49 protein-coding genes (1 of these 49 only partly in view) are annotated in these 56,247 nt (G+C 68.1%); 28 read left to right on the forward strand and 21 right to left on the reverse strand.

Translation table 11 applies throughout. The features are described from left to right. Positions 1-40: 40 nt before the first annotated feature. A complete protein-coding gene (locus HPA02_RS06890) occupies positions 41-2,338 on the reverse strand; it encodes a mechanosensitive ion channel domain-containing protein (RefSeq protein ID WP_244945875.1) in 2,298 nt (765 codons plus the stop codon). 139 nt (positions 2,339-2,477) lie between these two features. Between HPA02_RS06890 and HPA02_RS06895 the strand changes: the two genes are divergently transcribed. Both HPA02_RS06895 and HPA02_RS06900 read left to right on the forward strand, forming a co-directional pair. Then, positions 2,478-3,482 (forward strand): amidoligase family protein, encoded by a 1,005-nt coding sequence (locus HPA02_RS06895; RefSeq protein WP_146802354.1) that lies wholly within the window; start codon positions 2,478-2,480, stop codon positions 3,480-3,482. Continuing rightward, positions 3,479-4,168 (forward strand): gamma-glutamyl-gamma-aminobutyrate hydrolase family protein, encoded by a 690-nt coding sequence (locus HPA02_RS06900; RefSeq protein WP_146802355.1) that lies wholly within the window; start codon positions 3,479-3,481, stop codon positions 4,166-4,168. Before HPA02_RS06895 ends, HPA02_RS06900 begins: the two co-directional genes overlap by 4 nt. 99 nt (positions 4,169-4,267) lie before the next feature. Here HPA02_RS06900 and HPA02_RS06905 read toward each other — a convergent pair whose 3' ends face one another. Beyond that, positions 4,268-4,819, reverse strand: a complete 552-nt coding sequence (locus HPA02_RS06905; protein ID WP_146802356.1) for a DUF1415 domain-containing protein — start codon at positions 4,817-4,819, stop codon at positions 4,268-4,270. 126 nt (positions 4,820-4,945) lie between these two features. Between HPA02_RS06905 and HPA02_RS06910 the strand changes: the two genes are divergently transcribed. Continuing rightward, positions 4,946-5,830: an aldo/keto reductase gene (locus tag HPA02_RS06910; protein WP_146802357.1), complete on the forward strand. Its 885-nt coding sequence runs from the start codon at positions 4,946-4,948 to the stop codon at positions 5,828-5,830. Positions 5,831-5,984: 154 nt separating this feature from the next. Here the strand turns inward: HPA02_RS06910 and nfi are convergent, their stop codons facing one another. Next, positions 5,985-6,674, reverse strand: coding sequence for a deoxyribonuclease V (gene nfi, locus HPA02_RS06915; protein ID WP_146802358.1), 690 nt, complete (start codon positions 6,672-6,674; stop codon positions 5,985-5,987). Between the two features lie 8 nt (positions 6,675-6,682). Then, positions 6,683-7,099: a DUF1499 domain-containing protein gene (locus HPA02_RS06920; RefSeq protein ID WP_146802359.1), complete on the reverse strand. Its 417-nt coding sequence runs from the start codon at positions 7,097-7,099 to the stop codon at positions 6,683-6,685. A gap of 437 nt (positions 7,100-7,536) precedes the next feature. Between HPA02_RS06920 and HPA02_RS06925 the strand changes: the two genes are divergently transcribed. The 5 genes from HPA02_RS06925 to HPA02_RS06945 all read left to right on the forward strand — a co-directional run bounded on the left by HPA02_RS06925 (position 7,537) and on the right by HPA02_RS06945 (position 14,359). Beyond that, positions 7,537-8,787, forward strand: coding sequence for an exonuclease SbcCD subunit D C-terminal domain-containing protein (locus HPA02_RS06925; protein ID WP_146802360.1), 1,251 nt, complete (start codon positions 7,537-7,539; stop codon positions 8,785-8,787). Next, positions 8,784-12,080, forward strand: coding sequence for an AAA family ATPase (locus HPA02_RS06930; protein WP_146802361.1), 3,297 nt, complete (start codon positions 8,784-8,786; stop codon positions 12,078-12,080). The genes HPA02_RS06925 and HPA02_RS06930 overlap by 4 nt, the downstream gene beginning before the upstream one ends. 34 nt (positions 12,081-12,114) lie before the next feature. Beyond that, positions 12,115-12,396 (forward strand): DUF503 domain-containing protein, encoded by a 282-nt coding sequence (locus tag HPA02_RS06935; RefSeq protein ID WP_146802362.1) that lies wholly within the window; start codon positions 12,115-12,117, stop codon positions 12,394-12,396. A gap of 90 nt (positions 12,397-12,486) precedes the next feature. Then, positions 12,487-13,641, forward strand: coding sequence for an acetylornithine deacetylase (gene argE, locus HPA02_RS06940; protein ID WP_146802363.1), 1,155 nt, complete (start codon positions 12,487-12,489; stop codon positions 13,639-13,641). A 10-nt stretch (positions 13,642-13,651) separates the two neighbouring features. Beyond that, positions 13,652-14,359 (forward strand): glutamine amidotransferase, encoded by a 708-nt coding sequence (locus tag HPA02_RS06945; protein WP_146802364.1) that lies wholly within the window; start codon positions 13,652-13,654, stop codon positions 14,357-14,359. Here the strand turns inward: HPA02_RS06945 and HPA02_RS06950 are convergent. The 3 genes from HPA02_RS06950 to HPA02_RS06960 all read right to left on the reverse strand — a co-directional run bounded on the left by HPA02_RS06950 (position 14,330) and on the right by HPA02_RS06960 (position 18,248). Beyond that, on the reverse strand, positions 14,330-15,307 hold the full coding sequence (locus HPA02_RS06950) for a DMT family transporter (RefSeq protein WP_146802365.1): 978 nt from the start codon (positions 15,305-15,307) through the stop codon (positions 14,330-14,332). The two genes, HPA02_RS06945 and HPA02_RS06950, sit on opposite strands and share 30 nt — an antisense overlap. Positions 15,308-15,457: 150 nt before the next feature. Further along, positions 15,458-16,441, reverse strand: a complete 984-nt coding sequence (locus HPA02_RS06955; RefSeq protein WP_146802366.1) for a DMT family transporter — start codon at positions 16,439-16,441, stop codon at positions 15,458-15,460. A gap of 112 nt (positions 16,442-16,553) precedes the next feature. Then, the gene (locus HPA02_RS06960) at positions 16,554-18,248 is read right to left on the reverse strand and encodes a DEAD/DEAH box helicase (protein ID WP_146802367.1); all 1,695 of its coding nucleotides are present in this window, start codon (positions 18,246-18,248) and stop codon (positions 16,554-16,556) included. A 402-nt stretch (positions 18,249-18,650) separates the two neighbouring features. On the opposite strand from HPA02_RS06960, the gene HPA02_RS06965 reads away from it, so the two are divergent. Together HPA02_RS06965 and HPA02_RS06970 are read left to right on the forward strand one after the other, a co-directional pair. Beyond that, on the forward strand, positions 18,651-19,130 hold the full coding sequence (locus tag HPA02_RS06965; RefSeq protein ID WP_146802368.1) for a YaiI/YqxD family protein: 480 nt from the start codon (positions 18,651-18,653) through the stop codon (positions 19,128-19,130). A 46-nt stretch (positions 19,131-19,176) separates the two neighbouring features. Beyond that, positions 19,177-19,290 carry a DUF188 domain-containing protein gene (locus HPA02_RS06970; protein WP_307725128.1) on the forward strand — a complete coding sequence of 38 codons (114 nt, stop codon included), beginning with the start codon at positions 19,177-19,179 and terminating at the stop codon, positions 19,288-19,290. A 23-nt stretch (positions 19,291-19,313) separates the two neighbouring features. Here HPA02_RS06970 and HPA02_RS06975 read toward each other — a convergent pair whose 3' ends face one another. Both HPA02_RS06975 and HPA02_RS06980 read right to left on the reverse strand, forming a co-directional pair. Further along, positions 19,314-20,318 carry a glutathione S-transferase family protein gene (locus tag HPA02_RS06975; RefSeq protein WP_146802369.1) on the reverse strand — a complete coding sequence of 335 codons (1,005 nt, stop codon included), beginning with the start codon at positions 20,316-20,318 and terminating at the stop codon, positions 19,314-19,316. Positions 20,319-20,405: 87 nt separating this feature from the next. Beyond that, positions 20,406-21,305, reverse strand: a complete 900-nt coding sequence (locus HPA02_RS06980; protein ID WP_146802370.1) for a LysR family transcriptional regulator — start codon at positions 21,303-21,305, stop codon at positions 20,406-20,408. 97 nt (positions 21,306-21,402) lie between these two features. Here HPA02_RS06980 and HPA02_RS06985 point away from each other — a divergent pair, with 97 nt between their 5' ends. From HPA02_RS06985 to HPA02_RS06995, 3 genes are all read left to right on the forward strand, one after another. Then, positions 21,403-22,254: a pirin family protein gene (locus HPA02_RS06985; RefSeq protein ID WP_146802371.1), complete on the forward strand. Its 852-nt coding sequence runs from the start codon at positions 21,403-21,405 to the stop codon at positions 22,252-22,254. Positions 22,255-22,494: 240 nt separating this feature from the next. Then, complete coding sequence (locus tag HPA02_RS06990) at positions 22,495-24,084, forward strand: peptidoglycan DD-metalloendopeptidase family protein (protein ID WP_146802372.1); 1,590 nt, start codon at positions 22,495-22,497, stop codon at positions 24,082-24,084. Between the two features lie 328 nt (positions 24,085-24,412). Then, positions 24,413-25,765, forward strand: a complete 1,353-nt coding sequence (locus HPA02_RS06995; RefSeq protein ID WP_146802373.1) for an MFS transporter — start codon at positions 24,413-24,415, stop codon at positions 25,763-25,765. A 53-nt stretch (positions 25,766-25,818) separates the two neighbouring features. Here HPA02_RS06995 and HPA02_RS07000 read toward each other — a convergent pair whose 3' ends face one another. Further along, a complete protein-coding gene (locus tag HPA02_RS07000; protein ID WP_146802374.1) occupies positions 25,819-26,760 on the reverse strand; it encodes a LysR substrate-binding domain-containing protein in 942 nt (313 codons plus the stop codon). Between the two features lie 121 nt (positions 26,761-26,881). On the opposite strand from HPA02_RS07000, the gene HPA02_RS18410 reads away from it, so the two are divergent. The 6 genes from HPA02_RS18410 to HPA02_RS07025 all read left to right on the forward strand — a co-directional run bounded on the left by HPA02_RS18410 (position 26,882) and on the right by HPA02_RS07025 (position 30,750). Continuing rightward, positions 26,882-27,091, forward strand: coding sequence for a hypothetical protein (locus HPA02_RS18410; protein WP_244945876.1), 210 nt, complete (start codon positions 26,882-26,884; stop codon positions 27,089-27,091). Continuing rightward, positions 27,088-27,753 (forward strand): pirin family protein, encoded by a 666-nt coding sequence (locus HPA02_RS07005; protein ID WP_244945877.1) that lies wholly within the window; start codon positions 27,088-27,090, stop codon positions 27,751-27,753. Before HPA02_RS18410 ends, HPA02_RS07005 begins: the two co-directional genes overlap by 4 nt. 74 nt (positions 27,754-27,827) lie before the next feature. Then, positions 27,828-28,454 (forward strand): isochorismate family cysteine hydrolase YcaC, encoded by a 627-nt coding sequence (gene ycaC, locus HPA02_RS07010; protein ID WP_146802375.1) that lies wholly within the window; start codon positions 27,828-27,830, stop codon positions 28,452-28,454. Between the two features lie 136 nt (positions 28,455-28,590). Then, complete coding sequence (locus HPA02_RS07015) at positions 28,591-29,532, forward strand: pirin family protein (RefSeq protein WP_146802376.1); 942 nt, start codon at positions 28,591-28,593, stop codon at positions 29,530-29,532. 31 nt (positions 29,533-29,563) lie between these two features. Then, a complete protein-coding gene (locus HPA02_RS07020) occupies positions 29,564-30,172 on the forward strand; it encodes an NADPH-dependent FMN reductase (RefSeq protein WP_146802377.1) in 609 nt (202 codons plus the stop codon). Next, positions 30,169-30,750 carry an antibiotic biosynthesis monooxygenase gene (locus tag HPA02_RS07025; RefSeq protein ID WP_146802378.1) on the forward strand — a complete coding sequence of 194 codons (582 nt, stop codon included), beginning with the start codon at positions 30,169-30,171 and terminating at the stop codon, positions 30,748-30,750. The genes HPA02_RS07020 and HPA02_RS07025 overlap by 4 nt, the downstream gene beginning before the upstream one ends. An 8-nt stretch (positions 30,751-30,758) precedes the next feature. Here HPA02_RS07025 and HPA02_RS07030 read toward each other — a convergent pair whose 3' ends face one another. The 3 genes from HPA02_RS07030 to HPA02_RS07040 form a co-directional block, all read right to left on the reverse strand. Next, positions 30,759-33,152, reverse strand: coding sequence for an FdhF/YdeP family oxidoreductase (locus tag HPA02_RS07030; protein WP_146802379.1), 2,394 nt, complete (start codon positions 33,150-33,152; stop codon positions 30,759-30,761). Further along, entirely contained in the window at positions 33,149-33,934 is a 786-nt protein-coding gene (locus HPA02_RS07035; RefSeq protein ID WP_244945878.1) for a formate dehydrogenase accessory sulfurtransferase FdhD, read from the reverse strand. The genes HPA02_RS07030 and HPA02_RS07035 overlap by 4 nt, the downstream gene beginning before the upstream one ends. A 182-nt stretch (positions 33,935-34,116) precedes the next feature. Beyond that, positions 34,117-34,980: a LysR family transcriptional regulator gene (locus HPA02_RS07040; protein ID WP_146802381.1), complete on the reverse strand. Its 864-nt coding sequence runs from the start codon at positions 34,978-34,980 to the stop codon at positions 34,117-34,119. Between the two features lie 199 nt (positions 34,981-35,179). Here HPA02_RS07040 and HPA02_RS07045 point away from each other — a divergent pair, with 199 nt between their 5' ends. The 3 genes from HPA02_RS07045 (at position 35,180) to HPA02_RS07055 (ending at position 38,072) form a co-directional block, all read left to right on the forward strand. Then, the gene (locus HPA02_RS07045; protein ID WP_244945879.1) at positions 35,180-37,033 is read left to right on the forward strand and encodes an ABC transporter ATP-binding protein; all 1,854 of its coding nucleotides are present in this window, start codon (positions 35,180-35,182) and stop codon (positions 37,031-37,033) included. A gap of 42 nt (positions 37,034-37,075) precedes the next feature. Continuing rightward, entirely contained in the window at positions 37,076-37,495 is a 420-nt protein-coding gene (locus HPA02_RS07050) for a GFA family protein (protein WP_146802383.1), read from the forward strand. Positions 37,496-37,595: 100 nt separating this feature from the next. Beyond that, a complete protein-coding gene (locus HPA02_RS07055) occupies positions 37,596-38,072 on the forward strand; it encodes a peroxiredoxin (protein ID WP_146802384.1) in 477 nt (158 codons plus the stop codon). 67 nt (positions 38,073-38,139) lie between these two features. On the opposite strand, the gene HPA02_RS07060 is transcribed toward HPA02_RS07055, so the two are convergent. From HPA02_RS07060 to HPA02_RS07075, 4 genes are all read right to left on the reverse strand, one after another. Continuing rightward, on the reverse strand, positions 38,140-39,087 hold the full coding sequence (locus HPA02_RS07060) for a helix-turn-helix transcriptional regulator (RefSeq protein ID WP_146802385.1): 948 nt from the start codon (positions 39,085-39,087) through the stop codon (positions 38,140-38,142). Positions 39,088-39,163: 76 nt separating this feature from the next. Then, positions 39,164-41,254, reverse strand: a complete 2,091-nt coding sequence (capA, locus tag HPA02_RS07065) for a caprolactamase subunit alpha (RefSeq protein ID WP_146802386.1) — start codon at positions 41,252-41,254, stop codon at positions 39,164-39,166. Positions 41,255-41,273: 19 nt separating this feature from the next. After that, positions 41,274-43,019 carry a caprolactamase subunit beta gene (gene capB, locus HPA02_RS07070; protein WP_146802387.1) on the reverse strand — a complete coding sequence of 582 codons (1,746 nt, stop codon included), beginning with the start codon at positions 43,017-43,019 and terminating at the stop codon, positions 41,274-41,276. Between the two features lie 336 nt (positions 43,020-43,355). Continuing rightward, a complete protein-coding gene (locus HPA02_RS07075) occupies positions 43,356-44,705 on the reverse strand; it encodes a purine-cytosine permease family protein (protein ID WP_146802388.1) in 1,350 nt (449 codons plus the stop codon). Between the two features lie 162 nt (positions 44,706-44,867). On the opposite strand from HPA02_RS07075, the gene HPA02_RS07080 reads away from it, so the two are divergent. Continuing rightward, a complete protein-coding gene (locus HPA02_RS07080; RefSeq protein ID WP_146802389.1) occupies positions 44,868-45,449 on the forward strand; it encodes a GNAT family N-acetyltransferase in 582 nt (193 codons plus the stop codon). Between the two features lie 113 nt (positions 45,450-45,562). Here HPA02_RS07080 and arfA read toward each other — a convergent pair whose 3' ends face one another. The 3 genes from arfA to HPA02_RS07095 form a co-directional block, all read right to left on the reverse strand. Further along, a complete protein-coding gene (gene arfA / locus HPA02_RS07085; protein ID WP_146802390.1) occupies positions 45,563-45,703 on the reverse strand; it encodes an alternative ribosome rescue factor ArfA in 141 nt (46 codons plus the stop codon). An 81-nt stretch (positions 45,704-45,784) separates the two neighbouring features. Next, complete coding sequence (gene cobA, locus HPA02_RS07090; protein ID WP_146802391.1) at positions 45,785-46,705, reverse strand: uroporphyrinogen-III C-methyltransferase; 921 nt, start codon at positions 46,703-46,705, stop codon at positions 45,785-45,787. After that, complete coding sequence (locus tag HPA02_RS07095; RefSeq protein ID WP_146802392.1) at positions 46,693-49,419, reverse strand: nitrate reductase; 2,727 nt, start codon at positions 49,417-49,419, stop codon at positions 46,693-46,695. The genes cobA and HPA02_RS07095 overlap by 13 nt, the downstream gene beginning before the upstream one ends. Positions 49,420-49,912: 493 nt before the next feature. Here HPA02_RS07095 and HPA02_RS07100 point away from each other — a divergent pair, with 493 nt between their 5' ends. From HPA02_RS07100 to nirD, 5 genes are all read left to right on the forward strand, one after another. Continuing rightward, a complete protein-coding gene (locus HPA02_RS07100) occupies positions 49,913-50,512 on the forward strand; it encodes an ANTAR domain-containing response regulator (protein WP_146802393.1) in 600 nt (199 codons plus the stop codon). Further along, positions 50,509-51,594, forward strand: coding sequence for a CmpA/NrtA family ABC transporter substrate-binding protein (locus HPA02_RS07105; RefSeq protein WP_146802394.1), 1,086 nt, complete (start codon positions 50,509-50,511; stop codon positions 51,592-51,594). Before HPA02_RS07100 ends, HPA02_RS07105 begins: the two co-directional genes overlap by 4 nt. 176 nt (positions 51,595-51,770) lie before the next feature. Next, entirely contained in the window at positions 51,771-53,048 is a 1,278-nt protein-coding gene (locus tag HPA02_RS07110; RefSeq protein ID WP_146802395.1) for an NAD(P)/FAD-dependent oxidoreductase, read from the forward strand. Between the two features lies 1 nt (position 53,049). Next, on the forward strand, positions 53,050-55,569 hold the full coding sequence (gene nirB, locus HPA02_RS07115) for a nitrite reductase large subunit NirB (RefSeq protein WP_146802396.1): 2,520 nt from the start codon (positions 53,050-53,052) through the stop codon (positions 55,567-55,569). A 46-nt stretch (positions 55,570-55,615) separates the two neighbouring features. Continuing rightward, positions 55,616-56,032: a nitrite reductase small subunit NirD gene (gene nirD, locus HPA02_RS07120; RefSeq protein WP_146802397.1), complete on the forward strand. Its 417-nt coding sequence runs from the start codon at positions 55,616-55,618 to the stop codon at positions 56,030-56,032. A gap of 11 nt (positions 56,033-56,043) precedes the next feature. On the opposite strand, the gene HPA02_RS07125 is transcribed toward nirD, so the two are convergent. Next, positions 56,044-56,247: the end of an LrgB family protein gene (locus HPA02_RS07125; RefSeq protein WP_146802398.1), read on the reverse strand. It continues 507 nt past the right edge of the window; 204 of the gene's 711 nt are visible here — the last part of the coding sequence; the start codon falls outside the window, past its right edge; it ends in the stop codon at positions 56,044-56,046.

Consider the following 56,247-nt stretch of genomic DNA (forward strand, 5'->3'; position numbering starts at 1 on the left):
GCCTTGTCTGACCTTCGCTCGCCGACTTTTCAGGCATAGCCTAGCGCCCGGGGTCCGGGGCGGCGTCGCCGCCACCCGCCGTCCCCGGCGCATGCCCCGGGGCATCGCCCCCGTCCATCGCCTCGGCGTACGCCGGCAACGGACCGCCCCCGCGCCCTTCCATGCTGATATTGAGACGCGGCATGGCCAGGTCGATTCCCATGGCCTCCATGCGCTGCTTGAGCAGCAGGTTGAAGGCTCGGGACACGTCCCACTGCATCTCCGGGGCAGTACGGAAGCGCATGCGCAGCACCGGGCAGCCCTCCTCGAAGGCCTGGATGCCCTGCATCTCCAGCGGTGACCAGATATGGTGGCGCATCACCGGGTCCTGACGCAGCGCCTGGGCGGTCTCCTGCATCAGGGCGATGGCGTCATCGATCTTCATGTCGTGGGGAATGCGGATCCTCATCAGCGCGGTGCCGAACTGCCGCGACATGTTGTGAATGGAGTCGATGCGACTGAAGGTGATGATATGCACCACGCCGTCCAGGTCGCGCAGGCGCACGGTGCGCAGGGTCAGCCCCTCCACGGTGCCCATGTGACTGTTGATCCTGACGAAGTCATCCACCGCCAGGGAGTCCTCGATCAGGATAAAGATCCCGGTGATCAGGTCCTGCACCAGGGTCTGGGCCCCGAAGCCGATGGCCAGGCCGATGACCCCGGCACCGGCCAGCAGCGGCGTCACATTGACCCCCAGGTTGGCCAGGCCGACGATGGCGGCGATGATCACGATGGCGGCGAAGATGATATTGCGGATCATCGGGGTGATGGTCTGGGCGCGGGCCTGGTTGACCCGCCGGCCGCGGGCTCGCGCCGAGCTGGTCAGGGCACGCTGGATGGCGGTATCGGCGAAGATCCACGCCAGCCAGGCCAGCAGCACCGTGAAGCCGATGGCCAGCAGCGCCTTGCCGATCCGCGCGCTGGCCACCGCCTCGCCGCCGAAGCCGATCAGCGAGGTGCCCCAGACCTGCAGGGAGAGTTCGGCGAAGGTCAGCCAGCAGAGGATATGCGCCAGGGCATAGCCGAAGCGCTCCAGGCGCCGGCGATACTGGGAGATGCGCTTGCGCCGGGTCACCGTCGCACCGTGGCGACGGATCAGGCTGGCGACCACCAGGGTCAGGATCAGCAGCAGCGCATTGGCCAGGGCGCGGGTCAGGGCCCCCCCGGCATCCCCCACCGAGACGAAGATCGCCAGCAGCGAGGCCCCCACCATCAGCAGCGCCGGAATATGCCAGAGGCCGCCGAGCACCCGGACCAGCTCCAGGGCGGTGTTGGTTACGCGGCGCTGATGGTAGGGCCGGTTGCGGATCAGGTGCTTGATGGGACGCTTGAAGCGCACCACGAAGAGGCCGCTGAGCATCGCCGCCAGGGCATTGGCCACCACCGAGAGGAAGCTCGCCAGGTCCCCGCCCACCAGGGCGATCAGCCGCGCCGAGTCGAGGGCATCGGCCAGGGCCACCAGGGCGCCGATCACGAACAGTCGACGCAGGGTGCGCTGACGTAGGTGCTGCACGGCGACGAAGCGATGCCCACGGGTAAATACCGAGATCAGCGCCTCCCAGATGGCCGCCGCCAGGCGCCCGCAGAGGGCCACATAGGCCACCACCAGGACCAGGTCACGCCCCGGATTGGGGGCCAGGGACTGACCCAGGGCCAGGGTCATCAAGAAGGCCAGCAACCAAGGCAGGACCCGGCGCAGAAAATGCACACCCACCAGCCAGGCCTTGGGTTCCCTGGGCAGGGTCGCCGGCAGCCCGCGGCGGCTGATCAGCCAGCGACCCAGGGCCATCAGCAGGCTGAGCAGCGACAACCAGACCGCCAGCAGGACCGCCGCCTCGAAAGCGACGCGCGCTATCTGAGCATGGCTCGACTGACGAGCCAGCTCGCTGGCCTCCTCGGCGGCCTGAGCCAGCTGGCGCTGCCAGGCATCGAGGGGCGACTGCCCCGACTCGGCCTGGTCGCCCAGGTCGCTGAAGGTATCCGCCAGGGCCCCCAGCAACCCCTGGCGGGGCAGCTCGCCGGCCGGGCCCTCCAATCGGGTGGTGGCCTCGCGCAGCTCCTTGAGCCGCGCCACCAGGTCATCGCGGCGCTGGCCGTCCTCCAGGGTCGCGATCACCTCGTCCAGGGAGCGCCGCAGCGCCTCCGGGTCGCTGGTCGTGGCCCCATCGCTCTCGCCGGCGAGCCCCGACAGGCTCAGCCCCTGCCCCTGGACCGGCCCGGCCAGTGCCAGCAGCACCAGGCACAGCAGCCAGCCCCCCAATAGCGGCAACGACACAGGCATCGGCAGGGGACGGGGCATGAGTGACTCCGAATCAAAGGGGGAATGCGGCAAGAGTAATGGAGCCGTCGTCCGGGGAAAACCACCCAGGCTGCGAACCGCGCCGGGGACTATGCTAGTCTCGGGACTCCAACCCTGTTAGGCCACCAGGAGTCAGCGCATGGAACCGCAAGCGCCCCCCTGCGCCACCAACCCCGAAGGTCTCCCCCGCCGCATCGGGGTGGAGATCGAGTTTGCCGGCGTCGCGCCGGCCCAGGCCGCCGAGGTGGTGATCGAACGCTTCGGTGGCAGGGCGCGACCGGTCAGCCCCCACCGCCTCAAGGTGGAAGGCGCCCGCTGGGGCGATTTCACCATCGAGCTGGACGCCAAGTATGCCCATCCGGATGCCAGGGTCACCGACCGTGCTCCCAAGGGCAACGGCGAGTGGGAGCGGCTGCGCCATGAGTTGCGCCTCGACCTGCACTGCCGTACCCGGGAGCTGATCGGCGACGTGGTGGCGGGGCTGGTGCCCACCGAGGTGGTCTGCCCGCCGGTGCCCTGGCCGGAGCTGGGCGAGCTGGACGCCCTCTTCGAGGGGCTCCGCGACCATGGCGCCAAGGGCACCGACGCCAGCCTGCTTTATGGCTTCGGCCTGCACCTCAACCCGGAGCTGGCCGATCCCTCGGTGACCAGCCTGCTGGCGCACCTGCGCGCCTACCTGCTGCTGGCGGAGTGGCTGCGCCAGGATATCGATATCGATATCACCCGTGAGGTGCTGCCCCATGCCAACCCCTTCCCCAAGGAGTATGCCCTCAAGGTGCTCGACCCGGACTACTCGCCGGACCTGACCACCCTGATCGACGACTACCTGGTGGATAACCCCACCCGCAACCGGGAGCTGGACCTCTTCCCGCTCTTCGCCCACCTCTGCCCCGAACACCCCAGCCCGCTGCTCGCCGACGACCTGGTCAAGCCGCGTCCCACCTTCCACTACCGGCTGCCCAACGCCCAGCTCTCCCGCCCCGGCTGGGGGTCCGTGGTGGAGTGGAATCGCTGGCTGGAGGTGGAACGCCTGGCCGCCGATCCCCCCCTGCTGGCCGAGCGCGCCGCCGCCTACGTGGCCCATCACCGTCAGTCGCCGATGACCCGCTGGCTCGACAAGCTGCGCGGCTGGATGGACGAATGACCCGACCGCGCATCGGCATCACCACCTCGGATCACAAGAGCCGCATCGCCTGGTTCTTCGACTGGTTGGCGGTATGGCGCCACGGCGGCCGGCCGCTGCGCCTATCGCCGTCGCGGCCGGTCCCCGAGGCCCTGGATGGCCTGATCATCGGCGGCGGCGACGATATCGAGGCGCACCTCTACGGTGGCGAGATGCAACTGGACGTACGGGTCGACCCCCAGCGGGACGAGCTGGAGCTGGCGCTGTTGGCGCGCTTTATTCCCCGGGACTGCCCGGTACTGGGCATCTGCCGGGGCGCCCAGATGATCAATGTCTACCTGGGCGGCACCCTGGATGGCGATATCTACACCACCCATCAGGGCCTCAGGCGACGTCGCACCGTGCTGCCCCGCAAGACGGTGGATATCATCGGCGGCAGTCAGCTGCATCGCATCCTCGGGGTGAGCTGGTGTCGCATCAATAGCCTGCACCATCAGGCGGTGCAGCGGGCCGGCCAGGGCATCGAGATCGTCGCCCGGGACCGCGAGGGGCTGGTGCAGGGCATCGAATCCCTCCACCACGATTTCCTGATCGGCGTGCAGTGGCACCCGGAATGGCTGATCTTCAATCGCCCCCAGCAGCGCCTGATTCGCGCCCTGGTGGAGGCCGCCCGCCGTCATCAGCAGGCCTGGCAGGCGCAGACCTGAGCCGTCCCATGTCTCGCGTAAGTGGCGTCAGGCCGCCGCTCTCCCCAAGCCAGCAGGCCGGGCAGGCGTAGACCTGAGCCGTCCCATGTCTCGCCTCCCCTATTTGTTGTCGCGTAGGGCCGCCAAGGCGCGGGCCAGTGGCTCGCCGCCGATCTCCCTGAGCCGGTCCATATTGCGCTGGGGAATCGCCTCGGGATCCGGGTAGGCGGCCAGCGCCCGCTCCAGGCTCGCCTCGCGCAGCAGATGCAGCATCGGCCAGGGGGAGCGGTTGGTGTAGTTGGCGGGATCCTCCGGCTCGGCATCGGCGAAGCAGTAGTCGGGATGGAAGCTGGCCAGCTGGAAGACGCCTTCGTAGCCCTGATCGCTCATCAGTGTCTCGGCCAGTTCCAGGAAATCCAGGTAGTCGTCGAAGGCCTCGAGGCCCTCGGGGATCACCAGCAGGCAGGTCTCGATCGCCTCCGTCGCCTCGAGCTCACGGCAGGCGGCGATCAAGGCCGCCAGGGCCCGGGACCAATCGCCGCCATCGATCACCCGGTAGTCGATGCTGCCGCGCTGCACCTCGCGGCCGGCGAAGGGACAGAGGTTCTCGGCGACCACGAAGGTCTCCACCCAGTTGAGGGTGGCGGCGAGGCAGGCGTCGGTAGCGGTCATGGCAGGGCTCGAACGGTGGAGGGCCTGGCAGTATACCCCTAGCGTATCTTGCATTCCGCCTCTGCCTGGCCGAGCATATTTATAGAAATGCATTCCACGATGATATAGCGAATTCCGGAGGCCACGATGAGCGCACGTCCCCATGTCACCCTGCCCGCCACCGCCGGCCAGGCCGCCGTCGACCTGCCCGCCATCGGCCAGGGCACCTGGTTTATGGGCGAGGGGCTGGCCCCGCGCCGCGACGAGGTGCGCGCCCTGCAGCAGGGGCTGGAGCTGGGCCTGTCGCTGATCGATACCGCCGAGATGTATGCGGAAGGCGGCGCCGAAGAGGTGGTGGGCGAGGCGCTGGTGGGTCGCCGCGACCGGGCCTTCCTGGTCTCCAAGGCCTACCCCTGGAACGCCGGCCGCGATAGCGCCATCGCCGCCTGCGAGCGCAGCCTCCAACGCCTCGGTACCGACTACCTGGACCTCTACCTGCTGCACTGGCCCGGTTCGATTCCCCTGGAAGAGACCCTGGAGGCCTTCCAACGGCTGCAGGAGGCGGGCAAGATCCGTCGCTTCGGGGTCTCCAATTTCGATGTGGACGAGCTGGCCGCCTTTCATGGCCTACCCGGCGGCGAGGCCTGTGCCGTCAATCAGGTGCTCTACCACCTGGGCTCCCGGGGCATCGACTACGCCCTGCGTCCCTGGATGCGCGAGCGCGGCATGCCGCTGATGGCCTACTGCCCCCTGGCCCAGGCCGGCCGCCTGCGTCGTGACCTGCTCGGCCAACCGGCCCTGCGGGAGGTCGCCGGCGAGTTGGGTGCCACTCCCGCCCAGGTCCTGCTGGCCTGGGCGATTCGCGCCCAGGCGGGGCAACGCGAGGTGATCGCCATCCCCAAGGCGGTCCAGCCGGAACACGTGGAACAGAACGCCAAGGCGCTGGATATCCTGCTCGACGACGCGAGCCTGGCGCGCCTGGAGGCGGCCTTCCCGGCGCCGACGCGCAAGTTACCGCTGGATATCGTCTAGGCTATGCCCGAAAACTGGCTGCGCTCGGCTATACGGCGTTAAAAATTGGCTCAAAGTACTCATTTACACCCCGTAAACTCCGTCTTTTCGCCAATTTTTGCCTTGTCTAACCTTCGCTCGCCGACTTTTCGGACAAAGCCTTGAGAACAGGAGGTCAGAGATCGCCCCGTCGGGAGGCGAGGCGATCCGCCAGGCGGGTGGGCTCGGGAAGCTTGGTCTTGCCCAGGCAGCGCATCACCCACTCCCGGGCCGACTCGATCCCCAGGCGGTGCCCCGGGGAGACGTAGATCGGCTTGACGCCGGCCCGGGAGCGCAGCACCACGCCGAGCGGCTCGTCGCCATCGAGTAGTGGCGTCCAGTCGCCGCGCGCGGGCCCGACCTCCTGATGGCGGCCGCAGAGCCGCGACTTGGCCACGCCGATCGTCGGCAGGTCGAGCCACAGTCCCAGGTGGGAGGCCACGCCGAGGCGGCGCGGATGGGCGATGCCCTGACCGTCGACCATCACCAGTTGCGGACGAAGCGTCAGGCGGGCGAAGGCGCCGAGTGCGGCGGGCACCTCGCGAAAGGAGAGCAGCCCGGGAATATAGGGCCAGCGGGTGGGCTCCCGGTGGACGACCCGCTCGACCAGCGTCGGCCCCGACGACGGATCCTCGGGCGACCAGGCCAATACCACCACCGCGGCCCGGGTGATGGTGCCCTGTTCTTCGAAGCCGATATCGACGCCGGCGATATGCTTCACCGGGTCCAGGCGATCGCGGCGCTCGACTCGCCGCGCCAGCTCCCGCTGCAGGGCGATGGCCTGGCTAGGCGTCAGCGACCAGTCATGCAGCGGCGGCCCCTCCATGGCTCGACTCAGTCGCAGAAGCCCCAGCCTTCCAGCAGCATGCGCAGCTTCTCCACCCGGGCGCGGTTCTTGCCCAGGTCGGTGATACCCAGACGCGAGGCGCTGCGTACATGGCAGACGCCCTCGTCCTCGCTCCACAGCAGCTCCAGGTCATCGACGAAGCCCAGGGCCGAGTGGCACTCGGCGTGCAGATAGGTATCGCTGGCGGTGATCACCTCCGCCTCTTCGCAGCCCATCAGGGCGGTCTTGAGGCGACGCATCATCTCGGCGGGGCAACGATCGCCCGGCTCCAGGGGAGCGATATAGTGGGCCGCGTCCTCGGCCTGGCTGCAGACGCTATTGCGGGTGGGGGGGCAGGCCGCCAGGCGCCCCTGATGAGCGCCGAGCGATTGCGGACGCTTGCTGGTCAGTGGGTTGGTCAGCATCGAGGCCTCCTCGCGCAGTGGGCTGCGCATCGTTGTGGTGTCGTGGTCGGCAGAGGCGTCGCTCCTGCCGTCGGCCTTCTTCAGAGACCTTATATGGAAATATTTTCCATAAACACTCTCGTGTCAAGCCTGCCGGTGAATCCAGGTCACCGCCCCCTGACGTTTTCGACCTTGGTATAGCTCAGTCAACGCCACTCCCGCGGCCGCTGCAAGCCGACCCCATCAACGGCCCCGCAGCCGGCCCCAACAACGGCACTGCAGCCGCCTCCAACAATGGCCCATCAACGCCCCGAATCGGACCATGAACCGGCGACGACAGCCCTAGCCTGGCATGGCAAGATGACCGCCTCGGGTCAGCGGCCCAGTCCGCCCTGCGACCCGCTCGACTGGATGGCGCGGCGGTTAAGACCCCGTCGCCCGGAACAAGGACCCTCGCCGTGAAGCTGATTCACACCTCGGACTGGCATCTCGGCCAGACCTTCCATGGCCAGGAGCGCCATGCGGAGCATCACGCCTTCCTCACCTGGCTGCTCGACACCCTGGTGGAACGCCAGGCCGATGCCCTGCTGGTGGCCGGCGATATCTTCGACGTGGTCAATCCCTCGCTGCGCGCCCAGGAACTGCTGTACGACTTTATCGTCGGCGCTCACGAGCGGCTGCCGAACCTCGATATGGTGCTGATCGCCGGCAACCACGACAGCGGCAACCGTATCGAGCTGCCGGCCCCCTTGATGAGGCGCTTGCGCACCCATGCCCTGGGCCGGGTGCGCTGGCTCGACGACGGCCGCCTGGACGCCGAGCGCCTGCTGGTGCCGCTCACCGATGCCACGGGCGAGCCCCGGGCCTGGTGCCTGGCGCTGCCCTTCCTGCGCCCCGCCGAGGTCACCGGCAACGGCCTGGCGGCGGACCCCGCCGCGGAGGGAGGCAACGACTACGTGGCCGGTATCGAGCGGGTGCATCGCCAACTGATCGAGGCCGCCCGGGCGCGCCGCCGGCCGGACCAGGCCCTGGTGGCCATGAGCCATGCCCACCTGCATGGTGCCGCCGTCTCCGAGGCCAGCGAGCGCCCCATCGTGATCGGCGGCGAGGAGTCGCTCTCCGCCACCCTCTTCCCCGCCGAGATCGCCTATGTGGCCCTCGGCCACCTGCACCGTCCCCAGCGAGTCGGCGAGGCACGCATCCGCTACAGCGGCAGCCCCCTGCCCCTGGATTTCAGCGAGGTGGGCTACCCCCACCAGGTGGTGGCGGTGACCCTGGCCGGCGCCGAGCTGGCCGATGTGGAGAGCCTACCCATACCCCGCCCGGTGGCCATGTATCGGGTCGGCCCCGCCCCCCTCGAGGCGGTGCTGGCCGAGCTGGAGGCCCTGCCCCAGGACCCGGCCCTGCCCAGGGAACAGTGGCCCTGGCTGGAGGTGCGGGTGGAACTGGAGGCGCCGCTTCCCGACCTGCGCGCGCGCATCGACACCACCCTGGAAGGCAAGGCGCTACGCCTGCTGCGCCTCGAGCGGCGCCTGCCCCGGGGCGGTGAGACTCCCACCGCGGCCCGGGCCGATCTCGCTTCCTTGGGCCCGCGCAAGCTCTTCCAGCACACCTGGGTGCGCCACTGGGACGCGCCCCCGAGCGAGGCGGTGATGGCCGACTTCGACCGCCTGCTCCAGGACGTCCTCGACGAGGAGGAACCGTCATGAGAATCCTCGCCCTGCGCCTGCAGAACCTCGCCTCACTGCCCGGCCCTCTGGAACTCGACTTCACCGACTCGCCGCTGCGCGACGCCGGCCTCTTCGCGATCACCGGCCCCACCGGGGCCGGCAAGAGCACCTTGCTCGATGCCCTCTGCCTGGCGCTCTACGGCAATACCCCGCGGCTGCGCCAGGCCCCCGGCCGCGAGGCGCCGCTGCCCGACGTGGCGGGCGAAACGGTCGGCACCGCCGATCCCCGCACCCTGCTGCGCCGGGGCGCGGCCAGCGGCCATGCCGAGGTCGACTTCCTGGGCCGCGACGGTCGCCGCTACCGGGCCCGCTGGGCGGTACGCCGCGCCCGGGAGAAGGCCGGCGGGCGCCTGCAGGCGGTGGAGCAGTCGCTCACCGACCTGGACGACGACCGCCTGCTGACCACCCAGAAACGCGAGTTCGCCGAGCTGCTGCCCCTGCGCCTGGGCCTCACCTTCGACCAGTTCACCCGCGCCGTGCTGCTGGCCCAGAGCGAGTTCGCCGCCTTCCTCAAGGCCGACGACAACGAGCGCAGCGACCTGCTGGAACGCCTCACCGGCACCGCCGAGTACTCGCGGATCTCCATCGCCGCCTACCGCCGCGCCAGCGAGGCCAGGAAGGGCGTGACCGAGCTGGAGACCCGACTCGCCGACGACCTGCCCGCCGAGGCCGAGGCCCGGGCCACCCTGGAGCGCGAGGTCGAGGCCGCCGAGGCCCGCCTCGCCGAGCTCAACCAACAGGCCACCGAGCTGGAGCGGCGCCGGCAGTGGCACGCCACGGACCGGCACCTGAGTAACGCCTACCGCCAGGGCCTGGCGAGCCAGCAAGAAGCCGAGGCCCACTGGCAGGCCTTGGCCTCCGCCCGCACCGAGCGGGAATGGCGGCGCCTGCTCGCCCCCCAGCGCCATGCCCTGGCGCGCCAGACCGCCCTGCCCGAAGAAATCGCCAGCCTCGAGGCCAGCCACGCCGAAACCCGAAAGGCCCTGGCCGAGGCCGAGACCAAGCAACGCCATGCCGCCGAGACCCTCGACCGGGCCGAAGCGACGCTGGAGTCGGCCGTAGCGTCCCGCCAGGCCGCCGAGCCCGAATTACGTATCGCCCGCGAACTGGCCCAGCAATTGGCCGGTGTGGAGCAGGAGCTGGCGACGCTGACCCGGACCCGTCAGGAACGGCAGGCCGAAGCGACGCAACTCGCGACCCGGCGCCAGGAGCAGCTCGACGCCCAGCGACAGCTGATGCAAGAACGCGACCGCTGGCAGGCCACCCTGACCCGCCTGCTGGGCGAGCATGACGACCGTGACGCCGCCCGCCGAGCGGTTCAGGAGCGCCATGACCGGGCCGCCCGCCGCCGCCTCGCCCTGGGGGAACTGGCCAGCCGCTGGCAGGAGCACCAGCGCGCCGAGCACCAGCGTCAGGAGCTCGTCCGGCAACGCCAAGAAGAGACCCGGCGCCGCGAAACCCTGCTCGCGGAGGGCCATGCCGCCCGTGAGCGACTGGACCATGCCCAGTCTCACCTGAACAGCGTCTCGACCCTGATCGAGCGGCAGCGGGCGGTACGCAGCGAGAGCGTGGCCCGGCTCCGCGAGACCCTGGCGGAGGACCGGCCCTGCCCGGTGTGCGGCGGCCTCGACCACCCCTACCGCCAACGCCCCCCCTCCAGCCCCGAGGCCGCCCAGCTCGCCGCCCAGGAAGCCGAAGAGGCGCGCCAACTGGGCGAGGCCCGGGAGCGACTCGACCAGGCGCAACGCCAGCACCAGGAACGGGTGGGCGACTACCGCATGGCGGAACGTGCCCTGAAGCAGTTGGCCAATGACCTGGCGTCGGCCGAACGGCGCCTGGTGGCGGCCAACCAGGCGCTGGAGGCAGAGTCGCTATGGGAGGAGCTGGCCGCCATCGCCGTCGAAGCCCGGGACGCCTGGCTGACGTCCCAGCAACAGGCCAGCGAAGACGAGCGTGATCGGCAGGCCGAGGCGCTGGCCGCCTTCGCCGAGGCCGAACGCGCCCTGGCCCCTCTCGATGAGCGACTGCGCCGGGGCGAGATCGAGTCAACCCGGCTCGAGACTCGGCGCCAGGGCCTCGACCAGGAGCTGGCCAAGCTGGAGGCCCAGCTGCCCCCCCGACGCCAGGAACAGAAGCGCCTCGACGCCGAGCTGCGCGCCCGCCTGGGCGATTACCCCAGCGCCGATGCCTGGCAGCAGCAGTTGGAGCAACAACAGGCCCAGGCCACCCAGGCCAGGGACTCCGCCCTCGCCCACCGGCATGTCGCCGAGCAGGAATTCCAGCGCCTCGCCCAGCGCCGGGAACACGAGGCCGAGCGGCTGGTCCAGCTACGCCGGGAGCTGGAGCGCCTGCATCAGCAGCTGGACGCCTGGCGGCGCCGCCATCCCGAGCTGGACGATGCCACCCTGACCCGCCTGCTGGCCCAGTCCGAGGACGAGGCCAGGGCCCAGGAGCGGGCCCTGGACGAGGCCGAGCGCCGCCGCCAACAGGCCGCCGCCACCCTGGCCGAGCGCCGCCAGCAACTGCTGGCCCATCGCCGTGAAGTCACCCCCGAGCGTGATGAGAAGGCCCTGCTGGCCGCGGCCATGGACGCCGAGCTGGCCCAACAAGAGGCGGCATCCAGCGAGGCCCAGGCCGAGCTGGCACCGAAGCTGGAGGAAGCCCAGCAGGCCCGCGACGCCGCCGTCTATGCCCTCAACGACGACGACCGCAAGCGTGCCCGCCAGCAAAAGGGCCAGGCGGCGCTGGAGGCGGCCCGCGCCGAGTATCGCCGCTGGGGCCAGATCAGCGAGCTGATCGGCTCCGCCGACGGCAAGGCCTTCCGACGCATCGCCCAGGCCTACAACCTGGAGCAGTTGCTGGAGCACGCCAACGCCCACCTGGGCAGCCTGAGCCGCCGCTATCGGTTGATTCGCGGCGGCAGCGAACTGGGCCTGTTGGTGGTGGATCATGACATGGGCGACGAGACCCGCTCGGTGCACTCCCTCTCCGGCGGCGAGACCTTCCTAGTCTCCCTGGCCCTGGCCCTAGGCCTCGCCTCCATGGCCTCCGGGGAGCTGACGATCGAGTCGCTGTTTATCGACGAGGGCTTCGGCAGCCTCGACCCCCAGTCGCTGGCCCTGGCCATGGAGGCGCTGGATGGCCTCCAGGCCCTGGGCCGCCGGGTCGGGGTGATCTCCCATGTCCAGGAGATGCACGAGCGCATCCCGGTACAGATCCAGGTGGAGCCGCTGGGCAACGGCACCAGCCGCGCCCGGCTAGTCAGTGTCTAAGCAACAGGATCCACAAGGCCACGGAGACGAGACCATGCATATCGGTATCCTGACCCTGCGCCTCTCGCTGCCCGGCTGTCGCTCCCTCAAGGAGAAGCGCCAGCGCATGGGCGGCCTGCATGAACGCTTCGGCCGCCAGCCGGCGGTGGCAGTCTGCGAGAGCGGCGACCTCGACCGCCTGGAGGCCAGCGAATGGACCTTCGTGGCCATGGCCACCACATCACAGAAGGTGGAGTCGCTGCTCGCGGAGATCGAGGACAAGGTCCAGCGAGGCGTGGACGGGCGGGTGATGGAGGCGACCCGGGAGCGGCTCTAGTCCCCTTACCACGGGTCGCTGCCTTAAGCCCCGCTGCCGGCAGTGGGGCGGCCGTGGTAGGCTGCTCCCATCATCGACAGGAGCCAGATCATGACCGCCAGCCAACTGCTCGAGACCCTGGTGGGCTTTCCCACCGTGTCCCGGGATTCCAACCTGGAGCTGATCCGCTGGGTCGAGGCCTACCTCGACGACCATGGCGTGCCCCATCAGCGCATCGACAGCGACGACGGGCGCAAGGCCAACCTCCTGGCGCGCATCGGGCCCGAGGTGGCCGGGGGCGTCGTGCTCTCCGGGCATACCGACGTAGTGCCGGTGGATGGCCAGCCCTGGTCCAGCGATCCCTTCACCCTCACCGACAAGGGCGACGGCCGCCTCTACGGCCGCGGCACCTGCGACATGAAGGGCTTTATCGCCTGCGCCCTGGCCCAGGTGCCCGAATGGGTGGGGTTGGACCTGCCGGTGCCCATCTACCTGGCGCTCTCCTACGACGAGGAGGTGGGCTGCATCGGCGCCCCGCGCATGATCGAGAGGCTGATGGCCGAGCATCCGCGACCCGCCGCGGTGATCGTCGGCGAGCCGACCCTGATGCACCCGGTGGTGGCCCACAAGGGCGCCACCAACCTGCGCACCACCGTGACCGGTCGCGCCAGCCACTCCAGCCAGGTCGACCAGGGGGTCTCGGCGATCCATGTCGCCGCCCGGCTGGTCACCTATATCGAGGAGGTGATGGCGGAGCTCAAGGCCGAGGGGCGCGTCGACGAGGCCTTCAACGTGGTCCACTCGAGCCTGCACGTGGGCAAGATCGCCGGCGGCACGGCGATCAATATCATGGCCCGGGAGTGCGTCTTCGAGTGGGAGATCCGCCACCTGCCGTCGGATCGCTTCGACGAGTTGCTGGGCCGGGTCCAGGCCCGGGCCGCCGAACTCGAGGCCGAGATGCGCGAACGCGCGCCACAGGCCGCCATCGTCACCGAGGCCCTCAACGAGACGGTGCCGGCCCTGGCCGACGACAACAACGCCGAGGTGCTGGCGCTCTGCCAGTCGCTGCTGGGCGAGCGTCCCGCCGGCGCCGTGGCCTATGCCACCGAGGCGGGCCAGTTCCAGCGCCGGGGCCTGCCCACGCTGATCTGCGGCCCCGGCAGCATCGCTCAGGCCCACCAGCCGGACGAATATATCGAGCTCGCCGAGCTGGAGGCGGGCAGCCGTTTCATGGCGGCGCTGGGCCAGCACCTGACTGCTCGTTGAGGAAGCCCCGATGCCCCGACTACTGATCGTCAAGACCGGCGAGGCCTTCCCCGAGGTGGTGGCGGCCCACGGTGACTTCGAGGCGCTGTTCCGCCAGGCCCTGGCCCGGGAGGGCTTCGCGGCCGAGGTCTTCGATGCCCGCCACGAGGCGCCGCCCGACCTGGACGAACTCGATGGCCTCTATCTCACCGGCTCCCATAGCATGGTCAGCGACGCCGAGCCCTGGAGCGAGGCGCTCAAGCCCTGGCTTCGCGAGGCCCGCGCGCGGGACCTGCCGATGCTCGGGGTCTGCTACGGGCACCAGCTGATGGCCGCGGCCTTCGGCGGCGTCAGCGACTACCACCCGGCGGGGCGCGAGTCCGGCACCCATACGGTGACACTCACCGCCTCGGGCCGTGAGGATGCCCTGCTCGGCGCCCTGCCCGAGCGCTTCCCGGCCCAGCTGACTCATGCCCAGTCGGTGCTCGAGGCTCCCCGGGATGCCGAGGTGCTGGCCCGCAATGCCCATGATGCCCATCAGGCGCTGCGTTACGGGCCGCGCCAGTGGAGCGTGCAGTTCCATCCGGAATTCACCCCGGCGGTGATGCGCGCCTACCTCGCTCGTCAGATAGAGGCCCTGCGCGATCAGGGGCAGGACCCCCAGGCCCTGCTCGACGGGGTGACCGACACCCCGGCAGCCGGCTCGCTGTTAACGCGCTTCGCACGGCTGCTCGGCTAGCCCCGGCGAGCCGTCTCCGCCCTCCTGCTGGGCGGCCTCGGCGAGAATCCGCTGGGGGTCGGGGGCCCCCTCGGCTACCTTGCGACGCTGCCGCAGCAGGTCCAACAGGCCGCTGCCCAGCAGGGCGGCGAGGATCAGGCCACCGCCGACGAAGGCCAGCGGCGGCGGCACCTCACCGACCCACCACCAGACCAGCAGGGTGCCCACCAGGGTCTCCAGCAGCATCACCAGGCTGACCTCGGCCCCCGGCAGGTAACGGGGGCCGGTCTGGATCAAGAAATAGGCCGCCGGCAGGAACACCAGCCCCAGCAACAGCAAGCGCAGCAGGTCCGCCAGCGGCGGCAACTGCATGCCGCCCAGGGCCAGCGCCGGCAGCAGCATCACCAGGCAGCCCAGCGGCAGGATCACGGTGGTATCCACACCGCGCTGGGCGCTGGCCACGGTCATGTTGATGGCGATCGACAGCGGAATCGCCAGGGCCATCAGCAGCCCCAGGGGCGAGCCCTTGCCCACCTCGCCGGCGGCCATCAGCCCCGCCCCCAGCACACAGAGCAGGATCACCACCCAGGTCTGGCCACGCAGGCGCTGGCGGAACAGCAGCAGGCCCAGCAGCCCCGCCACCAGCGGCGCCAGGTTCTGAATCACCAGCACGTTGCCGGCGGCGGTGAGGCGCACCGCCGCGACGAAACCCCAGGCGGCACCGGCGAAGGCCAGCGGACACCACAGGGCCGCCGGCCCGCAGGCGCGCAGCGCCCCGGGCAGCCGGCGACCGTAGCGGGCCAGGGCTACCAGGCCCAGCATCAGCCCCAGCAGCAGCGCCCGCCAGAACATGAACACCTCCACCTCCACCTCGGTGGCCTTGACGAAGAGGGCGTCGGGGGAGAGCAGCAACACCCCGGCCCCGGTAATCAGGTAACCGCGGGCGCGCCTCGAGAGTCCCTGCCACATGGCGTATCTCCTTGATAAGGGGTTCCGTCAGTCTCGGTAGTCACCAGAAAAACGCAGGCCGGGGAACGTCCCCGGCCTGCGTGGTTACGACCCGCCCGGCGACGGCGCCCTGGGAAAGCGGCTCATCTCATCGGGAGCCAGCGGATGCGGTCAGTGACGCTCGCCCACCGGGGGAGCGGGCTCGCCCCGCACGATGCTTTCCTCTGCCGCCTCGTCGCGCAGGCGGCGGGCATCCAGGGCGCCGTCGGCGGCCTTGCGGCGCTGCCGATAGAGGTCGCGCAGGGAGCTGGAGAGCATGGCGGCAATGATCATGCCGCCGCCCAGGAAAGCCAGCGCCGTCGGTACCTCGCCCACCCACCACCAGACCAGCAGGGTGCCCACCAGGGTCTCCACCAGCATCATCAGGCTGACCTCGGCGCCCGGTAGATAGCGTGCGCCGGTCTGGATCAGGAAGTAGGCCAGCGGCAGGAGGAGTCCCATCATCGCCAGACGCTGGATGTCATCGGGCTCGGGCCACTGGACGCCCCCCATCAGCGCCGCCGGCACCAGCATGGCGAGACACCCCAGAGGCAGCACCACCGTGGTGTCGATGCCCCGGGCACCGCTGCCCCGCTGGGCGCTGGCCACCGTGGTGTTGACGGCAATGGAGACCGGGATGATCAACGCCACCCCCAGGCCCAGCAGGCTACCCTGCCCCATCTCACCGGCGGCCATCAGGCTGGCCCCGACGACGCATACCCCGATCACCACCCAGGTCTGGCGGCGCAACCGCTGGCCGAAGAGCAACATGCCGATCAGCCCCGCCACCAGAGGCGCCAGGTTGAGCATCACCAACACATTGCCCGCCGCGGTCAGCCGGTTGGCGCCCACGAAGGCCCAGGCGCTGGCGGCAAAGGCCAGCGGGCACCAAAGCGCGGCCGGACCACAGGCACGAATGGCCTGAGGCAGGCGCTCACGGTAGCGCAGCGCGGCGATCAGCAGCAGCACGATGCCCAGTAGCAGGCCCCGCCAGAACATGAAGGTGGCCACATCCACTGTGGTGTCCTTGATCAACAGCGCATCCGGCGAGAGCAGCAACACACCGAGCACGGTAATCAGATAACCACGCAGACGAAACGGCAGCCGCTTCCACATGACACTTCCTCTTTGTCGACAGGGTTTCAGGGATACCAACGACAACAGGCCGGAGCTAGGCTCCGACCTGTCGGTGGGGTGGGCCGCCCGGCGCCGGGCAGCAACCGCTACGTCAGGCGCTATGGCGCCGACGAATCGGCGCATCGCCGTCCTGGCGACGCCGCGGGGCCCGCTCGGGGGCGCCACCGTCTTCGCGGATCTCCAGCTCGCGGCCGGCGACCCGGGCCCGGGCCATCTTCGCCAGGATGCTCGGCGGCAATGAGCTGGGCAGCTCCACCACCGAGAAGGCGTTGCGGATATCGATGCGACCGATGCGCTTGCCTTCGATCCCGCCCTCGTTGGCCAGGGCGCCGACCAGTTGGCCCGGCTTGACGCCGTCCTTGTGGCCCACGGCGACCCGATAGCGGGTCATGCCCTCGCGGGGGGCACGATCGCGGGGCGCGCCGCGCTCGCGAGGAGCACGCTCGTTGCGCTCGCGGGGCGCCGGCAGGCGACCGATGGGCGCCTCGTCGGCACGCGCCAGGGCGGCCAGCACGCAGGCCAGCTCCACCGGGTCCTGGCCGTCGGCTACCAGGGCCTCCACCAGGGCGCGCTGCTCGTCGGCACCCTGCACCAGGGCATCGCGCACGCGCAGTTGGAAGACCTGGTCGCGATGGGCGCGGATGGCGGCCTCGTCCGGCAGCGGCATCTCGCTCATCTGCTGGCCGGTGGCCTGCTCCAGCCAGCGCACCTTGCGGGTCTCGCGGAAGCCGGCGAAGGTGATCGCCACGCCGCTGCGACCGGCACGGCCGGTACGGCCGATGCGGTGGGTATAGGCCTCGCTGTCCTGGGGCAGGTCGTAGTTGACCACGTGGGTGATGCGCGGCACGTCGAGGCCGCGGGCGGCCACGTCGGTGGCGATCAGCACGTCCACCTTGCTGCGCTTGAGTCGCGTGATGGTGCGCTCGCGCAGGCTCTGGTCCAGGTCACCGGAGAGGCCGGCGGCGTTGACGCCGCGGGCGGTGAGCTGCTCCACCAGGGTGGTACAGGCGGCCCGGGTGCGCACGAAGACGATGGCGGCGTCCACCGGCTCCACCTCGAGGATGCGCGACAGCGCCTCCAGCTTGGCGGCGCCCTCGACGCGCACCAGGCGCTGTTCGATGTTCTCGCCGGTGGTGGTGCGTGACTCGATGGCCACCTTCACCGGGTCCACCAGGTAGCGGTCGACGATGCGCTCGATCTCCGCCGGCAGGGTGGCGGAGAAGAACACCCGCTGGGCGTTCTTGGGGGTGTCGGCGACGACGCGCTTGACGTCATCGATAAAGCCCATGCGCAGCATCTCGTCGGCTTCGTCCAGCACCAGGGCGGTGAGACCGTCGAGCTTGAGGCTGCCGCGGTCCAGGTGATCGATCACCCGGCCGGGGGTACCGACGACGACCTGGGCGCCGCGCTTGAGGGCCCCCAACTGCTCGCGATATTCCTGACCGCCGCACAGGGTGGCCACTTCCAGGCCCTTGAGGTTCTGGCCGTACTTGCTGAAGGAGACGGCCACCTGCTGGGCCAGCTCGCGGGTCGGCGCCAGCACCAGCACCTGGGGCTCGCGGCGAGTCAGCTCGAGGCGCGACAGCAGCGGCAGGGCGAAGGCGGCGGTCTTGCCGGTACCGGTCTGGGCCTGACCCAGCAGGTCACGTCCTTCCAACAGGGCGGGAATGGTCTGCGCCTGGATCGGCGAAGGCTCGGTATAGCCCTGGCTCTCGATGGCGGAAAGGACAGCGGGGAGCAGTTCCAGCTCGGAAAAGCTGGAGGAAACGACGGAAGTCGAGGTCATTAATCACACCTTGATAGGCCGGCCGGGCCGGCAACGAAACATGGTGGCGTCTCTACCCCGCAACACGTGCGGGAGCATGCGGCTCTTGGCCACATCGACAACGGGGGTTGAGACGCCGGTCGCACCTGGCATTCGGTTCGTGGGAGGCGCAGCGTCGCGCTCTCTCCTTGGCGAACCGCTGTGGCGACCTTGATGCGCTGATTCGCCGGGGGCGAGGGCGCTCCATCTCCAAAAGCGACGCCGGCCGTCTGCCGGGCGTCCTGCAAAGCCTTGTCTCGGAGCGGTCATGGCGACACGCGGCGACAAGAACGATCCAATACGATGGTGGGGTCAACACATGCGAGGAGCGCGCATGCTACCATCGACCTCCCCGCGACGCCAGCCTTATTCCCTGGAGCCTTTATGTCCCAGCCCGCTTCACCCACCCAACTCTGGGTGGATGCCGACGCCTGTCCCCGAGTGGTGCGCGATATCATCGTGCGCGCCGCCGAGCGCACCGCCACCCCGACCTGGTTCGTGGCCAACCACAACATTCCGTTGCCGCCGTCGAAGTGGGTGAAATCGCTGAGCGTGGCCAGCGGCTTCGACGCCGCCGACAACGAGATCGTCGAGCGCCTCCGGCCCGGCGACCTCTTGATCACCTCCGACCTGCCCCTGGCCCTGGAGGCCCTGGAGGCCCTGGGGCGCGGCGCCAAGGTGATGACCACCCGCGGCGAGTCCCTCAACGCGGACAATATTCGCGCCCGGGTGCAAATGAGGGATTTTATGGAAACGCTTCGGGCCAGCGGCGAGCACACCAGTGGACCGAAAGGCTATAGCGACGCCGACCGCCGCGAGTTCGCCAATGCCCTGGATCGCTGGCTGGCCAGGAAAGGGGCATAAACCGCACCTGCACCCGGGGTACAGATGCGCCTGATACAAGCCCTACATGGAAACGCTACGCGCCAGCGGCGAGCACACCAGTGGACCGAAAGGCTATAGCGACGGCGACCGCCGCGAGTTCGCCAATGCCCTGGATCGCTGGCTGGCCCGGAAAGGCTAGGAATCAGAAATACAGCGGCGTCCCTACCCCTTGCGGCGGATGCCCTGGCCCGGCAGGCGTTCCCGATCATGGGGCCGCTCGAAGTCCAGCTCCGGGCCCTGGGGCACGATGCGGGTGGGGTTGATGGTGTCGTGGCTGTAATAGTAGTGGCGCTTGATATGGTCGAGGCTCACCGTCTCCTTGATGCCCGGCCACTGATAGAGTTCGCGCACATAGTTGGCGAGGTTCGGGTAGTCCTCGATGCGCTTCAGGTTGCACTTGAAGTGGCCGTGATAGACCGCGTCGAAGCGCACCAGGGTGGTGAACAGGCGAATGTCCGCCTCGGTCAGCCACTCCCCCGCCAAATAGCGATGCTCGGCCAGGCGTGCCTCCACCCGATCCAGGGCCGCGAAGAGCGCCGTTACATGCTTCTCGTAGACCGCCTGGTCGGTGGCGAAACCGCTCTTGTAGACGCCGTTGTTGATATGCGCGTAGACGTCGTCATTGATGGCGTCGATGGTCTCGCGCAGGTCCGCCGGATAGAGGTCCAGGTCGTTGCCGGTCAAGCCATCGAAGGCGTCGTTGAAGATGCGCAGCAGCTCCGCCGACTCGTTGTTGACGATCCGCCGTTCCTGCTTGTCCCACAGCACCGGCACCGTGACCCGGCCGGTGTAGTGGGGGTCGGTCAGGGTATAGAGCTCACGATGGTAGGCGGCGCCGTTGACGGGATCGCCGCTGGAGCCCTCGCTTTCCTCGTAGGTCCAGCCCTGATCGAGCATCAGCGGGCTGACATGGGAGGTGCCGATCAGGCCATCGAGCCCCTTGAGCTTGCGCATGATCAGGGTGCGATGGGCCCAGGGGCAAGCCAGGGACACATAGAGATGGAAGCGCTCCGCCTCGGCGGGCAGTGCCGGCTGACCGTCGGGGCCGGGGCGGCCGTCGCGGGTCACCCACTCACGCAGTTGGGCGGATTCGCGCACGAACTCGCCGCCATGCGTCTTGGTGTCGTACCACTGGTCGCTCCACTTGCCATCGATCAGAAGGCCCATGTCGTTCTCCTCGGGTGATGAATCATGCCCTCAGAATAATCTGATTATTTCGACCATCAAGCCGATAATTTCCCGACAATCATTCGATCAAATCGAATCTATATCGCATCTCCGGACCGCCTCGCTCAAATTGGCCCCCATCGCCCGGGTGGCCGGGCCGGCCCGATCCCGATCGCGATAGATCAACTGCATGGGCACCTCGCGTGTGCCGCCGGCGGCCAGGGGTAGCGGACGTAACCGATCGGCGGCCAGGGCCGACTGGATACGCGTCTCCGGCAACCAGGCGAAGCCCAAGCCCCGCTCCAGCATGCCGATGGAGGTATCCAGGTGGCTGACCGTCCAGCGTTGCTCGGCCTTGAGCCAGCCGGAGTCCATCGACTGGCGTTGCGCCGAGTCGCGCACCACCAGTTGGCGGTGCTGTTCTAGGTCGCGCAGGTCCAGCTCGCGCCCCAGCCGATGCAAGGCATGGTCGGGGTGAGCCACGGCGAGAAAGCGCACCGTCACCAGGGGTTCGCCCAGGAAGCCCTGGGCCGCCTGGCCGCTGACCACCAGATCGGCACGACCGTCATAGAGCATCTCGATGCCGCCGTTGAGCACCGTCTCATGGAGCTGCACCCGCACATGGGGGTAGGCGCTCGAGAAGGCATCCAGGGCCCGGGCCAGGGCATCCGGGGGAAACAGCTGATCCACCGCCAGCACCACCTCCGCCTCCAGCCCTTCGGCCAGACGCCCCGCCACGTCTTCCAGGGACTCGGCACTCTCCAGCAGTTGCCGGGCGCGGCGTAGCAAGAGCTCCCCCGCTTCGGTGAGGCGCACCTGGCGCCCCACCGGCTCCAGCACCTTGACGTTGAGCTGCTCCTCCAGCTTGTGCACCGCATGATTGAGGGTCGAGGGACTCTTATGGATGGCCTCGGCGGCGCGGGCGAAGCCGCCATGGTCCACCACCGCGGCGAGGGTCTGCCACTGGGCCAGGGTAACGCGCGACATTTCTATATCCTCGAATGATAACGGCGATTTAATGCGCTTAATCTTCGAAAAAATCAGACTAATATGCGAGTCAGACACTTCAACGGAGGCACCCGCCATGACGACTCCACGGCTTCGTAAGGTTACCCAGCTGCGCCGCAACCAACCCAGCCAGGATGGCGCCGGGGTCAAGATCCGCCGCATCCATGAGTTCGGCGGCGGCATCGACCCCTTCCTGATGCTCGACGAGCTGGGCTCGGATCGCCCCGACGACTATCTGGCCGGCTTTCCGCCGCATCCCCATCGCGGCATCCAGACCCTGACCTATGTGCTGCATGGCGGCCTGACCCACGAGGATCACCTGGGCCACTCCAGCACCATCGCCGCCGGCGACGCCCAGTGGATGCATACCGGGCGCGGCATCATTCACTCGGAGATGCCATTGACCGACAGCCAGGGGCTGCACGCCTTCCAGCTGTGGCTCAACCTGGCCGCCGACTACAAGCTGAGCCCGGCCACCTACCGCGACGTGCGCGGCGACGAGATGCCGCGCCTGGCCCGCGAGGGGGCCGAGCTGATCGCCCTCGGTGGTCGCTGGCAGGCCGCGGATGGCGAGACCGTCGAGGGTCCCCTGGACGCCCTGGCGGGCCGCGGCGCCGTGGCCCATGTCCGGCTCGACGCGGAGCGTCACCTGAGCCTGACGGTGGAGGCGCCGACCCTGCTGGTCTACGTCTTCGCCGGCGAACTGGAAATCGCTGGCGAGCGCGTCGCCAGCGGGCAGATGGCAAGCCTGAGCGCCGGCGAGCGACTCGAGCTGAGCGGCCTGTCGGGTGCCGGCGAGGCATTGCTGCTGGCGGGCTACCCACATGGTGAGCCCATCGCCCATTACGGCCCCTTCGTGATGAACACCCAGACGGAGCTGGAGCAGGCCCTGCTCGACTACCGCAATGGCACCTTTATCGACGGCTGAGGCGCCCCAGGTGGGGCGAAGGCACTCGGGTCGCGGTCGGCGAGAGTCGCGGATCGGGACTCGGGTGCCGGACTTGCACCAAAGGTCAATTAGTTTATGCTAGCGAGCCGCCTGTACCGGGCCTCCCAGAGGAGGCCCGGGGTTTCTGTTTGCATATACAGGCTAGGCAGGCTACACAGCATAGGGTATGGTTCTTGGGTTTTTTGGCACTCTTTTCCACCATTTTCACGGCCATTTCCTATGTTGCGAATCCTTCATTCGCTGCCCCGCGCGCATAAGTTACTGCTGCTACCCGTTGCCACCATGGTCACCGTGCTGGGCGCACAACAGATCTTTACCGTTATCGACTCCCGCGACGAGTCCCCCCAGATCACCCGAGTGATCTCCCTGGAAGAGAGCGCCGATTCCGCCGGCGTCACCTTTCCCGATGCCCAGGGCGGCGATGACGCCTGGCATCGCGATACGCCCGCCCAGGAGCGCCTGCTGGCCCTGGCCACGCCCTTTCCCGCCGCCGACAGCGCCGCTTCTCGCCCTGGCTTGAGCCCCGAGGCACTGCGCGTGGCCCTGGGCCTGACGGCCCTGCGGACCGGCGAGTGGGAAGAGGCCACCTCCTATGACGATTTCGACGACGGCCCCCTGGCGCTGTTCGATAGCGAGAATATCTACCTGGAAGACGAGATCCAGGCCGAGGAGGTCTTCGAGCCACGCTGGGAGACCTACACCGTCCAGGCCGGCGACACCTTCGCGGTGCTGGCGCAGAGCCACCTGGGCATGGGCTACAGCGAGGCCCTGCGGCTGCTGGAGAGCCTGCCGGACGAGAATGTCCTGACCCGCTGGCGAGTCGGTCAGAGCTTCGATTACATGCTCGATGAAGAGGGGCGCCTGCAGGCCCTGAAGGTGATGGTCAACGCCCGCCGCGGCTACCTGGTCGAGCGCCAGGAGGACGCCGAGGTCGCCTTCGCCACGGCCGATATCGAGCGGGCCGGCGAGGCCACCCAGCGTCTCTTCGCCGGCAGCGTCAGCGGCAGCCTCGCCCGATCGGCCCAGGCCACCGGCCTGAACGCCAGCGAAGTGGCCCAGCTCACCAATGTGCTCTCCAAGAAACTCGACTTCCGCCGCGATACCCGTCGCGGCGATCGTTTTCAGGTGCTGGTCGAATCCGACATGATCGACGGCCAGCCCCTGGACTCGCGCATCCTGGCGGTGCAGTACGAGGGGGAACGGATGGATCTCGCCGTCTTCCGCAACAGCGCCGACGACCGTTTCTATACCGCCGACGGCCGTGGCCTCGACCCGGCCTTCGAGCGATACCCCTTCAATGGCAATTATCGCCTCAGCTCCTCCTTCAACCGGCGCCGCACCCATCCGGTGACCGGCCGCGTCAGCCCCCACTACGGCACCGACTTCGCCATGCCGACGGGCACCCCGGTGATCTCCCCCGCGGATGGCCGCGTGGAGCGAGTCGGCAACCACTCCGCCGCGGGGCGCTATGTGGTGATTCGCCACGACAACGGCTACCGCACCCGCTACCTGCACCTCTCGCGTCCCCAGGTCAGCCGCGGCGACCGGGTCAGCATGGGCGAGCAGATCGCCCTGTCCGGCAATACCGGCCGCAGCACCGGCCCGCACCTGCACTACGAGGTGATCGTCAATAATCAGCCGGTGGATGCCATGCGCGTCGAGCTACCGGAGAGTCAGCGCCTGGAGGGCGATGCCCTGGCCGCCTTCCAGCAAGAGTCGGAGCAGCTCCTGGCACGCCTGGAGAGCGGCGAGACCGGCACCGTGCTGGCCAGCACGCCACGCGAGCCGCGCCCGGATAGCGATAGCTGAGCCTGGCACCACCCTCCCGCAACGCCCCGCCCCTGTGCGGGGCGTTCTGCGTTGGGGCCGCCCTCGCGCCGGCTGCACCACCCTGGCCCATGCCCCTCGCCCCACGCCCCACGCCATTCTTTCCCAAACCACTGAAACAAAAGCATAAGACCGATAACGGCAAAGGAGTTGCAAAGTTCAGGTACCCGACTGGTAGGCGTAGACCAGGCTCCGCGGAGTACGAGTGCGTCGAACCGCCCTTCAACGATGAAGGCGCGACAGGGCAGTGGCCACGGCCGCCTGCCATGCCGCGATGTTCGAACCCGCTCATCCGACGAGGTCACTGCCCATGGAACTTCGCAATAAGGCCAACAGGATTCGCCTGTTCAGCTTCAATACCCCACAGATGCGCGCCTTCCACTTCTCCTGGTTCGCCTTCCACCTGTGTTTCTTCGGCTGGTTCGGCATCGCCCCACTGATGGCGGTGGTGCGCGAGGACCTGGCCCTCACCCAGACCCAGATCGGCAATACCATCATCGCCTCGGTACTCATCACCGTGATCGTGCGCCTGGCGATCGGCGTCTTGTGCGACAAGATCGGTCCCCGCAAGGCCTATAGCGGCCTGCTGCTGCTGGGCTCGCTCCCGGTGATGAGCATCGGCCTGGCCGACAGCTTCGAGACCTTCCTGCTAGCCCGCCTGGCCATCGGCGCTATCGGCGCCGCCTTCGTCATCACCCAGTACCACACCACCATGATGTTCGCCCCCAATGTGGTGGGCACCGCCAACGCCACCTCGGCGGGATGGGGCAACCTGGGCGGCGGTACCACCCAGATCCTGATGCCGCTGATCTTCTCCGGCCTGCTGATACTCGGCGTCAGCGAGACCCTGGGCTGGCGACTGGCCATGGTGGTGCCCGGGGTGGTGCTCTTTATCACCGGCATCGCCTACTACCGCTTCACCCAGGACGCCCCGGACGGCAACTTCGACGAGCTCCGCGAGCGCGGCGAGCTGGCCGAGGCCAACGGCGAGCACGGCGCCGGCCGGAGCTTCCTGGCCGCCGCCAAGGACATTCGCGTCTGGGCCCTGTTCCTGGTCTATGCCGCCTGCTTCGGGGTCGAGCTGACCATCAACAATATCGCCGCCATCTACTTCTTCGATCACTTCGACCTGACGCTCGCCACCGCCGGCATGATCGCCGGGCTCTTCGGGCTGATGAATCTCTTCGCCCGCACCCTGGGCGGCGTCTTCTCCGATCTCTTCGCCCGCCAGGGCGGCCTCAAGGGCCGGGTGCGCTGGCTCTTTATCGCCCTGCTCTGCGAGGGCATCGCCCTGATCGGCTTCTCGCAGATGCACGTGCTCTCCTACGCCATCGGCATCATGCTGGTGTTCAGCCTCTTCGTGCAGATGGCCGAGGGTGCCACCTATGGCGTGGTGCCCTTCATCAATAAGCAGGCCATCGGCGCCGTGGCCGGCATCGTCGGCGCCGGCGGTAACGTCGGGGCGGTGGCCGCGGCCTTCCTGTTCCGCGCCGAGGCCATCAGCTACCAGCAGGGGCTCTTCTACCTGGGCCTGGCGGTCCTGGTGCTGGCCTCCTGCGCCCTGCTGGTGCGCTTCTCCCCCGAGGTCGAGGCCGAGGAGGCCCAGGCCTACCGCGAGGCGCTGGGCGAGGAGAGCGGCGCCGGCGCCCTCTCGCTGCACTGATCCCCGCTACCATTGCCAGCCGCCGCCTCCGGGCGGCGGTTTTCGTTGGTCCGTCAGGACGCACCACCCGCGTTGATCAGCGCCTCCGGGGTGGCGAAATCCTCCTCGCTGATCTGCTCGTCCAGGAAGTCGAGCAGCGCCCGCACCGCCGGCAACAGGCCCCGCCGGGAAGGGAAGACCGCATGCAGGATGCCGCCCCGGGGCTCCCAGCCCGGCAACACATCGATCAGGCGCCCCGCCTGGATATCCTGGGCCCCCACCAATAGCCCCAGCTTGACCACCCCGAGCCCCTTCAGGGCGGCGGCATGCAGGGTCTCGGCGCTGTCGGTGACCAGCCGCGGTCGATGGGGAATCTGGGCGCTGGCGCCCTCGGGGCCCACCAGGTCCCAGCAGTGGCGATGATCATACTGCTCGAAGTCGAGGCTCGGCAGCTCGGCGAGATCCGCCGGGCTGCGCGGCCGTGGCCGCTCGGCAAACAGCTCGGGGGCGGCCATCAGCCGCTGGGGACTCGATGCCAGCACCTTCATGGTCAGGTCGCAGTCCTCCAGGGGCGGGAAGCGTACCCGGATCGCCAGGTCGAAGCCCTCCTTGATCACGTCCACCCGCCGGCTGGTGGCTTCCACCTGCACCTCCACCTTGGGGCAGCGCGCCATGAAGCGCACCAGCAGCGGCGTGATCAGGTAGTGCAGCACGCTGGGCGGGCAGCTCAGTCGCACCATGCCCTGGGGCTCGGCGTGATGGCGCTGGATCAGTTCCTCGGCGGCCTCGGCCTCCACCAGCATGGCCAGGCAGTGGCGATAGTAGGCCTGGCCCAGTTCGGTGACCGAGAAGTGCCGGGTGGAGCGCTGGATCAGCCGGGTGGCGAGGCGCTCTTCGAGCTGGGTGATACGCCGGCTCAGCTTCGACTTGGGAATGCCCAGGGCACGCCCGGCCGGGGCGAAGCCGCCATGGTCCACCACCTGGACGAAGTAGTAGAGGTCATTGAGATCCTGCATCCTATTGTCCTATTATCGAAACGCTGGGTGTTATATTAGCCATCTAGCGGAGTCATCGTTCTTTAAATAGGCTTCCCATCATCGGGAGACGGCGCTTCTCCCCCTTGATAGGAGCCAACTGATGAAAAAGATCCAGGCAGTATACGGTGCCCCGCACGGCCATTGGGTGGGCGATGGCTTCCCGGTGCGCACCCTCTTCGGCTACGACCGCCTGGGCGCCGAGCACCTCAGCCCCTTCCTGCTGCTCGACCATGCCGGGCCCCACCGTTTCGAGCCGACCCGCTACCGCCGTGGCGTGGGCCCCCCCCCCACCGGGGCTTCGAGACCGTGACCCTGGTCTACCATGGGGCCCTGGAGCACCGCGACTCGGCGGGGCACGGCGGCCGGATCGGCGAGGGCGACGTGCAGTGGATGACCGCCGGTGCCGGCATCATCCACGAGGAGTACCACGCCCCGGTCTTCGCCGAGACGGGCGGCACCCTGGAGATGGTGCAGCTATGGGTCAACCTGCCGGCGCGGGACAAGTCCGCCCCGCCGGCCTACCAGACCCTACTCGACGGCGAGATCCCGCGGATTGATCTGGAAAATGACGCCGGCCAGGTCAGGGTGGTGGCGGGCCGCTATCTTGATCGAGAGGGCCCGGCGCGTACCTTCACCCCGATCAATGTCTGGGATCTGCGCCTGGTGGCCGGCGGCGATGCCACCCTCGAGATCCCCGAGGGGCATACCACCCTGCTGGTGGTACTCGAGGGCACCGTGCTGGTCAACGGCGAGCGCATCGTCCGCGACGCGAGCGTCGTCGCCTTCGAGCGCCGCGGCGAGGCCCTCCACCTGGAAGCCAATAACGACGCCAAGCTACTGCTGCTAAGCGGCGAGCCCCTCAACGAGCCGGTAGCCGGTCGAGGCCCCTTCGTGATGAATCACGAGACCGAGTTACGCCAAGCCTTTGCCGACTTCCAGACCGGGAAGTTCGGCAACCCGAGGGGAGCATGAGTCGACTCATGTGCCCATCCCCGCCCGGCGCTAGGCGCCGGGCAGCCCCCGACGACCAAGAAGGGAGAACGACCATGTCCTATACCTACAATCGACTCGACAAGGATGATGTGGCCCTGCTGATGGTGGACCATCAGGCCGGCCTGCTGTCACTGGTGCGCGACTACAGCCCGGACGACTTCAAGAACAACGTCCTGGCCCTGGCCGATATCGCCAAGTTCTTCGATATCCCCACCATCCTCACCACCAGCTTCGAGACCGGCCCCAATGGCCCCATCGTCCCGGAACTCAAGGAGATGTTCCCCCAGGCCCCCTACTTCGCCCGCCCCGGGCAGATCAACGCCTGGGACAACGAAGAGTTCGTCGCCGCCATCAAGGCCACCGGCAAGAAGCAGCTGCTGATCGCCGGGGTGGTCACCGAGGTGTGCGTGGCCTTCCCGACGCTCTCGGCCCTGGAGGAAGGCTATGAGGTCTTCGTCGTCACCGACGCCTCCGGCACCTTCAACCAGACCACCCGGGACGCCGCCTGGGATCGCATGTCCCAGGCCGGCGCCCAGCTGATGACCTGGTTCGGGGTGGGCTGCGAGTTGCACCGCGACTGGCGCAACGATATCGAAGGCTTCGGCGGCCTGCTGGCCGGCCACCTGCCCGCCTATGCCAACCTGATGCAGAGTTATTCGCAGCAGAACCAGCTGGGCTAAACGACAACCGGCCAGGGCAGGACCCGCGCCCTGGCCGGGCGTCGGTAGAGCGTCGAGGGCTCGGCCCCTGGCAAGGCCCCATAGGGCCTATGCTAAGGGCCGAGCCTTCTCCCTTGACCGTCAGGAAACCCGGATCATGAGCAATCTCGTCAACGAACGCGAGCTCGCCAGCTCCCTCGACTGCCCCATCGTCGATGGCAAGCGTCAAGTGCAGCACGTCACGCCGCATAGCGCCGAGGTGGGCGGCATCCCCGTCAACCGCGCTCTGCCCCGCCGCCAGCGTCGGCTGATCGGCGCCTGGTGCTTCCTCGACCATATCGGCCCGGCCGACTTCGCGGCGGACGACCCCGGCCTCAGGGTCGGGCCCCATCCACATATCGGCCTGCAGACCTTCACCTGGATGATCGAGGGCGAGATCCTCCATCGCGACAGCCTGGGCACCGCCCAGGTGATCCGCCCCGGCCCGGTCAACCTGATGACCGCCGGCCGTGGCATCAGCCATACCGAGGAGTCGCTCTCCGGCGAGGCGACCCTCCACGCCGCCCAGCTATGGATCGCCCTGCCCGAGGCCGACCGCGCCACCGACCCGCGCTTCGATCACTACCCGAGCCTGCCGCGCTGGCACGAGGAAGGCACCGAGCTGACTCTGCTGGTGGGCGAGTTCGCCGGCCACCGGGCGCCGACCCTGACCTTCTCGCCGCTGGTGGCCCTCGACCTGACCAGCCCCCGGGGCAGCCAGTTGCGCCTGCCGCTGCGCGCGGACTTCGAATACGGCCTGCTGCCCCTGGAGGGCGACCTGGAGGTCGAGGGCGACACCTTCGCCACCCATGAACTGGCCTACCTGGGCCGCGGCCGCGACGAGGTCACGGTGACGCTACCCGCCGGCGGCCGGGTGCTGCTGGTGGGCGGCGAGCCCCTGGGCGAGGAGATCCTGATCTGGTGGAACTTCGTCGGCCACAGCAAGGCGGAGATCAGCGAGGCCCAGCGCGATTGGGAGGCCGAGAGTCCGCGCTTCGGCAGCATTCCCGAGTTCGACGGCCCGCGGCTGACGCCCCCGCCGCTGCCCTGGAAAGCCTGATTCTCTTCTCGACCCCAGCCAAGGAGGCCCCATGAGCGACAGCCCCCGCATTCTGGTCTTCGCCGGCAGCACCCGGCGCGGCTCCCATAACAGCCACCTGGCGCGGCTCGCCGCCGCGTGCCTGGAGCGCCACGGCGCCCGGGTCACCCGGATCGACCTCAAGGACTACCCCCTGCCCCTCTACGACGGCGACCTGGAGGCCGCCGAGGGCCTGCCGGCCCAGGCCCGGCGCCTGCAGGCCCTGCTCGCCGAGCACCAGGGGCTGCTGATCGCCTCGCCGGAGTACAACGGCTTTCCCACCCCGCTACTCAAGAACACCCTGGACTGGATGACCCGCCCCGACGGCGAGCGCAGCGGCCTGGCCCTGTTCGCCGACAAGGTGGCGGCGGTGGTGGCCGCCTCCCCGGGCGCCCTGGGCGGCATGCGCAGCCTGGGCCTGACCCGCCAGCTATTGGGTAACCTGGGGGTGATGGTGCTGCCCAACCCCCTGGCCCTGCCGCGCGCCGCCCAGGCCTTCGGCGAGGACGGCGACCTGGAGGAGCAAGCCGTGCGCGAGCGCCTCGATGCCCTCTGCCGGCGACTGGTCAGCACCCTGGATCGCCTGCACCCCGACGATGACGCCAGTGGAGAGAGCCCATGAGCGACGCGCCCCAGCCCCGGGACGGTGCCCACTGCGAGGGCGCCACCCTGCGCATCCATCACCGCATCAGGCCCCAGGCCCAGGAACGCTACGAGACCTGGCTGCGCCAGATCATCGAGGCCGCCGGACGCTTCCCCGGCCATCAGGGGGTGCATATTCTGCGCCCGCAGGCCCAGGGCCAGGACTACGAGATCGCGGTGCGCTTCGCCGGCGAGGCGGATGCCCAGCGCTGGCGGGAGTCCAACGAGCGCCGCGAGCTGCTGGCGGTGATCCAGCCGGAGCTCGCCCAGGACGAACGCCTGGAGATCCTCAGCGGCATCGACTACTGGTTCACGCCCCCGGAGTCCGGCGCCAAGGTGCCGGTGCGCTGGAAGCAGTGGCTGATCACCACCGCGGTGATCTGGCCCCTGACCATCCTGGTGCCGCTGCTCTGGTGGCCGCTGTTCCGGGTGGCGCCGGTCCTCGAGACCTGGGGCCTGCGCCACGGGCTGGTGGCGGCGACCATCGTCGCCCTGGTGGTCTATCTGGTGATGCCGCGGGTGGTGCGCCGGGTCTCGCCCTGGCTGCATCGCCGCTGACCTCACCATTACGCCAGGCGGCGGCTGGGCACCAGCTGCACCGCCACCGCCTTGGCCACCGGGGTATCGCTGCCCTCACCTACCCGCTCCAGGGGCATCAGCGCATTGGTCTCCGGGTAGTAGGCGGCGCAGCAGCCCGGCGGGGTGTCGTAGGCCACCAGGCGGAAAGCCGGCGCCCGGCGCGGCTCGCCCCGCCTCTCTCCCTGCTCCTCTCCCTGATAGGGCTCACCCAGCAGGTCCACCCAATCGCCGGCACGCAGCCCCAGCCGCGCCAGGTCGTCGGGATTGACGAAGAGCACCCGGCGCTGCCCCTTGACCCCGCGATAGCGGTCGTCATAGCCATAGACGGTGGTGTTGTACTGGTCGTGGCTGCGCAGGGTCTGCAGGGTCAGCCAGCCCGGGCGCCCGGCCAGGCGCTGGTGCATCACCGCCTCGGGCAGGGCACCGGCGGCGAATTCGGCGCGCCCGGTGGCGGTGAGGAAGTCGCGTTGGCGGGCCGGGTTGTCGAGGACAAAGCCCCGGGGCGCCGCCAGGCGGGCGTTGAAGTCCGCGAAGCCGGGAATCACCGCGGCGATCTCGTCGCGGATGCGGTCGTAATCCGCCACCAGGGCCGCCCAATCGACCACCCCCGGATCGATGCCGCGGCGCGGCAGCACCCGGGCCAGGGTCGCCGCGGCGATCCCGGCGACGATGGCCGGCTCCGAGCGCAGCTCGGGCGAGGCCGGCGTCAGGCGTCCGGCGCTGGCATGCACCGCCGACATGGAGTCCTCGACGCTAATGCGCTGGGACCGCCCCTCGGGGCCCTGGCGATCGATCTCGCTGCGCCCCAGGCAGGGCAGGATCAGTGCCTCCCGCCCGGTGATCAGGTGGCTGCGGTTGAGCTTGGTGCTGATCTGTACCGTCAGCCCGGCGCAGCGCAGGGCCGCCTCGGTGCGCGGCGTGTCCGGAGTGGCCCGGGCGAAGTTGCCGCCCAGGCCGATAAAGACCTCGGCCTCTCCCGCCTCCAGGGCCTGCAGGGCGCCCTTGGTATTGAGCCCGGGATCGCGCGGCATGGGCACCCCGTAGCGCGCCTCCAGGGCCTCCAGCAGCCAAGTCGGCGCCGTCTCGTCGATGCCCATGGTGCGATCGCCCTGCACATTGGAGTGGCCGCGCACCGGACAGGCACCGGCCCCGACGCGGCCGATATGGCCGCCCAGCAGCAGCAGGTTGATGATCTCGCGCACCGTGGCCACCGAGTGCTCGTGCTGGGTGATACCCATGGCCCAGGTGATGATCACCCGCGGCGCGTCGGCGTAGATCTCGGCCAGCCGTTCCATCTCCTCGCGGTCAACCCCGGCCTGGGCCTCCAGCGTCGCCCAGTCGCAGGCCTGCACCGCCTCCCGCCAGGCCGTGTAGCCCCGGGTATGGGCCTCGATAAAGGCGCGATCCGGGGTGAAGGTCCCAGCCGCCTGCCTGGCGAAGAGCGCCTTGGCCAGGCCGCGCAGCAGCGCCATGTCGCCACCCAGCCGCGGCTGCACATAGTGGCCGGCGATGGGGTGGCTGCCGGCGTGCAGCATCTCGACCTTGCGCTGGGGATCGGCGAAGCGCTCCAGGCCGCGTTCGCGCAGGGGGTTGATGGCCACGATGGTGGCGCCCCGCTCCGCCGCCCGGCGCAGGTCCCCCAGCATCCGCGGATGATTGGTGCCGGGATTCTGACCGAGCACGAAGATGGCATCCGTCGCCTCGAAGTCCTCCAGGCGTACCGTGCCCTTGCTCACCCCCAAGCTCGCCATCATGCCCAGGCCGCTGGCCTCGTGGCACATATTGGAGCAGTCGGGGAAGTTGTTGGTGCCGAACAGGCGCACGAACAGCTGGTAGAGGTAGGCGGCCTCGTTGCTGGCCCGCCCCGAGGTGTAGAAGAGCGCTCGATCCGGGTCGTCGAGACCCGCCAGGCGCTCGGCGATCAGCGCGAAGGCGGCGTCCCAGCCGATGGGCCGGTAGCGATCCGTGGCGGCGTCATAGCAGAGGGGCTCGACGAGGCGACCCTGGGCCTCCAGGCGGCAGTCGTCCCAGCCCAGCAGCTCGCTCACCGTATGGCGGGCGAAGAAGTCACGACCCGCCCGCTTGGCGGTGGCCTCCCAGGCCACCGCCTTGGCGCCGTTCTCACAGAACTCGAAGGCGGCGCCATGGGTCGGGTCGCCCCAGGCGCAGCCCGGGCAGTCGAAGCCGTCGGCCTGATTCATCGCCAGCAGCGCTCGCACCCCGGTCAGCGGCGCGCCGCTGCGCGCCAGTTGTCGGCCGACGCTCTTCAGCGCGCCCCAGCCACCGGCCGGGCCGGCATAGGGGGCTAGCGAAGGCGTGCCGGCCAGGCGCTCCTCGGTCAAGGGAAGTGCCGCCTCGGGCGTGGTGTCGACTTGGCTCATAACAGGTTCTCTGGGGTATCGGGGGCCTGGCCGCTAAGCAGTTCCAGATCGCGCCCGCGGTGGCAACAGATCAGGTTGAGGTCACAGCCCCGGGCCACCTCAACCGCCATATCGGAGGGCAGCGCCAGGGTGGCCAGGGTGGAGATGCCGGCGCGCACCGCCTTGTGCACCAGTTCCAGGCTGCAGCGGCTGGAAACCAGCAGGGCCGCGAAGTGCCGCCCCGGATCGCTGCCCCGACGCAGCCCTTCGCCGATCACCCGATCCAGGGCGTTATGGCGACCGATATCCCGCCCCAGGGCCAGAAGGCGGCCCCGCGCGTCCAGGCCCAGGGCGAGATGCTGGCCCGGCGCCGAGTGCGCGCTCAGCGCCTCCAGGCCACGCCACAGGGCCGCCGCCGCCAGGGGCGGTCGCGCCGGCAGGCGCCGCAGTCCGGCCAGCAGTTGCCCCTCCTCGGCCAGCCCACAGGCGCCGCAGCTGGAAAGCGAGGGGGCGGCGCGACGCAGTGCCAGGGCCTGGGCCTCGATCCGCGGCGCCACCGAGAGATGCACCGCCAACCCATGGCGCAGCCGGGCCAGGCGCACTTCGGTGACCTGGTCGGCCCGACCGATCCAGCCGGCGGTATAGGCATGCCCCAGGGCCAGCGGCTCCAGAGCCTCCGGGGTCGCCAGCAGGGTCGCCATGGGGCTGTCGTTGAGCAGCAGGGTCAGGGGCGCTTCACAGGGACCGTTCTGGTCGCGCAGCGGCCGCCGGCGGCTATCCCGGTAGGTCGCGGCACCATCCAAGCGGGCACGGCGCCGGAATGGCGCCGTGCCAGGCGCCGGAGTCGTGACAAGAGAGGTCGCGGTGATAGGCATCAGGGGTCGCCCCGGGGACAGCAACGGATGACGGCAGCCTACCCAAGGGCGTTGCTCACTCGCCAATGGAGGCTGGCGATCCCATCATAGATGTCATCTATCAAACGACCTCAGGGGGAGGTCGGCCAGGTCGCCAACACCTCTTCCAGCAGGCGACTGCGCGGGCGCTGGGGCCGCCACAGCAGGCCGATCCGATCTCCCGGTCCCGGCAGTCGCCGGGCACAGATTCCGGAAACGGTGGCCGGCAGGCATGCCTCCGGCAACACGCCGACCCCCAGCCCGGCCCCTACCAGCGCCAGCAGGGCGGCGATGGAGTTGGCCTCCAGCTGGGGTTCCAGGGACTCGCCCGGTGACTGGAGCCGCGCCGCCAGCAGTTGGCGGTTATGCATCTCCGGGGTCAGCAGGCAGAGCGGATAGTCCCCCAGACACGCCCAGTCGGGCCTCTCGGGCAGGCGGAAATGGTGTGGCGAGGCGAGCAACGCCGGGCGTTCCTCGAGGAGGGGGCGATGGGCGAAACCGGCCATGGCGGGGGCATCGAGGTAGCCCAGCACCAGGTCCAGCTCACCGTTTTCCAGTCCCTGGGCCAGGCGCGGCGTGGCCAGCTCGCGCAGGCGCACCCGCAGCCGCGGGTGAGTCGCCCGCAGGCCGGCCAGCGACGTGGCCAGGGCGCCCAGCGCGGTGGGAATCACCCCCAGGGTCAGCCGACCGGTGAGGGGCGCGTCGGGGGCCAGCTCGCCGCGCAACGCCTCGAACTCACCGAGGATGCGCCGGGCATGACTCAACACCCGCTCCCCCTCCGGGGTCAGGCCCTCGTAGCGGCGCCCACGGCGAACCAACTGCACCCCCAGTTCCTCCTCCAGGCCGCGCAGCCGTGCCGAGAGGGTCGGCTGGGTGACATGGCAGGCCGCGGCGGCGCGGCCGAAATGGCGCTCCCGGGCCAGGGCCGCCAGGAAAGCGAGTTGACGATGATCCAAGCGTCACCCCCTCGGGACATTGATGATAGACAAACCCTATGATGCCAGAGGCAGGCTCGCTCGCCAGGGTTCTCTCCCCGCGATGGTCTGCCCCCAGGATAGTCCCGGTCCTCAGCGGCAAGGCCGGCTGACTCGACCGGCGGCGTTCTCACGCTGGGCTCTGCTACACTCGGCCCTTCTAACTGCCGGAGTCCTCGCCTTGTCGGCCCCGTCCCCGCCCACGCCCCCCGCCAATCCCTTCGCCGGCTTCTTCGGCGTCTTCCGTTACAGTCGCCGGGCGATCCGCCTGGTGTGGGAGACCTCGCGGCCGCTGACCCTGGGCCTGGCGGTCTGCACCCTGGTGGCCGGGGTGCTGCCGGCGGTGGCGGCCTGGCTCGGCCAGTTGATCGTCGATGCGGTGGTGGCGGCCATGGCGGCGCATCGGGAGGGCGGCCAGGCGCCGACCTTCGAGAGCCTCTGGCCGGTGCTGCGCTATGTGCTGGCCGAGGCCGGGGTGATCGCCCTGATCGCCCTGGCCCAGCGCGGCCTCTCCGCCCAGCAGTCGCTGCTGCGCGCCCAGCTCGGGCACAAGGTCAATGTGATGATCCTCGAGAAGGCGGGGCAGTTGTCACTGGCCCAGTTCGAGGACTCGGAGCTCTACGACCAACTGACCCGGGCCCGCCGCGAGGCCTCTACCCGCCCCCTGGCGCTGGTCAACAAGACCTTCGCCCTGGGCCAGCACGGCATCTCCCTGGTCAGCTTCGGGGTACTGCTGGTGGGCTTCTCGCCCTGGGCGCTGCTGATCCTGGTGGTGGGGGCCCTGCCGGTGTTCCTCTCCGAGGCCAAGTTCTCCGGCGACGCCTTCCGGCTGTTCCGCTGGCGCTCGCCCCAGACCCGCATGCAGATGTACCTGGAGACGGTGCTGGCCCGCGAGGACAGCATCAAGGAGGTGCGGCTGTTCGGCCTGGAACCACTGCTGCTGGGCCGCTATCGGGGCATCTTCGAGACTCTCTACGGCGAGGATCGCCGCCTGACCATTCGCCGCGACAGCTGGGGCTTCCTGCTCGGCCTGCTGGGCACCCTGGCCTTCTACGGCGCCTACGCCTGGGTGGTGATCGAGACGGTGGGCGGTGCCCTGACCCTGGGCGAGATGACCATGTACCTGATGGTCTTCAAGCAGGGCCAGGCGGCCCTCTCGGCGGGGCTCACCGCCATCGGCGGCATGTACGAGGACAACCTCTACCTCTCCAATCTCTATGAGTACCTGGAGCAGCCGGTGGAGGGCGACGCCGGCACCCTGACCGCGGGCGTGCTTCCCGGCGACGGCATCCGCTTCGAGGGGGTCGCCTTTACCTACCCCGGCGCCGAGACCCCGGTGCTGGCGGGTATCGACCTGCACCTGCGCCCGGGCCAGAGCCTGGCCCTGGTCGGCGAGAACGGCTCCGGCAAGACCACCCTGATCAAGTTGCTGACCCGGCTCTACCCGCCCTCGGCGGGGCGCATCCTGCTCGACGGCAGCGACCTGCGCGACTGGGACGTGCGGGCCCTGCGCCGGCGCGTCGGGGTGATCTTCCAGGACTTCGTGCGTTACCAGCTGCAGGTGGGTGAGAACCTGGGGGTCGGCGACGTGGCCGCCTTCGAGGACGAGGCCCGCTGGCAGGCCGCCGCCCGCCTGGGCCTGGCGGACGCCTTTATCGAGCGCCTCGGCGGCGGCTACCGCACCCAGTTGGGGCGCTGGTTCAAGGGCGGCCAGGAGCTCTCCGGCGGCCAGTGGCAGAAGATCGCCCTGTCCCGGGCCTATATGCGCGAGGAGGCCGATATCCTGGTGCTCGACGAGCCCACCGCGGCCATGGACGCCGCCGCCGAGGCCGAGGTCTTCGCCCGCTTCCGCGAGCACAGCCGCGACAAGATGACGATCCTGATCTCCCACCGTTTCTCCACGGTGCGCGCCGCCGACCAGATCCTGGTGATCGACCGCGGCCGCATCCTCGAGCGCGGCACCCACGCCGAACTCCTGGCCCGGGACGGCCGCTACGCCCGACTGTTCCGCCTCCAGGCCAAGGGCTACCGCTGAGCTACACTACAGGGCCAACGCCCGATCATGGAGGAGAGCGAGATGTCCATCACCGCGAGTGGTCGCTGCCTGTGCGGCGCCGTGACCCTGGAGCTGAGCCTGGGCAACGCCAAGGTGGGCGCCTGCCACTGCAACCTGTGTCGTACCTGGGGCGGCGGCCCCCTGCTGGCCCTGGAGTCGGTGGAGGCGATGACACTGCACGGCGAGAAGCACGTCACCACCTATGCCTCCTCGGAATGGGCCGAGCGCGGATTCTGCGGCCGCTGCGGCACTCACCTCTTCTATCGCCTCACCTCCGGCGAGCATATCGCCGTGCCGGTGGGCCTGATCGACGACGGCCGCGCCTGGTGCTTCGAGGCCGAGATCTTTATCGACGAGAAGCCCGCCTTCTACGACTTCGCCAATGCCACCCACCAGATGACCGGCGCCGAGGTCTTCGCCGCCTTCGCCCGACAGGAGTAGTCTCGGGCTTCGCCGGAAGGCGCCGGCCCTGCTACATTGGTCCCGCCAGGGGCCTATCCCCATGGCGCGATCGATTCCACCGACGAGAAGGATCCCCGACATGAGTCTTGCCATCGGCGACACGCTGCCCAACCTGACCCTCAAGACCAACGGCGCCCAGGGCCCCAAGGACATCGACACCGACGCCCTCTTCGCCGGCAAGAAGGTCGTGCTCTTCGCCGTGCCCGGCGCCTTTACCCCGGGCTGCTCCAATACCCATATGCCGGGCTTCGTGATCAAGGCCGACGAGATCCTCGCCAAGGGCGTGGACGCCATCGTCTGCACCTCGGTCAACGACGCCTTCGTGATGGACGCCTGGCAGAAGGACCAAAACGCCCAGGCCATCACCATGCTGGCCGACGGCAGCGCCGACTTCGCCGAGGCCATCGGCCTGAGCAAGGACCTCACCGCCGCCGGCCTGGGCGTGCGCAGCCAGCGCTATGCGCTGATCGCCAACGACGGCGTGGTGGAGTACCTGGGCGTCGACGAGAAGGGCGTCGACAAGAGCAGCGCCGAGACCATTCTCGCCCAGCTGTAACGATCGACCGCGAGTCCCCGAGGGCCGGCGATCGCCGGCCCTCGGGCCGATAAGATCTCATCTATGGTTAATCGATCAGTATACGGCGACGCATCTCGCTGGCAGAGCAACCGAAATGGCGTCGGAAGGCGCGACAAAATTGTGCCTGATCCGAGAACCCCCAGCGGTAGGCGATCTCGCCAATGGTGATACCACAGGCCGCATCACAGAGGTCTCGGCGTGCCGCCTCCAAGCGCTGGCGACGAATCCATTCGTTAACGGTATGGCCGGTCTCGGAGAAAAGTTTGTGTAAGTAACGCAGCGAGATGCCGCTGTGGACAGCCACCAGGGCAGGATCCAACTCAGGGTTGCCGAGCTGACTGGCGATAAAGCGTTCGATACGCATCAAATGGGCCGTCTTGAGGTGAGACTGCTCGCTATTCAGTACCCGCTCATCCTGCTCGAGCACTAGAGACAACATGCCCAACGCCTGCTCGAAGAGACGATTGCGATCTCCCGGTGAACACTCTTCATATCGCTCGGCACAAATCATCAGGAACTCGACGAAGGCCCGCCCCATCCCCCTCTCGGCGTCGAAACAGTGCTGAGAGTAACGCTCGGGACGCCGTACTCGATACTGCATCGCTTCGCCGGGTACCTTGAAGACCCACATGGCATTACGATGCTCATAACCGAAGCGATAGGGCGCATCCCCCTGCTCGACGATAAAGCCACCGGGGCGGCAGCGCAGGGTACGCCCATGCTGATCGAAATAAACGCTGGTGTGCTGGGGAATGGTCACCAAGAAAGAAGACTCGCTGTCATCAGCGATCTGCGTTTCATTACGCGCATACTCAAGACGGTCAGAGCATAAGCGAGAGAGAGAAAAGCCGTCGTTATCCGCTTTCCATACTTTGAGAGAGCCCTGAAACCCGCCTTGGTCGTCACCATAGTTCAGCGTCAGTGGGAAATAGGTCGTCGATACCATGCGAGACCACTGATCTCGAGCCTCGATGGCTTGTGCCTCTAGAGTCATGGGTCACCTCGTCACTCTTGTTGTTATGAGGTCGGGGGGCGCCAATGCGCCCCCACGTCTTGCCATCCATGATGCCTTATTCGCCCTCACCTGGGGTCAACAGATAAGTGGCCGCGCGGGTCAGACTCGCACGCCAACCGGGCGGTATGACGATATTGGTTGTCGGTTCCTCAATCACCGCCGGTCCGCGAATACAGAGATCCGGATCGAGCTTCTCACCATCGTAGACTGGGGCGAGCGTCCAATCGCCACTCTCGTCGAAGAGCATATCACGCTGTCCCTTGCGGGCCTGCTCCAGATCGAGACCACGCGGCGCGAGTTCCGGCATCTGCGGCGGCGCCACCCACCCCACCACCGAGCACTCCAGGTTGACCAGTTCGATGGCGCTATGTGGCTCACTATAGGAATAAAGTGCCTCATGGCGATCATGGAAGGCGGCCTTGAGATCTTGCCAGCCCTGAGCATCCAGACGATCGGACTGTAGCTCCACGGTGCACTCGTGAATCTGGCCAAGGTAGCGAATCTCGAGTCGATAGTGACAATCGATCTCGTTACGTTCGAAACCATCCTGCCGCAGTTGCTCCACTCCCTGGTCTCGCAATGACGCTAACCGCTCATTGAGTACATCGCGATGAGCCTCATCCTCATCCAGGGGCAACGGCAACGAGGAAAGCTTCTCGTACTGAACGTTGGAGATGATCTGACCAAAGGCGCACAACCCCGAGGCGACCTTCGGCACCAGCACCTGGCGAATCCCCATCTCGTCGGCCAGGCGAACCAGGTGCATACCGGCAGCGCCGCCGGCTCCAATCAGGGCAAAATCGCGGGGATCATAACCCTGCTCCACCGAGACTCGGCGAATGCCGTTGACCATATTGAGATTAACCAGCGTCGAGATACCGAAGGCGGCCCGCTCTACGCTGATACCCAGCGGCTTCGCCACCTTGTCATATATCGCCTGATAAGCCGCCTCTCGATCCAGACATACCGTACCGCCCAGCACGGCGTCCGGGTTCAGGTAACCGAGCACCAGGTTAGCATCGGTGACCGTGGGCTCCTGCCCACCCTTGCCATAGCAGACCGGTCCTGGGGTCGCCCCGGCGCTGCGCGGCCCCACCTGGAGCATGCCCTGATCGTTAAGGTGTGCGATGGAGCCCCCGCCCGCACCCAGGGTTTCCACCTGGATCATCGGTACGCCAATGCGGTAGCGCAGGAAGTCCACATCCTTGCTGAAGTTGGTCTGCCCTCCCCGGGTCAGGGTGATGTCGAAGGAAGTCCCCCCCATATCCACGGTGATAACGTTGTCGATCCCGAAGGGCCGTGCCACATGAAGCCCAGCCTGGGGGGCCGACGCAGGACCAGAGTTGATGGCGGTTACCGCACGCTCGCTCATCATCTTGCCCTGGGCCAGACCTCCATTGGACTGGAAGTACTGCACAGGATGACGCGCTCCCAGCTCCTCGAAGAGGGCATCAATGCGCGACACATAGCGCTGCATCACCGGACTCAGGTAAGCATTGACCACCGTCGTAGAAGTTCGGGTGTATTCACGCACCTGGGGATAGACTTCACTGCCGGCACAGACAAACACTTCGGGTAAGAGCTCACGCACCAGGGCCAGGGCGCGAGCCTCGTGATCCGGGTTGGTCACCGACCAGAGGAAGGAGATTGCCACCGCCTCGACTCCCTGATCGCGGAAATAACCCAGCGCCTCGCGAATCGCTGCCTCGTCGAGCGGCTCCCGTTCACGGCCATCGCTCAGGATTCGTCCACCGATCGGGCGCCTCAGATGGCGTGGCACCAGCATGTGCGCCGGGGGGTATTCCGGATCGTAGCGGTAACCGTCTTCCTTGTGTCCAAGCCGAATCTCCAGGCTATCCTCGTGCCCCGCCGAACAGAGCAGCCCCACCTTGACGCCCTGACGTTCAATCAAGGCATTCAGGGCGACGGTGGTGCCATTGATGCAGAGATCGGCATTGGCGACGATCTCAGCGGCAGGCTTGCCCAGGGCATCGGCGATCTGCGCCAGACCGGCCCGGATCGCCTTGGTGCCATCCTCAGGCGTGGATGGGCTCTTGAACAGCCTCACCCGGCCCTCCCGATCAGCGATAATAAAGTCGGTAAAAGTACCGCCGGCGTCGATGCCCAGTCGATAGTCATGTTTCATTGTTGTGTCCTCCTCAGGATCAGCCGGCTTGGCGCTGCTGGTGGGTAGCCTCGATGTCGAGTTCACCACTGGCAGTCACGATCACCCCATAGTCGAGCCGGGCTCCCTCGCGAGAGACCAGACCATTCGTTATGTCATCGAGCACCTCCTCCACGGGGCGGGTAAAGGGATCTCCGAAGCCGCCACCGCCAGGATTGATATTGATCACACGCTCACCGGGGGCGATCTCCAGCATGGCGTTATGGTCATAGGCGGTCTCACTACCGTCGCCATGACGATGGACAAGGCGCCCCAGCTTGGGCTCGATCAGGGTATTCCGGGCACCTGCGGCACCGGCAGTGGGATACTGTCGTCCCTCGCCGAAGGCAACGGTAGTCATCACGTGATCCAGGGGCTCGATCTCCAACCAGGTCCCGGAGCCACCGCGTCGCTCGCCGGCGCCGCCGCTGTCGGGCACTAGTCCATAGCGGTGGATCAGGATCGGATAGGAGTATTCCAGTAGCTCGATATCTCCCGACATCAGGGCACCGAAGCAGCACAACGGTCCACGGGAGTGCCAGCCATCCATTCCCCGGGTCGCGCCCGCACCGGAGATGATCGAGGCCAGCACCATGGTGACGTACTGGTCATCACCTCGCCGTGGATCCTTGCCGGCAATATTGATGCCGCTGGCATGTCCCCAGGAAGCACTGACCCGATCCGGAGCGGCCTGCTCGAAGGCCAGGCGTACCGCGTCGGTCAGGGTCTCCATGGGCGTAGTGGTGCAGTTGGCATGCGGAGCCGGCTCGGTGGCATTGCACAGAGTGCCCGGTGGCCCCATATCGATACTGACGCAGCGGTAAAGCCCTTCGTTGTAGGGAGGCGGCAACTGGGCAAACATCATCAGTCCCAGCAGCACCCCGGACATGGAGTTTCCCTCGTAGGAGTTGATGAAATAGGGCACCTGGGGTGGGCTATCGATGTGAATTGCTACTTCATCATTGCGTACCGATACATGGGCGGTGATCTCGAGATCACCGAGACCATGGCCGGAATCTTCCAACCGGGCCTTGCCAAAGTAGTCACCATCTGGCACTTGGCGAATCAGGCTGCGCATCTGGCGGTCCGCCATGGCCTTGAGTTCGGCAATGGCAGCCTTGACGGTATCCACCCCATAGCGTTCCAGCAACGCCAGCAAGTGACGCTCCCCCACGCGACAGGCGCCGTACTGAGCGTTAAGGTCGCCTTCCTGACTCTCGCGTGCCCGCATATTGGTCAGCAGCAGGTTGATCACGTCCTCGCGCCGCTTTCCCTTCTCCCATAACTTGACCGGGGGGATACGCAGCCCCTCCGCATAGATCTCCTTGGCATCCGGGTTGTAACCCGCCGGCACCGGTCCACCGATATCGGTGAGGTGGCCCTTGCACACCGTCCAGAACACCAGTTCGCCTCGAAAGAAGACCGGCTTATACATGCAGCAATCGATGATATGACTGCCCTTATAGGCCGGATCATTGTGGTAGATAACATCGCCCTCGGCGATGTCTTCACCATAGAAGCCCGCAACAGCTTTCATGGCAGGAATCAGGGAACCTAGATGAATCGGAATATCCTGCCCTTGGAGGATCATTTCTGGCAGGTGGTCGAAGAGAGCATTGGAGTAGTCATGGGCGAGATTGAAGACGCTGGAGCGGCCGGTCTTCTCCAGAGTCAGGGTCATCTCTCGCTGGGCGGTTTCCAGCGCTCCCCTGACCACGGCCAGCGTGATGGGATCAATGGTCGACATATGGGACTCCGATATTGTCGTTGTGAGCCTTGCGATATCACGACGCGCGTCGATGACACCGATGGCCGAGGCCATGTCCTCTACACTACGGTCCGTCAGGTCTCGGAGCTTGCTATCTGGCGAGCAGTGAATTGACGTTGCGTGCACTCCCATCCAACCAATCCCGGGTGCACTTAACGCCAATCCTTAGGGGGCTTCGTCGGTTAAGCTGGAACCGGGTGACGCGACGCGTGGAGAGCCGCGTCGCGCCTCTACTTGCCGCCCTTGGGCGGCTTTTTTCGGCACAAAAAATACTGCCGAAGCCCAGGACTCCGGCCGCAACGTATCAAGCGACAATCACTCCTTGAGCAGACTCGCCATGTACCAGGCCGGATTGGCCCGGCGCAGTCCCAGTTCATAGAGGAGGTAAGAGCAGAAAAAGGTCACTGGGGCTGAGAAGCCAACCAAGGTAGGTAACTGCATCAACACTATGCCCACCAGGATCGCTCCCCCCCAGGCCAGAAGACCACAAGGGTTGAAAGCCGGAATATGAGCATTATCCAGCTCCACATGGCCCTGAAAGCGGCTCTGATAGGTGGGCGATATAATATGCGCTAGGGCCACACCCACCCAGGCCACCACGAACACCCCCTGATAGGCCAACGCCTGAAGCAGATAAGTAAAGACATCTGCCATCATCAAGCCATAGGCCATGGCACCAATCAGGCAACCAGCTAACACCTTACCCAGTCGCCGGCCTGTCACCTTGCGAACCAAGGATTCGAAGTTGACCGTGGCCAGATAGAAGTTGGCGGTATTAATCCGGCTCTGCGTTACCCATACCAGTAGCAGGCCACCCACCCCCATCAACTCCAGCAGCCCCAGCACGATAGAGGCTTCGGATAATCCGCCGATGGGAATCATGGAGTCGAGCAGGATACCCACTACCCCGCTGAACAGGAACGCCATTAAATAGAACGGCACACCAAAGGTGATTCGTGAATGAAAGAGCACATCCTTAGGGCGACCAAAACGCGCATAGTCAAAGGTAAACATCATCAACACCCAGACGCCCATATAGTAGGCAAAAGTGTGCAACCACCCAAAGGTAGGGGCTCCACCGTCCGGCACACGCGCCAGCCAATCAGCAGGATACCCAAACTCACTGATCGCCATCCCCACGGCGATCAACATTCCCACAACATAGACTGGCAGCAACACCCCATTAAACTTGTCCAGCCAATGCTGCACGCTACCAAAAATCAGCGAGACCCCTAGCACCACCACAATAGCGGTGGCCATTGCCATGGAGAGAGAGCCACTCCATTCGGCCAATACCAGGGCCATGACATAGCCTTCGAAGACCGCGTAGTAGAGGGCAGTGGCAAAGAAGATCAAGGTGGCCACCATGGCTCCGAAATGGCCAAACAGCACCTTGGAGAAGAGCGCCACGGTCAACCCGGTACGCATGGCGTAGCGGCTGATCACCACATTGATGGCACCATAGGCTAATACCGTTAAAACAATTCCGATCAAGGCATTAGCAGTGCCGTAGTGGCGTGCCATGGCGGCGGCGACAACCAGGTAGAAGATGGCACTGCAGACCGCCCACCAGGCCATCATCAAATTACCACGGGGCATGCGCCCAGATTCCGGCACTGGCCCCTCGGCATAGTCGAGATCGTTCTCTTGTTTTCGCTGGGTCATTTGGCTTACCTTTTTGTGCTTGTTATACAAACCGGCCACCCAGGCCGGCAACGAAGGGTGGAGCGCTGCTTGCGCTCAATACAGCGCCTGGTTTTCACCCTACTCAGCAGAGGTGGACTCGGCTTGCCGGCTAGAGCCTCATGAATTGGCATTCAGGGCACCATGTCATCCGAAAATTTTCTTATCGAACCCGAGACGCCGCGCCTGCGGCTGCGCCAGTGGCGGGAGAGCGACCTGGGGCCCTTCGCCGCCCTCAATGCCGACCAGGAGGTGATGGCGCACTTCCCGGCGCCGCTGAGCCGCGCCGAGAGCGATGCCATGGCCGAGCGCATGCGTGGATTGATCGCCGAGCGGAGCTGGGGCTTCTGGGCGGTGGAGATAAAGACGGCGGCGTCCTTACCGGCGTCCTTTATCGGCTTCGTGGGACTGCATATTCCCCGGGACGACCTGCCCTTCGCGCCCTGCGTGGAGATTGGCTGGCGCCTGGCGCGGCCCCATTGGGGACACGGCTATGCCCGGGAGGCGGCCGAGGCCGCCCTGACGGTGGCCTTCGACTCGCTGGGGCTCGACGAGGTGGTCTCCTTCACCACCCTCGGCAATCGCCGCTCCCAAGCGCTGATGGCGCGGCTCGGCATGCGCCACGACGCCATCTTCGAGCACCCCGCCCTGCCCCCGGGCCACCCGCTGCGCCCTCATTGCCTCTATCGGCTGAGCACCGCCGACTGGCGCGGCGCGCGACGCTGATCGACCCGACGCCGAAAATCTACGAGGCCCTCCATGGAGGGCCTCATAGGGAAGCGTGACGCCGGGGTAGTGCAGGGGGAGTAACGGGACAGGCGCCTGGCGAAACGGCCGGCTCAGGCCGCTTGGCGAGGCGCCCGCCCCTTGCGGGAGTAGCTGCCCTTGCCCTTCTTGGGGATCTCGCGCCGCTGCTTGAACAGCGGGGTGCGTAGCGTCGCCTTGAGGGCATTATCGCGAATCTTGCCGGTCTTCTTCATCGAGACACTCCTTGGATGTCACGGGAGGCGAACACCGCCTCTCGGCGCCCCCTGAGACTCTAACCGTGCCCGGGGGTTCCCTCACTCCTTCGTCGTCCCAGCCCTAGCCCCGGCCACTCGGCGCTGCCGCTGCGCCGCCATCCGCACCACGCTGCCCACAACGATCAAGCAGGGCGAGGGCAGCGGCTCGGCCGCCAGCCTGGCGGGCATCTCGGCCAGGGTGCCGATCAGTGCCCGCTGCTTGGGCAGGCTGGCGTTGGCCACCAACATGATCGGCCAGTCGTCGGGCAGACCGGCGCCGCGCAACCCGGCGCAGATCGCCTCGACCTTGGCCAGGCCCATATAGAACACCAGGGTCTCGTCGCGACGGGCCAGCGCCGGCCAGTCCGGCTCGCCTTCGGCACGGCACAGCTGGGCGGTGACCAGGCGCAGCTGCTGGGCATGGGCCCGGTCGGTGAGCGGAATGCCCATGCCGGCGCAGGCCGCCGAGGCGGCGGTGATACCGGGCACGATCTCGCTGGGCACCCCCGCCGCGTCGAGGGCGGCGAGCTCCTCGCCCAAGCGCCCGAAGACCCCGGGGTCGCCGCCCTTGAGGCGCACCACCGACTTGCCCTGGCTCGCCAGTTCCACCAGCAGCTCGCCGATCTCCGCCTGGGGCACGCTATGCTGGCCCCGTGCCTTGCCCACGTAGTAGCGCTCCCGGTGAGCCGGAATCAGCGCCAGCACCTCATCCCCCACCAGGCGGTCATAGACCACCGCATCGGCCTCGCCCAGCAATCGGGCGGCCCTGAGGGCCAACAGCTCCGCCGCGCCGCTGCCGGCCCCCACCAGGTAGACGCTGCCGGGGCGACAGTCGCCACCCAAGGCCGTGCCCTTCCGCTGGTCCGCACCATCGGTCCGCCAGTAGGTCGTGTCGGCGATGCGCCGGGCCAGGCCGCGTAGCGGCGTCAGCAGGGCGTCCCATGCCAGTCGGGCCTTGCTGCTTGGGGTCAGGGTTCGCATGGGGCCTTCTCCTCTTCGGCATGCGTCGCGCGCTGCTCTTCGATCAGGGATTTCAACTCGGGAATGCAGCTCCCGCACTGGGTGCCGCAGGCCAGGCGGGCACCCAGCGCCTCGACGCTAGCCTCGCCGCCGCGGATCGCCGCGACGATGGCCTTCTGGCCCACCTGGTGGCAGCTGCACACCACCGGGCCGCTGTCGGCGGCGCCGTCGTCGCATCCGGCCAGTAGGCGCCGCCGGCGCTCGGGCGACAGGGCCTCGCCGCGGGCGGCCTCGGCGAGGCGCTCATCGAGCCAGGCCAGCCCCGGCAACTCCGCCGGGGGGCCCACCATCAGCCACCAACGCAGGCGACCGTCCTCAATACCGGCGGCACGCAATCGCCCGCCGGCGGGATCGTCGAGCCACAGCGCCGGGGTCACCGGCAGATGGCCCGCGAGCCAGGCCAGCCAGTCGCGATCGGCCTGCTCAGGCATGCCGGCCAGTTGCCAGCGCTGGCCATGGGCCAAGGGGATTCGCGCCCAGTAGGCGCTCTCCATGCACCAGCCGGGCGTCGCCGGGAGGTCATCGGCGACCAGCAGGGTCGCCTCCCAGGCGACGGGAAGCGACTCGAGGGCCACGGCGCCATGTTTGGACTCGGGCTGGCCGGAGAGCGGGTCGAGGTGGGCCTCCAGCAGGCTGCCCATGCGCGCGCTCCCGCTGAAGCGGTCGCTCCAGTGCATGGGCACGAATACCTCGCCGCGGCGCTGCCCCTTGGTGAGCCGCACCCGGCCTAGGTAGTCGCCGCCGGCACCACGCAGCCGTGCCAGTTGCTGGTCGCCGACGCCCAGCGCCAGGGCGTCCTCGGGGGTGATCTCGATAAAGGGCTCGGCGCGGTGATTCATCAGCCGCGGCGCCCGGGCGGTGCGGGTCATGGTGTGCCACTGGTCGCGGATACGCCCGGTGTTGAGGCGCAGCGGCCGCGCCTCACTAAGCGCCTGCTCGGGCTCCCGGGGGCGCACCGGGATCAGCCGGGCCCGGCCATCCGGGGTGGCGAAGCGGCCATCCTCGAAGAGCCGCGCGGTGCCCCGTGGGGCGGCGGCGGTGACCGGCCACTGGATGGGTAAGAGGGCATCAAAAGCGGCGCGATCGAGTCCCGCCAGCCCGGAGATATCGAACAGTCGCTTGCTGCTATCCGCGTTCTCGAAGCCGGAGAGCCGGGCATGCTCGTCGAAGATCTCCGCTGGATGCGCGTAATCGAAGGCCTCGCCATAGCCCAACCGCCGGGCCACCTGGGTGATGATCCACCAGTCGTGCTTCGCCTCCCCGGGCGGCGGCAGCAGGCCGCGCTGGCGGGAGATGCGCCGCTCGGAGTTGGTCACGGTGCCGTTCTTCTCCGACCAGCTCGAGGCCGGTAGCACGATATCCGCATAGTCCAGCAGGTCGGTATCGGCCATGCACTCGGAGACGATCACCAGCGGGCACGTCTCGAGTGCCTCCCGCACCCGGTTGGCCCGGGGCAGGCTGACCGCCGGGTTGGTGGCCATGATCCATAGCGCCCGGACCTCGCCCCGCTCGATCGACTCGAAGAGTTCCACCGCCTTGTGGCCGGGCCCCTCGGGCAGGGTCGGGACCAGCGATTCGGTGGCCCAGAAGCGGGTCACCCGATCGCGGGCCCCCGGGGTGTGGTAGTCCATATGGGCGGCCAACTGGTTGGCCAGGCCACCCACCTCGCGGCCGCCCATGGCGTTGGGCTGGCCGGTGATCGAGAAGGGCCCGGCCCCGGGCAGGCCAAGCTTACCGCCGGCCAGGTGGCAATTGATGATGGCGTTGCACTTGTCGGTGCCGCTGGAGGACTGGTTGATGCCCTGGGAGTAGAGGGTCACCACGTGCAGTTGGCTAGAGAACCAGTAGTAGAAGGTCTCCAGGCGCTCCGGGTCGAGATCGCAGTCGGCGGCGATGGCCTCCACCGAATCGTCCTCCTCCCGGGCCGCGGCCAGCGCCTCCTCGAGGCCATGGGTGTGCTTCTCCAGGTAGACCCGATCGAGCCTGCCCCGGTCGGCCATCCAGGTCAGCAGCCCATTGAAGAGGCGGGCATCGCTGCCGGGCCTGAGGCCCAGGTAGAGGTCGGCGATCTCGCAGCTGTCGGTGACCCGGGGGTCGATCACCACCACCCGCATCAGCGGATTGCGGGTCTTGGCCACCTTGAGGCGCTGGTAGAGCACCGGGTGGTTCCAGGCCAGGTTGGAGCCCACCAGCACCACCAGCTCGGCCTCCTCCAGGTCCTCGTAGCTGCAGGGCACCGCATCGGCCCCCAGGCTGCGCTTGTAGGCGGCCACCGCCGAGGCCATGCACAGCCGCGAGTTGGTATCCAGGTGGGGCGTGCCGAGGAAGCCCTTGAACAGCTTGTTGGCGACGTAATAGTCCTCGGTGAGCAGTTGGCCGGAAAGGTAGGCCGCCACGGCGTCGGCGCCGTGCTCGCTGCGGGTCGCCGCCAGGCGCTGCGCCACGGCGGACAGTGCCGTCTCCCAGTCCACCTCGACGCCGTCGACCCGGGGCCGAGTCAATCGCCCCCGGTGGCCGAGGGTCTCGTGGAGGGCCGAGCCCTTGACGCAGAGGCGGCCATAGTTGGCCGGGTGCTCGCTGTCGCCGCTGACGCCGACGATCCGCTCGCCCGCAAGCTCCGCCACGACGCCGCAGCCGACGCCGCAGTACGGACAGGTGGTTCGCGCCTGATGCATAGGGTTGCCTCTTGAAACGACGATGGCGCCCTCCCTCGGCCGCTAGGCCGTGGGCAGGACGCCATCGTCGTGTTCGCTGAACTGCTGATATCGACAGGACCGCCATTGGTCCCGGGTTACTTCCTGGTAAGCAAGACGTATGCCATAAGACCGGAGAATCACCCTAACTATTTGACTATCCTGAGCATCTTGGCGAACCACCAGGCCCCTGGGTTACCCCGGTCGCGCCCCCACGCACCACTACAAGGCACCCATTGACGTCACTGCACCCCGGCGGCGCAAGCCGAGGGTGACTCATTCCCGTACGGACCATCGCCGAGCCGCCTGGAGACCGAAGCCTTCCCCGGGTTATCGCCGCCATACGCCTTCTGCAGGAGGCCCGGGGCTACCCTGGTCATTCCGGCTGCCATGCCACAGGTTTCCCTGACCCACCCCGGCCAGTTGGAACGCTTATTGCAGGGCCAATGGACCTGATCTGCCCGCGAGTCCCGTTATGTCCCCACCCACGTCCCTGAAGATATTGCTGGTCGACGACGAAGTGGTGCGCGCCGCCATGGTGGAAGAGGCCCTGACCCACGAGGGGCACCGGGTGATCTGCCGACTGACCAGCCCCGCCAGCCTCAACGAGATGGTGGCCCGCCATGCCCCCGATGTGGTGATCATCGACATGGAGTCCCCGGACCGGGACACCCTGGACAGCATGGCGCTGCTCAATCGCGAGAACCCGCGCCCGGTGGTCTTCTTCGCCGATCAGCACGACCCGGAGACCCTCCAGGCCGCCCTCAAGGTCGGGGTCAGCGCCTACGTGGTGGATGGGCTGGTGCCCGGCCGGGTCAAGCCGATCATCGAGGTGGCCATCGCCCGCTTCGACGCCTTCCAGTCGCTGCGCCGCGAGCTGGACAAGACCCGCAACCAGCTCAGCGAACGCAAGCGCATCGAGCGTGCCAAGGGGCTGCTGATGAAACATCAGAACACCGACGAGGAGCAGGCCTACCGCATGCTGCGCAAGCTGGCCATGGATCGCGGCCAGCGTATCGCCCAGGTGGCCGACAATGTCATCGATATCCTCGAACGCCTGGAGAACGGCCTATGACCTTCCTACCGGATGCCGAACGTCCCGACCTGACCCTGGGCTTCGTGCCGCTGCTCGATGCCGCCCTGCTGGTGATCGCCCGGGAGGCGGGCTTCTTCGCCGACCAGGGCCTGGACGTGACCCTGGCCCGCCAGAACACCTGGTCGGCCCTGCGCGACAAGGTGGCCGCCGGCCTGCTGGACGGCGCCCAGATGCTCGCCCCAATGCCGTTGGCCATGAGCCTGGGGCTGGGCCGGGCTCCCTGCGAGACCCTGGCCCCGGTGACCCTGTCCCGCAACGGCAATGCCCTGGTGCTTGCCGAACGCCTCGCCGAGGCCAGTCACGCCCACCTGGCGGTGGACCCGGCGCGCGGCGCCCGGGCCCTGGCCGCGGCCCTGCCGACGCTGCCCCGCCCGCCGCGGCTGGCCATGGTCTACCCCTACTCCTGCCAGCACTATCAGTTGCGCCACTGGCTCGACCTGGGCGGACTCGACCCGCAGCGCGACGTCGAGCTGGTGGTGCTGCCGCCGCCGCGCATGGTGGAGGCCATGGAGGCCGGCGAGATCGACGGCTTCTGCGTCGGCGAGCCCTGGGGCAGCCTGGCCCAGCACCGCGGCGCGGGACGCATCGTCGCCACCGGCGCCCAGCTGTGGCCGGAGGCTCCGGAGAAGGTACTGGGGGTGACCCGCTCCTGGGCGCGCTGCTATCCGGCCACCCTGGCCCGCTTGATCGTTGCCCTGCAGCGGGCCGGCGACTGGCTGGCGGCGGACCCCGGCCATGCCCGCCGCACCCTGGAGTGGCTGGCCCTGCCCCCCTACCTGGATCGCTCGGTGGCCCACCTCTCGCGGCTGCCCCTCAACGAGACGCCGATTCGCCAGCGTTTGTGCGGCAGCGAGGTACTGCGCCCCGATCCCCAGGCCGCCGCCAGCGTCGCCGAGCACCTGGATCAGGCCCTGCGCCGCGAGGGGAGGCGCCTGGACCTGGCCAGCCTGCGGGCCTGCCATGACCCCGTGCATTACGACAGGGCCCTGCACCAGGCCGGTGCAGAGGACACCGAAGGTGGCACGCCCCCGGCCCCACAGCCTGACAGCAACCCTATGTAATCACATAAAAAGTCGTCTTATCCCGGCATTCTGGCCGGGTTCTTGAAAGTTCTTGATAGCACGGGGCATCAACGGCGATCGCCCCGACAGGATTCACGACAACGGCGTCTTCCCCTGGCCTGCGGGCCAGAGGAAGGCGCCGTTCTTGGTTTTCGCCACGACAGGAGACACCTCCCATGCCTCAACTCACCCCGGACGAGCCCCTGGTGATCATCGGTAACGGCATGGCCGGCCACCGGCTGGTGGAGGCCCTGCTCAAGCGGATGAATCGGCCGACACGCATCATCGTGCTGGGCGAGGAGACCGTCCCGGCCTACAACCGCATCCTGCTCTCCCCTTGGCTGGCCGGCGAGATGGCCCGCGACGCCCTGACCCTGCGCGACGCCGGCTGGTACGCCGACCAGGGCATCGAACTGCTCCTCGGCGAGCGCGTCACCGATATCGACCGCCGGGCCCGGCGCCTGACCACCGACGCGGGACGCACCCTCGACTATGGCCGCCTGGTGCTGGCCACCGGCTCGCGGCCGGCCATGCCGGCGGTGCCCGGCATCGAGCTGGCGGGGGTGCACGGCTTCCGCGACCTGGACGATGCCGAGGCGCTGATGGCCGCCGCCGAGGCCGGCGCCGAGACCCTGGTGGTAGGGGGTGGCCTGCTGGGCCTGGAGGCCGCCGAGGGCATGCGCAAGCGCGGCGCCCGGGCCGGCGTGCTGCAGCGCGCCGGCCGGCTGATGAACCGCCAGCTCGACGCCACCGCCGCCGCCCTGCTGGAGCACGAGCTTCGCGGCCGCGGCCTCGCGATCCATACCGGCGCGCGCCTGGCATGGCTGGAGGACGACGGCCGTGGCCGGGTGGCGGCGGTGCACCTAGAGGACGGGCGCCGGCTGCCCGCCGACTGCGTGGTGATCGCCGCCGGCATCACCCCGAATACCCAACTGGGCGAGGCCGCCGGCCTGGCCATGGGCCGCGCCATCCGGGTGGACGCGACCCTCACCAGCTCCGACCCGCGTATCCATGCCCTCGGCGAATGCTGCGAGTTCGCCGGCCACACCTATGGCCTGGTGGAACCGATCTGGCGCCAGGTGGAGGTGCTGGCCGCGCGCCTGTGCGGCGAGACCACGCCCGGCTACCGGGAGGCCGCGACCGCCACCAAGCTCAAGGTCAGCGGCATCGCCCTCTACGCCTTCGGCCCCATTGACCCCGACGCCGACCACGAGGTGTTGGTCTACCACGACCCCGACCAGGGCGACTACCGCCGGCTACTGCTGCGCGACGGCCGCCTAGAGGGCGCGGTGCTCTATGGCGATACCGCCATGGGCCCCTGGTACTTCGCCCAGGCCGGCCGCGACCTCGGCGCCTGCCGCCCGGCCCTGCTACTCGGCGCGGCCGATGCCGACGCCCTGCTCGACACCCCGTCATCCGCTTCAACGTCCCGCCCCGTGAAGGAGGCCGCATAACATGTCCACGCAACAGCCATTGATCATCATCGGTAACGGCATGGTCGGCCACCACCTGGTCGAGCAACTCATCGAGCGCGGCGCCCATCGGCGCTACGCCATCACCGTGTTCGGCGAGGAGCGTCACCTGGCCTATGATCGGGTGCACCTCTCCGAGTACTTCGCCGGCCGCGACGCCGAGTCGCTGGCCCTCTCCACAGCGGACTACTATGCCGAGCACGGCATCGAACTGCGCCTCGACGAGGCCGTCATCGCCATCAACCGCGACACGGGCGAGGTGGTCACCCCCCGGGGCCGCTACCCCTACCACCGCCTGGTGCTGGCTACCGGCTCCACCCCCTTCGTGCCGCCGATTCCCGGCAACGACCGCGAGGGCTGCCTGGTCTACCGCACCCTGGATGACCTCGACGCCATCCGCGCCACCGCCGAGAACGCCGCCACCGGCGTGGTGGTGGGCGGCGGCCTGCTCGGTCTGGAGGCGGCCAACGCCCTGCGCGGCCTGGATCTCGACACCGCCGTGGTCGAGTTCGCCCCCAGGCTGATGCCCATGCAGGTCGACGCCGAGGGCGGCGAACTGCTGCGCGAGAAGATCGAGGCGCTGGGCGTGCAGGTGCTCACCGAGCGCGCCACCCAGCGCATCGAGGACGGCGAGGCCGGTCGCCATCGCATGGTGTTCCAGGACGACAAGGTGCTGGAGGCCGACCTGATCGTCTTCTCCGCCGGTATCCGCCCCCGGGACGCGCTGGCCCGCGGCAGCGCCCTGGAGATCGGCGAACGCGGCGGCGTGGTGATCGACGACCGCTGCCTGACCAGCGACCCGGCGATCCTCGCCGTCGGCGAGGTGGCGCTGTGGAACAACAGCATCTTCGGCCTGGTGGCCCCCGGCTACCAGATGGCCCGGGCCGCCGCCGACACCCTGATGGCCGATGCCCTCGATCGCGCCCCCGAGACCTTCGGCGGCGCCGATATGAGCACCAAGCTCAAGCTGCTCGGCGTCGACGTGGGCGCCATCGGCGACGCCCATGGCACCCAGCACCCCGGCGCGCGGATGTTCCGCTACCTGGACCAGATCAAGCAGGAGTACCGCAAGCTGGTGGTCTCCGGCGACGGCAAGAGACTGCTCGGCGCCATGCTGGTGGGCGACAACGGCTATTATGACACCCTGATGCAGTACTACGCGGGCGGCATCGAGCTACCCCAGGACCCCGCCGCGCTGATCCTGCCCTCCAGCGACGGCGCCCCGGCGCTGGGCCCCGACGCCCTGCCCGACAGCGCCATGATCTGCTCCTGCCATAACGTCACCAAGGGCGACGTCTGCGCCTCCATCGACGCCGGCGCCTGCGACCTCGCCACGGTCAAGGACTCCACCCGCGCCAGCACCGGCTGCGGCGGCTGCGCGGCCCTGCTCAAGAGCGTGGTCGACCATGAATTGGAGAGCCGTGGCGTCGAGGTGGACCGCTCGCTCTGCGAGCACTTCGCCCATACCCGCCAGGAGCTCTACGACATCGTCCGCGTCGAGGGCATCAAGACCTTCGGCGAGCTGATGGAGAAGCACGGCAATCCCGAGACCCATCGCCTGGGCTGCGATATCTGCAAGCCGGCGGTGGCCTCGATCCTCGCCTCCTGCTTCAACGAGCCGATCACCGACGCGGCGCATATCCCGCTGCAGGACACCAACGACACCTTTATGGCCAATATGCAGAAGAACGGCACCTATTCGGTGGTGCCGCGCATCGCCGGCGGGGAGATCACCCCGGACAAGCTAGTGGTGCTGGGCCAGGTGGCGCAGAAGTACGAGCTCTACACCAAGGTCACCGGCGGCCAGCGCATCGACCTGTTCGGCGCCCGCCTGGAGGACCTGCCGGCGATCTGGGGCGAGCTGATCGAGGCGGGCTTCGAGACCGGCCACGCCTACGGCAAGTCGCTGCGCACCGTGAAGTCCTGCGTCGGAAGCACCTGGTGCCGCTACGGCGTGGACGACAGCGTGGGCATGGCGATCCGCCTCGAGCATCGCTACAAGGGCCTGCGCTCGCCCCACAAGATCAAGCTCGCCGTCTCTGGCTGTACCCGCGAGTGTGCCGAGGCCCAGAGCAAGGACATCGGCGTGATCGCCACCGAGCACGGCTGGAACCTCTATGTCTGCGGCAACGGCGGCATGCGCCCGCGCCATGCCGAGCTGTTCGCCACCGACCTGGACGACGAGGCACTGATCCGCACCATCGACCGGGTGCTGATGTTCTACGTGCGCACCGCCGACCGCCTGCAGCGCACCTCGGTGTGGCGCGAGAACCTCGAGGGCGGCCTCGACTACCTCAAGGCGGTGATCCTGGAGGACAGCTTAGGGATAGGCGAGGAGCTGGAGCGCCAGATGCAGGCGGTGGTGGACACCTACGCGTGCGAATGGGCCAACGCCATCCAGGATCCGGAGAAGCTCAAGCGCTTCAGAAGCTTCGTCAACGACAGCCGCCCGGACCCGGACATCATCATGACCAGCGAGCGCGGCCAGTTAAGGCCCGCCTAGAGAATGGCGCCCCAGAAGCCCTCACCCCGGACAATGGAGACTCCCCATGACTACCGCCACCGCCCTGAAACACGAGACTGAGATGACCTGGCAAGCCCTATGTCGCCGCGCCGACCTGGTGCCCTTCTCCGGCGTCGCCGCCTGGATCGAGACCGCCGAGGGCCCGGCCCAGGTGGCGCTCTTCTACCTTCCATGCGACCCGGCTACGACAGGCGGCCCGAACACGCCGCAGCCGGGCCACGAGCAGACGCTCTATGCCCTGGATAACCACGACCCCTTCTCCGGGGCCAATGTGATCGCCCGGGGCATCGTCGGCGACCTCCAGGGCGACCCCGTCGTCGCCTCGCCCCTCTACAAGCAGCACTTCCGCCTCACCGACGGCCAGTGCCTGGAGGACGACGCCGTCAAGCTGCGCACCTGGGCGGTGCGCCTGGACGGCGAGCGGGTGCTAATCCAGGCCTGAAGGGCCTGCCCTCAGGCGCCGAAGAGCCGCCAAACCAGCGGCAGGAAGAGCGCGGTAAAGACTCCGGTCAGGCTCATGCCCAGGGAGGCGAAGGCACCGGCCGTGGGGCCGAGTTCGAAGGCGCGGACGGTACCGATGGCGTGGCCGTTCACACCCAGGGTAAAGCCGATCAGGCGCGGGTCGCGAATACCGAGCAGGCGCGCCAGCCAGCTCAC

The sequence above is a fragment of the Bisbaumannia pacifica genome (assembly GCF_007989625.1).
GTDB lineage: Bacteria > Pseudomonadota > Gammaproteobacteria > Pseudomonadales > Halomonadaceae > Bisbaumannia > Bisbaumannia pacifica.

What these genes read in the sequence shown, in the direction of transcription:
- HPA02_RS07055 (WP_146802384.1), top strand. Translation starts at nt 37,596, where the DNA reads ATGAGTCTTGCCATCGGCGACACGCTGCCCAACCTGACCCTCAAGACC.
- HPA02_RS07020 (WP_146802377.1), top strand. Translation starts at nt 29,564, where the DNA reads ATGAGCGACAGCCCCCGCATTCTGGTCTTCGCCGGCAGCACCCGGCGC.
- nirB (WP_146802396.1), top strand. Translation starts at nt 53,050, where the DNA reads ATGTCCACGCAACAGCCATTGATCATCATCGGTAACGGCATGGTCGGC.
- HPA02_RS06900 (WP_146802355.1), top strand. Translation starts at nt 3,479, where the DNA reads ATGACCCGACCGCGCATCGGCATCACCACCTCGGATCACAAGAGCCGC.
- HPA02_RS06970 (WP_307725128.1), top strand. Translation starts at nt 19,177, where the DNA reads ATGGAAACGCTACGCGCCAGCGGCGAGCACACCAGTGGACCGAAAGGC.
- HPA02_RS06955 (WP_146802366.1), bottom strand. Translation starts at nt 16,441, where the DNA reads ATGTGGAAGCGGCTGCCGTTTCGTCTGCGTGGTTATCTGATTACCGTG.
- argE (WP_146802363.1), top strand. Translation starts at nt 12,487, where the DNA reads ATGACCGCCAGCCAACTGCTCGAGACCCTGGTGGGCTTTCCCACCGTG.
- HPA02_RS07110 (WP_146802395.1), top strand. Translation starts at nt 51,771, where the DNA reads ATGCCTCAACTCACCCCGGACGAGCCCCTGGTGATCATCGGTAACGGC.
- HPA02_RS06895 (WP_146802354.1), top strand. Translation starts at nt 2,478, where the DNA reads ATGGAACCGCAAGCGCCCCCCTGCGCCACCAACCCCGAAGGTCTCCCC.
- arfA (WP_146802390.1), bottom strand. Translation starts at nt 45,703, where the DNA reads ATGAAGAAGACCGGCAAGATTCGCGATAATGCCCTCAAGGCGACGCTA.
- HPA02_RS07050 (WP_146802383.1), top strand. Translation starts at nt 37,076, where the DNA reads ATGTCCATCACCGCGAGTGGTCGCTGCCTGTGCGGCGCCGTGACCCTG.
- capB (WP_146802387.1), bottom strand. Translation starts at nt 43,019, where the DNA reads ATGTCGACCATTGATCCCATCACGCTGGCCGTGGTCAGGGGAGCGCTG.
- HPA02_RS06920 (WP_146802359.1), bottom strand. Translation starts at nt 7,099, where the DNA reads ATGCTGACCAACCCACTGACCAGCAAGCGTCCGCAATCGCTCGGCGCT.
- HPA02_RS07105 (WP_146802394.1), top strand. Translation starts at nt 50,509, where the DNA reads ATGACCTTCCTACCGGATGCCGAACGTCCCGACCTGACCCTGGGCTTC.
- HPA02_RS06995 (WP_146802373.1), top strand. Translation starts at nt 24,413, where the DNA reads ATGGAACTTCGCAATAAGGCCAACAGGATTCGCCTGTTCAGCTTCAAT.
- HPA02_RS06990 (WP_146802372.1), top strand. Translation starts at nt 22,495, where the DNA reads ATGTTGCGAATCCTTCATTCGCTGCCCCGCGCGCATAAGTTACTGCTG.
- HPA02_RS06975 (WP_146802369.1), bottom strand. Translation starts at nt 20,318, where the DNA reads ATGGGCCTTCTGATCGATGGCAAGTGGAGCGACCAGTGGTACGACACC.
- HPA02_RS06950 (WP_146802365.1), bottom strand. Translation starts at nt 15,307, where the DNA reads ATGTGGCAGGGACTCTCGAGGCGCGCCCGCGGTTACCTGATTACCGGG.
- HPA02_RS07015 (WP_146802376.1), top strand. Translation starts at nt 28,591, where the DNA reads ATGAGCAATCTCGTCAACGAACGCGAGCTCGCCAGCTCCCTCGACTGC.
- HPA02_RS06910 (WP_146802357.1), top strand. Translation starts at nt 4,946, where the DNA reads ATGAGCGCACGTCCCCATGTCACCCTGCCCGCCACCGCCGGCCAGGCC.
- HPA02_RS06945 (WP_146802364.1), top strand. Translation starts at nt 13,652, where the DNA reads ATGCCCCGACTACTGATCGTCAAGACCGGCGAGGCCTTCCCCGAGGTG.
- HPA02_RS07060 (WP_146802385.1), bottom strand. Translation starts at nt 39,087, where the DNA reads ATGACTCTAGAGGCACAAGCCATCGAGGCTCGAGATCAGTGGTCTCGC.
- HPA02_RS06980 (WP_146802370.1), bottom strand. Translation starts at nt 21,305, where the DNA reads ATGTCGCGCGTTACCCTGGCCCAGTGGCAGACCCTCGCCGCGGTGGTG.
- HPA02_RS07100 (WP_146802393.1), top strand. Translation starts at nt 49,913, where the DNA reads ATGTCCCCACCCACGTCCCTGAAGATATTGCTGGTCGACGACGAAGTG.
- HPA02_RS07030 (WP_146802379.1), bottom strand. Translation starts at nt 33,152, where the DNA reads ATGAGCCAAGTCGACACCACGCCCGAGGCGGCACTTCCCTTGACCGAG.
- nfi (WP_146802358.1), bottom strand. Translation starts at nt 6,674, where the DNA reads ATGGAGGGGCCGCCGCTGCATGACTGGTCGCTGACGCCTAGCCAGGCC.
- HPA02_RS18410 (WP_244945876.1), top strand. Translation starts at nt 26,882, where the DNA reads ATGAAAAAGATCCAGGCAGTATACGGTGCCCCGCACGGCCATTGGGTG.
- HPA02_RS06985 (WP_146802371.1), top strand. Translation starts at nt 21,403, where the DNA reads ATGACGACTCCACGGCTTCGTAAGGTTACCCAGCTGCGCCGCAACCAA.
- cobA (WP_146802391.1), bottom strand. Translation starts at nt 46,705, where the DNA reads ATGCGAACCCTGACCCCAAGCAGCAAGGCCCGACTGGCATGGGACGCC.
- HPA02_RS07080 (WP_146802389.1), top strand. Translation starts at nt 44,868, where the DNA reads ATGTCATCCGAAAATTTTCTTATCGAACCCGAGACGCCGCGCCTGCGG.
- HPA02_RS07075 (WP_146802388.1), bottom strand. Translation starts at nt 44,705, where the DNA reads ATGACCCAGCGAAAACAAGAGAACGATCTCGACTATGCCGAGGGGCCA.
- HPA02_RS07095 (WP_146802392.1), bottom strand. Translation starts at nt 49,419, where the DNA reads ATGCATCAGGCGCGAACCACCTGTCCGTACTGCGGCGTCGGCTGCGGC.
- HPA02_RS06905 (WP_146802356.1), bottom strand. Translation starts at nt 4,819, where the DNA reads ATGACCGCTACCGACGCCTGCCTCGCCGCCACCCTCAACTGGGTGGAG.
- HPA02_RS07000 (WP_146802374.1), bottom strand. Translation starts at nt 26,760, where the DNA reads ATGCAGGATCTCAATGACCTCTACTACTTCGTCCAGGTGGTGGACCAT.
- HPA02_RS06930 (WP_146802361.1), top strand. Translation starts at nt 8,784, where the DNA reads ATGAGAATCCTCGCCCTGCGCCTGCAGAACCTCGCCTCACTGCCCGGC.
- HPA02_RS06890 (WP_244945875.1), bottom strand. Translation starts at nt 2,338, where the DNA reads ATGCCCCGTCCCCTGCCGATGCCTGTGTCGTTGCCGCTATTGGGGGGC.
- HPA02_RS06960 (WP_146802367.1), bottom strand. Translation starts at nt 18,248, where the DNA reads ATGACCTCGACTTCCGTCGTTTCCTCCAGCTTTTCCGAGCTGGAACTG.
- HPA02_RS06935 (WP_146802362.1), top strand. Translation starts at nt 12,115, where the DNA reads ATGCATATCGGTATCCTGACCCTGCGCCTCTCGCTGCCCGGCTGTCGC.
- capA (WP_146802386.1), bottom strand. Translation starts at nt 41,254, where the DNA reads ATGAAACATGACTATCGACTGGGCATCGACGCCGGCGGTACTTTTACC.
- HPA02_RS06965 (WP_146802368.1), top strand. Translation starts at nt 18,651, where the DNA reads ATGTCCCAGCCCGCTTCACCCACCCAACTCTGGGTGGATGCCGACGCC.
- HPA02_RS07025 (WP_146802378.1), top strand. Translation starts at nt 30,169, where the DNA reads ATGAGCGACGCGCCCCAGCCCCGGGACGGTGCCCACTGCGAGGGCGCC.
- ycaC (WP_146802375.1), top strand. Translation starts at nt 27,828, where the DNA reads ATGTCCTATACCTACAATCGACTCGACAAGGATGATGTGGCCCTGCTG.
- nirD (WP_146802397.1), top strand. Translation starts at nt 55,616, where the DNA reads ATGACTACCGCCACCGCCCTGAAACACGAGACTGAGATGACCTGGCAA.